Raw genomic sequence first — 57671 nt, forward strand, 5'->3', positions numbered from 1 at the left:
ATCAGATCCGGCGCATTGCGCCCTGCAACCTGGGTAGCAAGGCGCGTCCAGTAGCCATCCCAACCCGCAAACTCTGTATCGACCTGCAAATCGGGGTTGCCTGCCTTGAAGGCGTCAACAGCACTCTCCGTGCGCTTCGCCCTATCGTTTCCGCCCCACCAAAACATGCGGATCCGCTCCGACGCCGCCCAGGACGGCCCAGCCACGCCCAGCGCCACGCCGCTAGCCATCGCACTCAGAAATGTTCTGCGCCTGATAATCATGTTGGAAAGCTCCCTCTTTTCTCAATACATTAATATATTGATGTTCGTTTTGGCGCAATAGGCGGCCGCCCTATTTCTTGATGCGCGGATTCTAATTATCGCTTCCGTGCGAAAATACGCCGTTATCTATCTGTTTTACCTACACATTTCTGATATCTGGAAGTTGGGTGGGCCTGCAAAAGAGGGTTGACGCGCGCGTCGCGTACTAATATATCGTATGTGAAGGCGCGGCCTTGCGAGGCAGGTCGTAGTGAAATTTAGGTTTCTAGAGACAGAAGAATGAAAACTCAGACGCAGACTCCTGCGACCGAAAAAATCGGCAATCGCGCCCCAATCGCGCAACCGGCTCGCCGCACCCATGCAACGGTGATCTACGATAACCTATTAGGGTCCATTGCTCGTATGGAGCTACGTCCGGGTGAGGCCTTGAATGAAAAGGCTCTAACAGAGCAATTTGGCGTCAGTCGGACGCCTGTGCGAGAGGCCCTTCTTCAGCTCGAAGGGGATGGCCTGGTGGAGATGATGGCCCAGGCAGGTACGTTTGTCGCTCGAATACCTGTTGCTCGGATCCGCGAGGCAATCATAATTCGGCGGTCTCTGGAAGAGGTGGCCATCACGCGACTGGCCAAGGTTGCCGATCAGACGGACATCGCCCATCTCGATCTAATCCTTGCAAAGCAGCGGCTTGCTGTTGCGCTCGGTGATATGGGGGGATTCCACGAGTCGGACGAGGCGTTCCACGAGACGATCGCCCTCGGAGCGGGTTTCACAACACTTTGGCCAATGGTTCGCCAGATCAAGGTGCACTTGGATCGCGTGCGGGTCCTGTCGCTGCCAGTGGAGGGCCGGATGGAGGATACTCTGAAAGAGCATCAGGACATCCGTGACGCTATTGCTCGGAATGACGTCGATGGCGCAACGGAGGCGCTACGTGAGCATCTCAGCGTGATCGTGCCTTACATCGATAGTCTTAGCGAAGCTTTCCCTGACTATTTCATAAAGGCGCCAGATGCCGAAGGTCGGGCAGCCCGTCATCCCTGGACCTGACCCTAAAGTCATATCCCAGAACTGAAGCATACGCCGTCAAACCTAGCAGAAGCGGGTGTCGCTCGAGAGGCGATGCCGGCTCGCGGTCGGTCGACCGAGTGTTCAGCCCATGCAACGAGCCCATCAATTCCTTCGAAAGGCACACAAATGATCAATGCGCATATTTTTGAAGACAAAGTCGACAGCGGCGCGGCGGCCGCCGCTCTAGGTGCCCACCACATCAAAGAAGCTATAGCCAAGCGCGGCAAGGCGAATATCGTCGTCGCGACCGGAGCAAGCCAATTTGAGATGTTGGACGCTCTCATCACCTTTAAAGGAATTGATTGGTCGCGAGTGACCGGCTTCCACCTAGACGAATACGTGGGCATATCTGAAACGGCCAAAGCCAGCTTTCGACGCTACTTGAAGGATCGATTTGTTTCGAAGCTGCCGGAGTTGGGAGACTTTCACTTTGTCAACGGTGACGCGGATGACGTGGAAGGCGAGTTGCGCCGACTGAACGGTTTGCTCGATCAACATCCCATCGACGTCATGTTTGCCGGGATCGGTGAAAATGCACATCTCGCGTTCAACGACCCGCCGGCAGATTTTGAAAGTACGGTCGCGTTCAAGATCGTCAATCTTGATGAGCAATGCAGACTCCAGCAGTTTGGTGAAGGTTGGTTTTCCTCCGTTGATGAAGTTCCCAAGCAAGCAATTTCCATGACGGTGCAGCGTATCATGGCAAGCGAGACCGTGCTCGTGACGGCTCCCGATGTGCGAAAGTCCATTGCTGTAAGGGACGTTTTGGAGGGTCCAGTCACAAATCTGGTCCCGGCTTCCATTCTACAGAACCACCACTCCTGTCACATTTATCTGGACAGTGGCTCCGCGAGTGCCTTGTCGGGTCAAAAGCGCGCGACCGTGTAGCGACGAGCTCAAGGTTCGCAGGAGCTTCGACAAAACAGGACGGACGTGGAGTGCGAAGTCCGTGCAAAGTCTATCCAGACCGATGCGGGGGCCCCGTGCCGATCAATCGACGACCGATGCACTGTAGCGTGAACCTGCTGGCTGAAATCTGCCGCTGCTGCGCACCCTTTCGAGGAAGGCTTGCCTGTCGAAAAGAGCCGGCGGATCTTCGCCGGATTTTTCGTGGTTCGGTAGGACGAAGGCTTGGATGTTGATCACGGGAACGTTGGCAAGCGCACGAACCTCTCCGATCATGGAGGTGACCGTGACGACAACGCAGATGCCCAGATCGCCCAGTGCAAACGCTAGATCGAGACCACTGGCGACGCTTCGAACATCGAAGCCGCCGCAACGCAGCACCTCGCTGGCGAGGTAAAGGCCACGTTCATCCGGAATATAGACCAGAACGGGACAAGGGGCGATTTCGACTGACATTGTAAGTTTCCTTTTGCTTCGGGCTTTCGTCTGACGCTACGGATTCCGCCGCGAAGGTGGGCTTCGTTTTGTGAATTGAATGGGGCGATCTTCCCGTGGTGTCTGCAGGCGAGGAGACGAAAACCCTGCTTGCAGATCCTCCTCACGGTTGCCGGCCAACCGGGACGATGCACGCAGGAACTTGACGACGCCCTCAGGCCGGTCCGCCCTCAAGCGCGTGATAACCGTAGCCGATCCTGTAGAAGAACCGACCAGCTTCGGTGCTACCCTTGTAGATGGAACGCTGCTGGACCGGGCCGATCTCCTCGAACCAATTGCCGAGGCTTTCGCCGGAAAGACTGTCCTCCTTCCACCCAACCATGATCACGACCCTTCCGGAAAGCGCCTGCGCTGATCGCCAGTTCTCGAACATCAGACCGGTTTCGCCAAAAAGGTTGCGGCTGGTGATATGATCGAGCCTTGTCCGGCCCCTGCTGTAAAATGCGAGTTCGCTCGCCACATTGCACTTGTCCATCCCGACAAGAAGCGGCCGCCCGCCGGTCTTTGCTGCAACGGTCGCCTTCACCTCCTCGGCAGCCGATACGAATTCCTCAAAAGCAATCGGTACTGCTCGCAGTTCCATCGGATATCCGACAAGGGGCAGGCCGAGGGCGAGATAGTGAAGAAGCACGGAAAGGACCAAGATCGTGCTGACTGCGAGAAGCTTTAGGGCTTTCGCAACAATCGGAGCGGAGCGCAGTACGGTTTCGATCATGCTGGCCATGACCGGGACGAGCGCCAGCCAAATCGGGCCGGTCCAGTTCAGCTTGACTGCGTGAAACTGGCTGAAGCCGATGACGACGACAAGCGGAACGAAGGTGAAGACCGCGAGGAAGGTTTCTGACCTGCGCAATCTGCGTGCGGGCAGCAAGCGCGCCAGTCGGCCGGCAGACAGTGCCGCGAGAAGCAACCCCACCGGTCCAAGCACGACGGCGATGAACAGCAGGAGCTTTGGAACCAAGAAGACCACATCGTCGGCCAGCCACCGACGGCTTCCCTGGAACTCGATAGACGACCAGCCATGTGTAGCGTTCCAGGCTATGACGGGAGAAAACAGGACCGTCGCGCAGAGGGCGCAAAGATAAGGCCAGCGGGTCGCAAGCCATCGGCGGGACTCCGGGCGGACGAACATGAAGGTAAGGACCGCCGGCCCGAGGAGTGCGATCGTATATTTTGACAGCATGCCGAGCCCGATCAAGACGCCGGCGGCGAGCCATGCTTTCGGCCGATCGGCAACGAGTGCCCGCTGCAGGAAATACAGCGCTCCGGCCCAGGCCGCGGTCAGGGGAGCATCCGGCGTCGTGATCGCGCCGATCGCAAAGAAAAACGGAAGGGTCGCCAGCAACAGCAGGGACAGAAAGGCGGCCATATGGCCGAAGGTTTGGCCTGTTGAGCGGAACACGAAAAACCCGGTCGCAAGCCAGCACAGCGGGGCCGCGACGCGCACGCCGAATTCGCTGTTGCCGAAGACCGCCGTCCCAAGCAAAATCAACCATGCGACCATTGGCGGGTGATCGAGATAGCCCCAGTGCAAATGCTGGGCGTAGGTCCAATAATAGGCTTCCTGCGGCATGAGGTCGACGGCGCCCTGGTAGAGAAGGCGCAGGAAAAAGACATATGCGGTCAGACCGATCGCTGCGAGCTTCCAGCGAACCTCGATCGGGAGCAGATCTTTTCTGCGAAACGCGAAGAGGTCGTTGCCGAGATAGCTGACGCCGACGCCGCCGACAATGGCGGCCGCCAAAGCAACAGACACCGGAAGATGAACAAGGGACGCCGCCGAAATAATGGCCCCGCGCATCGCCAGCGCCAGGATCGAAACGACCGCAAAACGCATTAGCTCGGCGCCGTCCGTTCCCCGGTCGCCGAACAAATTACGAGTATGTCCGATGTAGTTGAAGGCGGTCGCAATCAAGAAGCCGCAAATATGCGCCATCATGATGCCGGCGCCCAATGCCGCGGCAGAGGACGTGACCATCAGATCCATCACGAAGCCCGCCATCCCGACCATGACGAAGCGTGGGAAGGTGCCGGAAAACCGCGGACCCCGAATATAGGCGAACAGTTGGGCGACATAGGCGACGAGATGGCCAGCGCCGATCTTCGATTGGCCCGATTGCCGATCGATGAACGAAATCGGCACCTCGCAAACCCGAAATCCGGCCCCGCCCGCAAGAAGCGCCGCCAGACCGATCTTGAAGCCCCTGGCATGAGTGTCAGCGGCGAGAAGGCAAGGACGGCGGATCGCAAAAAAGCCAGATAGCGGATCTCGAACGTCGGTGAAAGGCGAAGCGAAGGCAGCGCCCAGGCGCGAGAGCAGCCTGCGCCGCAAAGGCCACCCGACGGTGGCGCCACCGTCGACATAGCGGCTGCCGATCGCCATGTCGTAGCGACCCGAGGCGACGCGATCGATCAATTCTGCGAGCGATCTTGCGGGATGGCTTCCGTCGGCATCGATGACGACGATAATGGAATATTGCGCCTGTCCCGCCGCGGCCAGAACGTCTTCGGCCAGGCCGCCACCATCGTTCTGCACAAGCCTGACTGGATAATTCACGCCCCAGTGCTCAACCTTCTCGCACGTTCCGTCGCGCGATCCGCCATCGGCCACCAGAATCTCGAACGCATATCCCGTTTCGAGGTTGTCGATGATCTCGCCAATCGCGCGATCGATATTTTCGACTTCGTCCAAGGTTGGAAGGATGATCGAAACGGGTGGACGGGGCTGGCCTTGATGCGGGGACGCCGCGGCCAAGCTTTCGAGAACCTCGCTCCGGGGCAATTGCTTGAAATGCGGTAACATTTTTTTCTCCAGGCTCGGCAGCCGAGAGCCCGGCGGCACGACGTCCTGGATTAGAATTAGCCGTTCGAACGAGGGATCGGTTTTAAGTGATATTAACCTGCGCTTCGATTTGTTGCAGAAGGTGGTTGCAACATGTGCAAGCAGCCGATCCCCAGCTGCTGCGTGCCGGGCGACAAGGGAAAATCCATCAAAAAGCGGTTTGAACGCGCTGCTTTCAGGCGCGTCCTTTCGTCGGTCCAAGAAACTCAACGCGGAGCGTGTCCGGGGCCATTGACGATTGCTGATCGCGCGCGCGGCCCTTGGTTAAACCGAAGGCGGCTGGATTTCGGGCGCCTGCCAATCGTCCTTCGGGGGTCTCTATTCGGTACGGCCCCATCTTTCAGTGGAAAAGCGGCGGCAGCGGTCAGACTGCTACCGGCACCGTTTTCAATCGCGCGTCCTCGCGACTTCGCTTTGTCGATATCACCGGTGTCACTGAAGACCGACGGGAAGGACTACGGCACACACGCCTTGTGGACCCCTACGCGGAAGCGCGTCGCTAAGGCCGGCGGGAACGAATTCGTGCTAACGTGTCGTCCCCTTGCACCTTTCGACTGGTATCACGAGGAGGGCGAATTCCTCTTGTCCTCCACGACCGATCTGCACGCGCGCAATGGGAAGCGGATCTTTTGGCATGCACGATACCGCCATCCCGTCCCTTGCCCACGCTTCCTCGCTAGCGACGATGACAAGGCCTTGCCTGCTGGACAGACGCGGATCTGACCGTGTACCGAATCCGCGCTTGTCGCTTCCCAGCACGAGCACGGGCGCCATTTCACCCACTGCGGCATCCAACTTTCCGGCCTCGGCCCAGTTCAGCCCAGCTAAGGCAGGTCCATCCAGCATTCCAATCTTCAACGGCGCGAGGACGTCCGCCACCGGGGACCAATCAACGAAATCTTGGGTTGGGTCATGGAGGAAGGTGAAATTCAACCGGTGAAGCGCGCCCGAGGCTCCCAATGCGACGGCCACTGTCAAGAGCATGAGCGTCAGGAATGAAGTCGCGATGGCATAGCGAATGGTTGGCCAGATGCGGAGGCCCCACCGAGCGCCCAGCAACGGAAAAACAAACAACCACCCGGGCATGGGCCAATGGGGAAACCCGGCTCCAGTCCCAAGCGCCTGAAGCGTGGTGTAACCGATTGCCGGAACTGCGAGAGCAAGGCAGAACAACTGTCGTTCCGTTTGCCCCTTTCGAAATGCGTGAAGCAGCGTCCGTATGAGCGGGAGCGCTATCCAGGGCCCCAACCAGACGATCTGCCCGAGAACAATGCGAGCCAAGGCCCAAGGGGAAAATTGCCACGTGCCTCGCTCAGCCTGGAAACGCAACGACGCAAAATCGTGCTGAACATTCCAGACCAGTACCGGTAGAACCACAACCAGGCCCGCGAGGCACGCGACATAAGGGCCGCGCCTTGACAAGTGCCGCCGATGGCCAGTTGCGATCACAAAGAACACGAGGCCGGTCAGCGTGAAGAACGCGGAGTATTTCGCCAGACCCGCAAGGCCGAGAAGCCCTCCTGCGAGTAACCACCAGGACATCGAGTGGTCTTCCTCACCCGGGCGCGGAAAGAAAATCCGCGCCATGACCTGTGCGTTTAAGGCCAGGAACAGAAGAAGGGGGCCATCCGGTACGATCCAGGCGCCGGCCGACACGAGAAAGAAGAGCGAAAGGTTGAGGAAAAGGATGGACGAGACCGCCGGAATGCCGCCGAAGAGACGCTCGGTCAGGCAGAAGATCGACCATGACGTCGCCGAAAACAGCAGGACCGTAGGGATGCGAACCGCCCAGCTCGTTCCGAAAAGAACACCTGCCGCATGGGTCATCCAATAGTGCAAGGGCGGGTGGTCAAAATACGATAGCGCGACAAACCTTGCCTGGCCGAGCGTGTAACTTTCGTCTATTCCGAAACCGAGGGAATAGGCCCACATCAGTCGCACCAGCGTGAAGGCGAGCACGATCGCCACCGCGATGCGCCGCGGGGATTTGGGAAGATTCTCGCAGAGCTTCGCGCCTGGAAAGGGTCGCGCGACTTGCTTGATCTCAACGGGATTGCCGCCTGAGTTACCACCGGTCAGGTGGGGTGGATCTACCATCGCGCATGCCTCCGGCGGAAAGGGGGAAAATCGATGGTGATCACGCGCGCGGTTCCAGACGGGGACGTGCGTCACCAAGTCATTCCAGAGACCACCGACAAAGGCATCCTCGGGACAATGCGCCATGAATCGACCGCCCTCACAGGGTATCCAGCCCCATTTTTCGGTGGAGCCAGAACATCAGCCAGCATACGAGGATCCATCCGAGCACGACGTCCGATAGGAAGTGGGCTCCAAAAGCGACACGGTTCAGGGCGGCGATTATCGATAGCGGAACAATCAGCGCGGCGACGTATTTGCGGTACGCGTCGGGCACAAACACCAGAACTGACAGAAACGCGGCTGCCGATGCTGCTTCCCCGGATGGGAACGAACAATCGCGCTCGCACATCGATGCAAATTGCCATGCCGGCGTAAACTCCATCGTCCCACCAAACTCAATCACATTTCGGGGTCTGGCCCGGGCAAAGAAGTTCTTGAACAAGTGAACCATGATTGCCGATCCGAGGACGTAGCTGACGACGACGAACAGGGCGCGCCTTGTCGTCAAACGAGCTGAAAGCTTGAGTGGTCCCGCGATTATCAGGATGATCATCACGGGCAAGACAATGGAGGGCAGGATGCGGTTAGCGTCGCGGATCCACAACAGCAGTGGATTGTCAGAAAGATAAAACTCCGTCCCGGAGGTGAAGTACCGCGAAACGCGCATGTCAACCTGCGGAAACATGACGAAAATCATGCTGGACAAGAGGAGCAGGATTCCAAGTGCACCGAGCGGATTTAAGGAGATGTAACGGGTGAGAGGATTCCATCGCCCCCTGGCTGCCGCGTCAAGCGACACGGGAGAGGAATTGAAGGGAAGCCTATTAACGTCCTCCGACGCTGAGGATGAAGTTTGCACGAGGACCATCCGCTTAAAGGAAGTGGTTTTTTGAACAGATTTTGATTGGGGGTTGCGTGCTTCAGCCATCCGCTGTGACGCGACTTGCTGGCTGGAGCTCGACCACTTGCTTGACTTGGCAGGCGGGCGCTATGCGTGCTGACGCTAGAACAGGGTGTGTTCTTGACCGCCGATGTTCCTAGAAGCGATAACCAAGGACCAGCATGGACTTCGGCTGAACCTTTTGCTTCACGAGAGGGCTGTCCGCGGCGTCCCCGACCAGAAATCCGACCCCCTGCTCCGCGCGGACCATCCAGTTTTCATTGAACAGGTAAGTCGCGGACGCCGAGAGATCGACGCTTTTCACGCCCGAACCCGGTTTGTATGCATCGTACCCGGAACGCGCGGCCTGAGCCGCGGTGACCCCAAAATAGGATTCCATGTAGTTCTTGTCGGCGAAGGTCGCCGACGCACCCGCGCCAAGCACCAGCTTTTCATTGACTGGTTGGGTGACTTCGACGCCGACCGTTGCCAGAAGCCCATCGCTCCCCCCGATGGTCTTGTCGAGCGAGACGAAAAACTCGGCCGGTCCATAGCTAAACGTCGCCTTGCCGCCGACTGTCGCGCCGCCATCGACGTCGCCCATTCCGCGCAGATCGTCTGCGTCGTCTTCCGCACGACCAAAGTCGTAGCCGACCTTCACATCGAACTGGAACGGACCCTGTTCATAGGCCCTCAACTCGACGCCGGTCGGATCGATCGTCAATCGATCGAAGAAAGTCGCCGAGACGAACGGAAGCGGCGAAATTTCCATTTCATCGCTCCCCTCATATTTTGGCTGGTACATCACGCCGGCGCCTACCATGACCTCCCAGTCGTGAAGCTTCTGGCGCACCGGGCCAAAGCGCTGGGGATCGGGCATGGGCGGTATGGCAGCCTGATCGGGATCCTGTGACGTGTCGGCAGCGTAGACAAGCGATGGCATGAGCGAAATAACGAGTGCGATGGGAAATGCTCCGCGCGCTGCGGACTTCGAAAGGAACTTACGAAACATAAAATCTCCGGTCCTTGCCTTCACACATTTGCCCGTCCAGGGCTGCATCGAAAAGGCGGTTTCAATGCCTCTCTTCTGCCACGGCGCGGACAGCCAGAATGTTTGATCATGTGAAGTGTTGTTTCTGGCCGGCCGGAAATGGGCGGGGGTGGAAACAAATCTTAATATTGCCGGAAGGTAAAAAGCGGGGCCGCCGTGTTATCAGACATGAGCAAACTCTCATGTGGATGGTGAAGGGAGCCAAAGCTTGTCGGACGCCTCTCGAATTCTGATTGTCGAGGACGACACACTGATCGCCGCAATGCTGCGCGATAGTCTTAACGAAAGTGGAATGATCGCTGAGATCGCCCAGGACGGCGTGGCGATGGATATGCGCATGCGGGTGTCCAAATTCGATCTGGTGATCCTTGATGTCATGCTGCCTGGCGAAAACGGCCTTAGTCTGTGCCGGAGGCTACGGGTTACGACGAACATTCCCATCCTCATGCTGACGGCGGCCGACGCAGAAGTCGACAGGATCGTCGGTCTCGAGATTGGCGCCGACGACTATGTCACGAAACCGTTCAGCCTGCGGGAGCTCATCGCGCGGATACGCGGCTTGCTGCGGCGCGCAGCCTTACCCTCTCTCAAGGATCCGAGACAAAAGCAACTGCGTTTTGACGGGTGGTTCGTGGATCCCATTCGACGACAGCTTTATGATCCAACCAACGCACGCGTCGGCTTGACGACGCATGAGTTCGATATCCTGCTTGCCTTTTGCCGAAACCCCGGCCGTGTCCTGACGCGAGAGGAACTCTTAGGTGTCACCCACGCTGGTCTGGCCGGTCCAATCGAGCGCAGCATTGATGTGCACATCAGTCGGTTGAGGCAAAAGATCGAGCATGATGCCCGCGACCCCGTGGTTATCAAGACAGTACGTCTCGGCGGCTACATGTTCACCGCAAATGTCGAGGAACTATGAGGCTGAAGCGTTTGCTGCCCAACACAATAAGAGGCCAGATCACCCTGATCATTGTTGTGGCGCTGATCCTTGTCAGCGTCGTCGGCAGAGTACTGGAGCAGTGGGCAAGGAATGCCGCGCCGGACATAGAAGATATCGCCATGCGCGTTGACACGATGGCGGAACTCCTCAAAACGTCCACACCGGCCACACGCGAAGCAATCCTTTCGTCATCGCGCGCTGCCGGTTGGAATTTCTCGCTGCAACCCTTTTCGGTCAGCGAGACGTTCACCGGACCGTCGGAACCTGAAGGCGCGCTGGCCATGGCCATCGACTGGCTCTTTCCAACCGATCACATCCGCCCACCCGTGGGAGGTTGGCGTACCTTCTGGAACGGGGAGAGAGTGATTGCATCAAAGGTAGACGACGCCACGCTGCTTATCCTTTCCGGATTTCCGGATACGATCCTGAACAGTTCGATCCTGAACGAGGGCCCATATTATTCTGTCGCCATCGTCGTCCTGATCGCGTTCTTTTTTATATTCGCCATTCGCGTCATAACCGAGCCAATCAAGCGGATTTCCGAAGCGGCCACCCATTCGGACATCGCAAACAGCACGGAGATTTTCGAAGAACGCGGGCCTGTCGAGATCGTTGCGCTCGCCCATGCTCTCAACGCCATGCGAAGCCGGATACGGGTTATGGTCGAAACAAGGACACGAATGCTGCGGGGCATTGGCCATGATCTTCGAACCCCGTTGACCCGGTTGCGACTTCGCGCCGATCGCATGGAGGACGGACCGGTGCGCGAGGGACTGTTGTCTGACGTCATGCGCATTGACAGCCTCTTGAACGAAGTTCTGAAATATCTGAGGGACGACTACGCGACCGAACCGATTCAACGTGCTGATGTTGCCAGCCTGCTGCAAACCGTTTGCGCGGAATTCAGCGATGTCGGCTTCCAGGTCCGGTTCGCGGGGCCAAATCGGATGATCATCGATTGCAAACCACTTGCCATCATGCGCGCGGTGACCAACCTCTGCGACAACAGCGTCAAGTTCGCGACTGAGGTCGTGGTCGGTCTACGAGACGGAAATGGGGGCTGCGAAATCTCCGTCACCGACAACGGGCCCGGAATTCCGGAACATTTAAGAACGCGGATTTTCGAGCCGTTCTTCAAGGGAGATGATGCGCGCACGCAAGGGCAGGAAGGCTTCGGGCTCGGACTTTCTATTGTCGCTGATATCGTGCATGCCCATCACGGCACCGTCACCCTCGCAGACAATGCGCCGAGTGGTCTGATTTTTCAGATCCTTATCCCAAGCCATGCCGATGCCAAGGTCGCGATCGAGGCGAAGAGGCCCTCGCTCGATGTGAGATAGAAATACAACCGGTTGAATTAAAGCGGTATCGTGGACGGAATTGCGCGTGTACCCGATGCTCCCGGAATGCCCAATGACAGCGGATTTAGCTGGAATTCCTTTCGAGATCGACTTCGGCTGGGGCTGGACGAATGTTACCTGCCGGAGGACGGGCAGGATACGATGCGTCGCAATCATAGACGTCCTCAAGCCGGGCCCGCGCGAGAGGGTGTAGGGGACCTCTGTGCAAGCGGGATCAAAGATCGTCAAAGTTCGATTAAGTGGCGACGGAGGCCGATTTGACGGACGCTGTCTGTTGCATCGGCACCGGAGAGGCCGGCGGCGCCGAGTCATCGGTCGGGCTTTGCTCAGGAGGCTTTGACTGTGCGATGGCGCTGGAATGCGATGCGTTACAGTAGATGTCTTCGAGCGCCCGCAGGATCGCTGCGACACCGACATGATCGCAGCGATAGAACCGGAATTGCGCTTTCCGTCGGCAAGACACCAGACCCGACCTGAGAAGGCGCGCCAGGTGCTGACTCAGTGCCGATTGGGAAAGCCCGACCCTGAAGGCGAGACTGCTGACGTCGAATTCATCCTGCGTCAGCAAGATGCAGATCCTCAGCCGATTGGCATTGGCGAGCATCCCCATGAGCCGCGATTGGCTGCGAAGGCCGACCGCATCCGTTCGCTTTGCCATCGCCGCGAACCTCCTCTCCAAATAGGACCACGCGAGACAGTAACACCGGTGGGTGCAAAGTTTCGTTGAAAGATGTGTACTTATATTTCGCTGCCGCGGATGATGCGCAGCAAGGTGTCGTTGTTGACGGCAAGCATCAGCCGCTGGGCAAAACGCGCCGCCGGGCGCCCTCCAAGCGCAAGCGCCAAATGGTGGACGACATGCTCAAGACGCTCAGTTCGTCTGGCATAGGGCGTCAGCACATCGCCGAACCGCTCGGCGAATATCTGCCTCCCGCAGAGCACGGCATCACAAGTGTCTCGGCATCAAGGAGCGTCTCAGCCGGGGCCGGCACGATGCCGACTTTCCAAAAATCGCTGCTGGGTTTAAAACGCATCGGTCACATCTTCGCAGGCATGGTTGACGCATCGATCACTTCACGAAACTCGATCTGCATTTCTCGACTTCCCCGTAAAACCGCAAAATATTGTCTACGCCGGTCGCTCTTGAGAATGGCACCATATCGTAGTCGATGCGCCATGGCCGGCTCGTGTCGTCGGAGCGCAGGACGTCAGCCAGAGCCGCAGCGAGAGCTTCGACAGAGCCGGGCTCAACGAAGCGAATCGGATGCTCGCGGAGATATTCCGAAGGGCCTTCCGTCGCCGAGGCTATTACCGGAAGGCGCTCGTGCATGGCTTCGAGAATCGCAAGACCCGCCGATTCTTCGCGTGACGGCGAGACGAACAGATCGAGATTGCGCAAAAAGCCGGTTACATTGTCACAATAACCAATCATGCGGATCCGTTCGTCCCCAGCGACTAGCTTTTCAAGCACCGCCCGTTGTGGACCGACGCCCGCAATCACTAACGCCGTATTGTCAGGTGCCGCGCGCAAGAAAGCGGAAATCAGAACGTCGTTTCCCTTGCTCGGGTGCAGTCGTCCGACCGTGCCGACCAGCCTGGCGGTCGGAGGTAATCCCAGCTTGATCCGAAGGTCGAAGCGTTCTGTCTGCTTGACTTCCGGAAGCCAGTTTGGAATGCGGCTGACATAGCCGGCGTACCCGCCGATGCGCCGCAATTGCGCTTCGTTGACGCAGATGATGCCGTCCAATCGCGCATGTTGCTTGGGCTTATAGCCGACATGTAAAGTCGCAATCTTGATAACGCTCCCTTGAACCGTGGCGAGCGCCTTACAGCCCGGGCTTAAGTGCGCATGCGCCACCTCAATCCGTTCGGCGGCAATCAACTTGCGAAGCCGCCAGCGCCGAAAAAGCCGAGTGGAGAAGGTGTGGAGGATAACTTCGCGGCGTAAGTGCTTTCCAATATCGACCCGAGATGAGGAAACCAAGTGAACATCGTGGCCAAGGGCTGCTTGAGCATTGGCAAGGTCGATACAGTAGCGCTCCGATCCCGCGACTTCGGACGCAAACAGAACATGAAGAATGCTGAGCTTTTTGGTTAAATGGGGGGCCGAGACAGGTCCCTGATCCTGTAACGTTTGGCCATATTCGGTGTCTAGATTCTCGTAACGCATGTGGTCAGCTCCCGATAGCTCGTGAGACAGACTAGGGCACGAAAGGACGTTGACGTTTGTGTTGTGTTGTTAAGATATATTTCGATAACGTCCCAATTTCTGAGTATAAATTAAGACGCCTTTGTCAATTCGATGTATATAATCAGGAATTAATATAGATGGATGCGTGATAGCGCTCGGTATAGAGCAACAAAACCTAACCAATATTAATTATCAAGAATTCCAGACGGTTTTAGAATTGTCGTGGTCAACAAGAAGCTCACCCCAATTGCTACCGCTTCAGGTCGACTAGAGGGGCCGAGCCGCAACGAGTTCTGCGGAACGCGGGCAGCTATCGTGAGCGCGGTTGAGCGTTTCACGACCGAAGATCTCGGACGGACCGCCTCGAATTGGCTGGGAGAACTGGTCGGGCTCGAAACCCCAAGCCCGGCCAGCCAGACACTTTGGTCCAACCACTTTAGAGTTGATAAACCCCGTCGCACATCGGAGAGATTTATGGCCCTGGTGGTTTACGCGCGCTCAACGAGCAGGTTCGTGGTGCGTTCAGTAAAGTTGGCCGATGCTACTCATGGTGATCGGCGGCGAGGCAGGGAGGCAATTGACCAGCGAGGATGGCCAGTCCGATTTGCCCCCTCACGCCCACTCTGGAGATGCTTACCCGACAGATCCTGGCATTTAACGATGAGATATCCCGGTTGGACCAGCAACTTCGGGCTTGGCACCGAATGAACTCGTATCTAAGCAATTCGGTGGGTCCATCACAAAGTCGACCTGTCTGAGTTAACGCATCTGCCAGTTACCTTTTGCCATTGTAAGCTCGTTATCGCCGTCAGCGAGCCGCGATGGGTAAATTCGGCTGGAGCTTGGAGAGAAGGGCGTCCGCGCCCTTGTCTATTCCAACTTTTGACGCACCGAGTGGGCCAAGGCTAGCGCCGACGTTTAACGCGCTCGGATACTGCTTGGAGACATAAGCCAGGAGCAGGTTGTTCGTCGCGCTGTCATAGACCTCAACGGAATAATTGATTGAACCGCTGAGCGTTCCTTCTTTTCCACGTGCGGCTTGGAGCCCGTTTACGGCCAAACCCATCGGCATCAATTTTGCCACGGTCGAGATCACGACGGCGTTGGTCTTTGCACCAGTCAGTTCGAGTTTGAGCCTAAGCGTGCCAGGACCTGGTATCTTTGTCAGTGCGTATTTTGGCCTAAGGTGACCTTCGAATGAACGCTGCATGTAGGATGCAAGCTCGACCTTGTCCTTCTCGGTCATGCTACCAAATTGATGATCGCGGTTTCGATAAATCTCCACAGGCTCAACGATTATAGCTGAGTACGCCCTAAGATCGACGGTTCCCTGGGAGTAAATGAGCGGTATTTTTCCGTCCTTGTTTTGCGTATTGACGGATAGCTGCTTGGAAGATGGGATGCCTTGATACGCGATCGGATCGGTGCTCGCGCAGCCAGCGGAAACAGCAACGAGCGCAACGAGTGCAATACGACAAAATTGAATCGGCTTGGTAACCACCGGTATCTCCTTGATGGGCGAGCGGATGCCTGGTCGGCGCGTGATCGGAACGACCCGCGGTGCGCAGAATGGTAGAATTGAGAGAGCTTTGCCTCACGCGAAGAGGTTGGAAATGGCGCCAATGCGTTCCGTCAAGTTCGCCATCATCGCGTTGGCGCAAAAACGACGCTTGGTTGCTGCAGGCACCACGATAGGTGCGGACCGACGATCAACGAACGCGTTTACCCCTTTGAGAAAGGGCCACATGTCAAGCTAGTATCCAGCCTCTGACATGGCGCGTGCTTCCGCCACGTTGAGGAAAATTTTGATATTCATCACTGGGAGGGGGCCCGACGCGGCCGACGATATCTATATTTGGGCGTGTCGTGACCATGAGGTCGTAACCGCCATCCGTAAGTTTACCTTCGAGGTCGGCCTGCGACGAAACTTGATTTGCGACGTACCGTTCTTCGTCCAGTTTGGCGACGATGCTCACCGCTGCCTCGGGCAAGAACACGAGAATTTGCGCAGGCAAATGCTTTGGGGTGGGGTCGGTCATGACGCATATCTCCCTGGTTGGCCAGACCATACATAGTTCCCGCGCTACGGTATGTTCAGTTTTGTTAAGTTATATGTACGACACAGGCTGCCGAAACCCATCATTGATCGCCAGCGCCTGATTAGCCTCGAAGGGACGCACGATCCGCTCGTAAGCGGCGAAGGCGTGGCGCTTGTCGGCGACGCGGCCTACGCGCCGTGGCGCGAAAATAAAAGGGGTAGCCGTCGATGGTGCCTTCCGCCTGAACTGGAACGCTTCCGCCAAGCCAATCCAAAATACATCCGTTGCGCTCGACGCCTTTCATCCACCCTCCATCCTGGTCCGAAGTCTAAAGCGAGAGCAGACACGGTGAACGGGGCGGCGGTGACATCCACCGCTCAACGTGAGCGCCCAGTTTTGGATGGTCATTTACAGACAGACACGCCGATTACTCCGCTGCGATTCCACTAAGCCTTGATGTCGACTGAATCGTCTCCAGATCATGCAGTCGGACACCTGGGCATACCTTCTTGGCGATCTCGGTCAGGTGCTGATGATGGGTCAGATAGATCACCTGCCCGTGCCCGGCCATCTCCGCAAATAGCCGAAACGCTTCCTCGGCGCGGAAGTCGTCGAATGTTTCCATGATGTCGTCTGCGATGAAAGGAATGGGCGCACGATTGGCTACGAACTCGTGATATCCCGCCACCCGCAGCGCTAGATAGAGCTGGAAACGTGCGCCCTTGGATAGTTCGTCAGCGACTTTCGAACCTCCGTTCGCCGAGACCGCGATCAGGACCTCTGCATCCTTGCCGGGTTGCGCGGCGACGCCTGTGTAGGCTCCGCGGCTGATCGTCCTGAACGCCTGCGATGCCCTTTTCATCATCCCGCTGCGATGGCGGTCCCTGTAGAGCCTCAATGCCTGCTCGGCAGCAGTTATCCCGGCGCGGAGCTCGAGATAACGTCCGGCTCGCTCTTCGATCTCCACCAAAATGGTGCGTCGCTGCTCTTCGATTTCCGCGACGACGGAGTCCCCGCCGATCGCATCGAGTGTCTTCAGCATGGTGGACCGCTCATGGAAGACGTCGTGACATTTCCTGTCCTGGTCTTCCAGGATTGGCGTCAACATTGCGAGCTGACCTTCCAGATCCTCCCTATCCACCGATGCGAGCTTTTCCTCGATATCGCGGATATCGTTCGCACCGCTGATCTCGACCAGTTCATGTTCCAGCTCGGCAATGGAATTCCGCAGCACCTGGCGCTTCGAAGACAGCTCGATGAAGGCCTCGACCTCGTCGAGCGTGCTACAGCCGAAGAACTCCGTCATCTTCCCAATCCGCACGTCGAGTACATCCTTAGCGACCAGAATTGCGCGTTCTTCCTCGCGCCTCTTGTCGCGCTCACGCCCGAGCTTTTCCCGCTGCTCCTGGCCTCGCTCTGCCGCCTTGATCCTGTCTGAGATCATCCGCGTAAGCTCGGTGAGAGAGGCGGATTTCGGGATTTTCAATCTGTCGCAGAGTTCGAAGACCGAGGCTTCGAAGAGGGCGCTATCCTTTTCCATTTTCTGGATTCGATCGACAAGCCCCTCTCTGGTTTCGATCGCGGAAGCGAGCTTCTCAAGAACGTGGAGAATTCCGTTGACGGCATCGACCTCCGGGATCACCGATGCCTCCCCTAGCCAGCAACCGCTACAAAGCTCGGACCATTTTGCGTCCCATTCGTGCGCGGCATTCAGCGAATCGTTCATCGCACGGGTACGCGCGACGCTATCTTCTTTCAGTCGCTCCAGACGGTCTGCCTGATCCATGGCAAGGTTGAAGGCATCCAGGCCTTCCTCGGCGACGGTAAACAGCGATGCCAGGTCAGTGTCGCCGCTGGCCGCCAGGCCTGCTCCCTTGATTGCGGCAAGCAACTGTTTCTTCGATTGCTGAGCCCTGTCCTGGATATCGGCGACTTCCTGATGGATGGTCGTCAGATCGTCGCGCGATCTTAGCGCGACTGTTCTCCTGCGCAGCCATTCTTCAAGCTCTGTCGGATCAACACCGAAATCGGCACTGGAGGAAATCAATGCTAACGTTGCGGACATCTCGCTTGCGAGCTTCGAAAGGGAACGCGCGGCCGCTTCAAGGCGCTCGTGGGCTGCTTCGATATCCGAACCCACGGATGCGCGGCTCAGCATCAACTGCGCCAACTTGCTGGCTTCCGCGAAGTACAGAAGCCGCTGCGAAACGAGTTGATCGTCGGCTCTCATGGCATGTTCGAAAGCGTCAGCCGATTGTGCGTCCATGATCTGACGATGCGAAATCCATGCCTTCTCACGAGCGGCCCGGCTCGCCGCGACCGAAGGTTCGTCGATCTCCCCTGCCCGCGCGCGCAGGACGTCGATCTCCGCGTCCATCCGCCTAGCGTCCGGCTCCAGCCGCGCGAGTTCGGAGCGCGTCGTCTTCGAACGCTCCCGGTCCTCCCTGTGTCGTGCTTTCCAATCGTCCAGCTTCGCGGCCGACGGTGGGTTCATGGCCGCGAGGTCGGCCGGACTACCGCGCCAAGGCGCAAGCTGCGCCAGGCTTTCAGACAATACGACCTCCGCGTTTTCGCGTCGTCGCATCAGTGAACGGAGCGCAACCTCGTCGTCAGATTTCGGCAGCGCTTTGACCGTCGCGGAAAGTACTTCGAAAGCCCTGATCCGACCGGGCGAGCGGAATTCCTCGGAGAGGGAAATATGCTCGCCCTCTTCCTGAAGAGCGCGTTGCGAACGGGCAAGCTCTTCCGCCGAGGAAGTCCGGCGGGCGTCGATACCCGATCTGGAGCTGATGAGCGTCCTGAGCTTGCCAACAGTGGCTGCGTCCAGGACCAACCGAGCGGGCGTTTTCTCGTCGGCTTTGCCGAGTTGCAGGAGCAGTGTTTCGACAGAAAGTTCGGCAACCCGGCCAGTGAGCTTCGGAATGTCGACCTGTGCCGTAAGATATCTCGGTTCCAGCGTTTTTATGAGATCGCCGACGCGGGCCGCGAGGCCAAGAGCCGCGGCGTCATCGGCGATCCCGTCAATTTCCTTCTCGATCGCCTCGACAGTGCGGGCAACCTCGTCCAGCTTGACGCGGATTTCGATTTCGTCCTTGCGGATCACCGGGAGCTCGAGCTTCCACGATTCCGGTGGATCGGACACGGTCTCAAGGGCGTCGAGCTGGCCTCGAAGCCCGGTAATCCTCCGGATCGTCGGAAGCGCACGAAGGATACGGTTGATCTCGTCAGCCCGCCGCTGGGTGTTCGCGCGTTCGGCCAATGCCTGATCGTAGCGACCGTCCAGGCGATGCAGTTCAGCCAACCTCTTACGATACTCGGTGGCCTGGAGGTCGAGCTCCTCGCGTTTTTGCTTCAGCTCAGTCAACCGTGCCTTGAGATCGCTCAGTTGGCTACTGCGTCCACGAAACTTGTAGAAGCTGTCCGCATCGCTGCGGATCGTCAGGAGCTGTCGGCTGAGATCGGACAGGCCCGCGCTGGCGGAGAACAGCAATTCGCCGAGATCGCCTTTGCTCGCAAGAATGTTCTCGCCGCCTTTTTCAAGCGTGATGTCGTCCAGCGAGAACATCGTCGAGAACGCGTCGCGGTCGATGCCGCCAAGGTCCGCCATTATCTCCGTGTCTGCCAGACTCCGCTCTTCGCGATCGAGCAGGCTGTTTTGGGGTCGTTTAATACGGACGAAGTCCCTGTCCTGACCTGCCACGTGAACGTTCGCCCCTATACGCATGGTATTGTACGGATGCAGGAACCCGTATTTCGTCGTATTGCCGATCCCGAAGATCAGATCGAGGATCGCATCGAGCGTGGTTGATTTTCCCGCCTCATTCGGACCGTAGATGACGTGGAGGTCCGGCGATCCGACCGGACGCGATCCGAAATCGATGACGGCATCGGTGAACTTGCCATAGCGCGTGAGGTTGAGGCGATTGATCCGCACGCTACTCTCCTTCGCTTCCACGCAGACGCGCCAAGACCTGCGACGCACCGTCTTGGGCGAATTGCGCTAAGAGGTTTTCGAAAGACCCCTCATCCTTCCCGAAGTTATCCCGGAGCTCTGCAGGAAGCTGGCCCCGAAGCTCGTCGGCGATCGAGCGTACCTCCTCGCGATATTCGGTCGAGCCGTGGATCTCGCTGTCGATGATCGCGGCAAGTTCATCCAGCGCACCCGGTCGTGCCTCCCGTCGCCGGGGCGCGACCGGGGATGTCACGATTTTCTCGATCCAGACATTCCCGATTGCCGCACCGTGCGTCTCTAGCTCAGTCCGCAGGAGATCGGTATCCCGTCGAACGCGCCAGGCGAGTGCGGTCGACCCGGTGACTTCGACGCGGGCGACGAGATGGTCAGCCGAAACAGCAGAAGAAAGGCCGGTCAGTCTGCCTTTGGCTTCAAGGATCAGATCCTTCCAGTCCGCTGCTTTGGATATGTCCACGACCAGTCTCTCGAACTGGGCGACGGCTGTTTGGCGTTCCTCGATGACCACAGAGCGGTCGTCCCTGATCGTGACCAGCGAGACGGATTTCGGACCGTCCTCGTTTATATCGCGCCCCTGGGGTATGCCGGGCATGACAATCGCAGAAGACGCATCTTCGACTGCCGACCTCTTGTGAATGTGACCGAGAGCCCAGTACCGAAACCCTGTTTGCCGTAGATCAGAGATGCTGCATGGGGCATATAGATCGTGCCCCGCCGAGCCCCCGAGACTGGTATGCATGATCCCGATGTTCACTGCGTCCGGAACAGGGAGGGCATAGTGTCGAAGGAGGCTTTCGGGCGCTTGCGGCTTGGCAAAGCTCAGTCCGTGTATTGCGACGGGGAAATTGCCGGGGGCGCGGTCGATGGCGACGGCTTCAGCCGCGGCACCGAACACCTTGACAGTCTCCGGCATTACAAGTTCGGCGGTGATTTTAGAAAGCGCATCATGGTTGCCGCGGATGATAAACGCCCTGATGCCTGCCTGGTGCAGGCGCGCAAGCTGCTCGGCTAGGAACCGTGCTGTCTTCATCGACGTTTGGTCGCCGTCGTAGAGATCGCCGGCGATGACCAACGCGTCTACTTGCTCCTCCAGACAAAGATCGATGATCCGAACAAACGAACGCCGGGTCGCCAACCCGATCAACTCGGAAAGCTCGGCATTGCGTAGGGCCAACGTTCGCAGCGGGGAGTCGAGATGAATGTCGGCGGTATGGAGAAATCGATAGACCAAAGCAGAGTCTCACCTGTTGATCTATCTCCGTAGCTGTTCTCACGCGCTCGCGCCAGTCAATATTCTTGTTTTGTTCTCATATCCACAGTAAGTTGCGATCCTCATCGTCGAGAAGTGCGTCAAAGGACAGCTCGAAGATGTTCGCTCCTTCACGGTGAACCGTGCACGCACGCTCGACATCTTCGAGATAAGTGAAGTTGACAGCGAGCGGATGCCGGCCCTATCCAAGCTGGATGACAAGCATTCTCAGCTTCAAGCTCGTAAACAATGCGGAAGATACTGCAGCCATTCTTCCTTGCGTGGATGGAGTGGGCTTGGACCAACTCGTGGCTGACTTCGAGCGAGCCACCGGCTATACCGATCCCGCTGGCGGATATGGCGGGCTCGTACCCTCACACTTCCGCTTCGGTTCGCTATCCAGCTACTTCCTTGGCAGAGAAGAACCCGTCGTTGGCGATGAACAAGGCGAAATCTATGTCTTGTCGTGCGAATGCGGCGAGGTTGGGTGCTGGTCTCTAATTGCGTATGTTCGCCTGAATCAGGACAAAGTGGTATGGGACGGCTTCACGCAGCCGCATCGACCAAGAAGGAAGTATGCGAGCTTTGGGCCATTTGAGTTCGAACGCGCCCAGTACGAACGAGCCGTTGAGACAATGATCCCCTGCTCCGGTGTTGATCGATGAGTGTGATGGCCTGCCCCATCCAAACTGGACATTGCGCCCTGTTCAAAAGTGCGCACTGGAGGGAGAGATGCCGATCACTTTTGAGCGGGATAGTATATGTGCTGGTGACGATATTCTCGCCCCAAACAGTAGGGTTGTAGCCTTTCCAGCAAAGCCTTGCATAACTGAAATCTTGCACGAAGCCGGGCCGATCATCGACGATTTGCCTTGCATGCACGCATCGCGAACTCACTCGCTAAGGGACTGGCCGTGCCGGGCATGCCGTCGGGTTCGTGGGAATGGGCGACGATCCGAACGCCTCCTACAACGTCCATGCGATCCCCTCGGAGGGCGGCGCGCCGTACGTGCTCATGGAGGTCCTCCCGCAGAAGGTCTGACGGCGCTCAGGAGACCGGATCCCTGAACCGCGCGGCCCAGAGATCGCGCTTCTAGTCCGCTCCCGGCTGGACCGAAACGTCCACGGGGTAGTAAACGGAACCGATCCGCACCATAGCGGGCCTGGCGCATCGCACGCTCGCTCTTCGTGGTCTCTGTCCTAGGACTGAGGACGGTAAGCACGATCCATGCTCCTACCCGCAGGAACGAAGGGTCGGCGTTTTAGCTCAAGGCCAGCATTCTGGGCATTTTTGAGAGTTGAGAAACACAGCTTCGAACCACCTAAACCAGAGAAACCGATGCGGCATTAACGAGGTTAACGAGGTTAACGAACTTGACGAACTGTCTGGTTTTGCCTATATTGCAGTTCAGGAGGCTGAAGCCAATGTCCGTCACGAAAACTGTCATCACCGAACCCCGAAACGATTCCGTTGCATTGACAATGACGCTGCCACGAAAGGCAGATTTCGAAAAGGCCCTTATCAAACAATATGCCAAGGCGGTTCAACTAAGCCGAAAGGCCGGCCATCAGGTCAGCTTCCGTGTCGTCGTGGACCCGTTGGCAGGAGCCCAGACCATCTCGATCGTTGAGGAAGAGCCGCTGCCTCAAGACGAATTTCCGGTTGAGGAAGTCCCTGAGCTCGATGAGGAGCTGCAGGCCGCACTGGCGACTGCGAAAGAGCGCGGCCAACGCCGCGTTGCACAGATCCTCGCCGAGGACGACATGCTGAGTGCGGAAGCGTTCGCGGATTTGCTTGGCGTTTCACGTGTCACCGTCAACACGAAGCGACAGCATGGCCAGGTTCTGGGCGTCGACGGTGCCAAGCGAGGCTTCCGTTTTCCAGCGTGGCAACTCAATCGTGAAGGCCGGCCTTATGCTGTGCTTCCAAAGCTGCAAGAGATCCTGGGCAGTGCATGGGCGGTTTATCGTTTCCTGATCACGCAACATGGCTCTCTCGATGGCCGGACGGCGCTAGACGCTCTGAAGCGTGGGCAGGATGAGGATGTGGTTGCAGCGGCCGAGGGCATCGCCCGCGGTGATTTTCGCTGAATGAGCGGAACGAAGCCACCTGCGGATTTTAAGAACTCTCCGCTCGATATCGAGACCGTTCCTGCCGGTCGTCGATTTGGACGCATCTATGCGAACGCCTTTCCCGACCCGTTGGGCTATGGAAAGACGCCAAGCCGGTTTAGCGATCCCCGCCGGCGGGACGCGACGAGGCGGTTCGGCGTTCTCTATTTGGGTGAGACACTCAAGGTTTGTTTCTTGGAGGCTGTCCTGCGTGATCGCCGCGATGGTCTCATCGGCGATCTTCCGATCGACGAGAAAGAAATCTATGCGCGGCGCTACGCTGAAATAGAGACGAGGGTGGATCTGAGCCTGGTCGATCTGCGTGAGGATCATCCAATCAGGATGGGTGTGCCAACCGATGTTGCTAAGTCCTCTCGCCAAAACCTCGCGCGGGCGTGGTCGCTTGCCTTCCACGAACACCAAGCTATGCCGGACGGCGTCATCTATCCATCGCGACTGAATGGACATACGAATCTCGCGATCTTTGGCCGGGCAATCTCGAAGCTGACGATCGCGCGCGTCGTGCCACTGATCGGAGCGCCAGGCCTTGCCATGGTGATCAACGATCTTCGTGTGAGTCTGGTCGACGTTACCTAGGACATGTTGCAACGATGTGGCGTGCCGATGGTCTGACCATGGCACTTGGAGAGCCTAAACCGCCTCCGGCTGGGCGTGGTCTTCACCGACCGCCATTGGCCATTTGAAGGGACCCACATGGGTCGGCCTCCCCTCCCCACCTCTTCCAGACGCCCGCCAACCTGGAGGTCTTCCTGCCCCGCTTAGCAGTCGCGCTCCAAGCTGCGCCTCGAAGCGAGTTTCTTACGAGCTGTTCCAGATCCGAGCGCAGTGGAAGGCTTCCGAAATCATGGAGAGAGGAGGCCCAGCTAGAGGCTCAGAAGGAGCTTGCCCTGTCGACCAACCTTGCCGACTGAACGCGATGGGCTCGCCGATGCGAGCGCCCACGCGGCGCAGCAGTTTGATCGTACGCGGATCGTCCGGCGCCTGATCGAGTGCATGGAAGGCCTCAAGCAGCATCGTTTCGGCCAGCAACGGCCAAACGGTCGCGTTGCCCAGATCGCGGTCAAGCAGCTATGAATTTCCGAAGATGCGGTGCGCCCTCTATGGCCGTGGCCGGTTTCCGCAGGGATGGTCTAGGTTTCGGTCGCTTTCGCATCGCTCCTTTACACAAGCCCTAGTAGGAAAACACTATTAAATATCAGCATTTTAAACGACTTATTATTGGCTCTCCATCTCGTCGGCGAAAATATCGATAAAACGCGTGCCGACCGTCAGGCGGAGGCCGGCAAGCTGGTCCAGCTCATGCGCGGTATCTATGTCAACGCCGCCTTGACGATTACTCAATCATCTGCCCATCTCTGGCTTCCTTGATTTACGTCAACAATGCCCGAAGCTCTTTCCGGCAGCATGCTGATCGGAGCGCGCGGATCCTGCCGCTCCGGCGAATGCAGCTTGCCATGAAGCACGCCGGAGATTGAGAAGGATTCGCTATCCCATAGGGCAAGCAGCTTCGATGGCGACCAGTGTGCTCGGCCGGTGCGCTATCGCGATGGCGATCCCTCCCCTTGCGCGAACTCTGGAGATTGCCTTCGTCAGTGCCGCATGGCCATCGGCATCGAGATTGGAGTTCGGCTGGTCGAGCACCACCAAGAAAGGCTCGCCATAAAGTGCTCGGGCAAGCGCGATGCGCTGCCGCGGGTCAGCCGAAAGCGTCGATCCATGCTCTCGGATCTTCGTGTCGAAGCCATCAGCAAACTGGACGATCATATCGTAGACGCCAGCCGCCCTAGTGCCACTCTGGACGTCGCTGATGTGGATGTCCAATCGGAGACGAACGAAGGACGGTGCTGCGGTAGCTGGTCGATAGTTCCTGATCGGCGCCCCATGACCTTGCTAACGCTGAGCGAGCCCCTCTGGCACGGGTCGACTTAAGCACACGTTTGCGACAGCCACGGTTGATCTTCTATCCGAGAAGACGAAGGCCCTCCTCCGGTCGTTCGGAATTCTCGATGAGGTGTGGTTTCAACGCAGATAGGTATCTGCCGACGTGTTCGCGGTCCATCGGCTTGCTGAACAGATAACCCTGGAGTGTGGTACACCCCATTTCCAGCAAGCACATTGCCTGCCGGTGGGTTTCTACACCTTCTGCGGTGACCTTCATTTTAAGCTTCCGTGCCAGATTGAGGACCAGTTCAACGATTGCAAGGCTCGATTCATCCTCGAGCATGGTGTCGATAAAGCTTTTATCGATCTTGATGATATCAACAGGCAGGCTCCGCAAATGCGTCAATGACGCATAACCCGTCCCAAAGTCATCGAGCGCAACAGCCAGACCTTTTTTCCGCAAACGCTGCAGCGTTGTTGCAACGGTGTCTTCCAAACCCTGCAGGAAAACTGTTTCCGTCACTTCAAGCAAAAGCTTGTCCAGCGGGATGCCTCTTGACGTAAACGCAGCAACAATACGGCCTTCCAGATCCCCTCTCATGAAATCGGAGGCGCCGACATTCAGTCCGACCCGCCCGAATTCCAGCCCGCGGTCCATCCAGTTACGGATATCGGTCGCGACATGCTCGAGCATGCGTGTCGTGATGTGATGGGACACGCTCGAGTCCGTGAACGCCTCATGAAATTGCGCGGCCGATAGGATTGAGCCATCCGAACGCTGCATTCTCACGAGCGCCTCAAACGCCCATACCTGACCGTCGGCGCAACGAACGAGTGGCTGATAGTGCGGCACCATCCGATGCTCGGTGAGTGCGAGTTCCACCTCCCGGACGATCTGAATGCGATGGGCGATCGTCGAACGCAGGCTGGGCTGATATTGGACGTAGCTGCCGCGCCGTGTTTCCTTGGCGTGGTAGAGGGCAAAGTCCGCGTTTTGTGAAAGCGTCGCTGCATCCACTTCACCTTCTGAAATCGCGCCGCCCAAGGTTATCATCGGACTTATCGTTGACCCGCCGACCTCCAGGGGGCGGCCGATATAGTCGATCAGATGTCGCGCCAGTAAACGCATGCCCCGCGCGTTTGCGGGTGCTTCCAGAATAACGCAGAACTCATCGCCGCCGAGGCGAAACACCTTTCCACGCTTTCCGAGGCGCTCGTTCAGACGTGATGCCACACCCTTCAACAGCAGGTCACCTGTTGCATGGCCAAGGATATCGTTGACTTGCTTCAAACGATCGACGTCGATCAGCAGCAAACCGATGGAGGGAGCGTCCGCCGCTGCAAGTCTCTCCACATGCGCGTTGTAGGCTGCCCGGTTTGCAAGTCCGGTAAGGGCATCGGCGTTTGCTGCCTGAAGCAGACGTTGCTCATAGCGCACTTTTTCGGAAACATCTTGAACGATGCCGAACAGACGGCTTGGCTCGCCTTGCAGGTGTTCAATATCGCTGACGACGCGAATCCATCGTTCCTCGCCTTCTGGCGTGATGATACGATACTCTTTGTCAACGCCGGTCTCCGCGCCGTTCAGGACATCGCGGATCCTGCGCCTGACGCTGTCACGTTCTTCGGGAGCATAGCAGCCGATCACCTCCTCCGAGGTCATGCGTTTGCCGATCGGCAATCCGACGGTGCGGTATATCTGATCCGACCAGACAATCGCACCAGTGCCAAGGTCCATCTCAAAACCACCGACCTTGGCAGAGCGCTCGGTCTGTTCGAACCGGGCCTGCTTCAGCTCCAGTTCACGCTGCTGCTCTTTCAGCAGGCTTTGCTGACGGTGCTCCCGGATGAGGCCTACGACGACGCTTGCCAAACTGTGGAGCTGCTCGAGATCCCGATCGCCGAAGCGGCGGGTCTTCGTGTCGAGGACACAAAAACTGCCGTAACATGTCTCCCCTTCCGAAAGCGGAACACCTGCATAGAACTGGACGGAACAGTCTGTGACGAACGTGTTTCCGTAAAAGCGGGAATCTTTGCTGGCATCCTCAACAACGAGCGGTGACCCTGTTTCCACGACGTGGCCGCAAAAAGAATGTTCGCGTGGCGCCTCTTTCAAAATGAAGCCTTGCCGGGCCTTGAACCATTGCCGGTGCTCATCGACAAACGAAACCAACGCCATCGGCATGTCGAACATGCTGCAGGCCAGACGTACGATAGCGTCGAATTCGCTTGTCGGCGGCGTATCGAGAATGCTTGCTTCGTAGAGAAGGTTCAGCCTCTCGTCTTCTGTCAGTGACATGCGACCTTACTCCTCGCAGTGCGGAGTGAGTGAGACCCTTCATGGATCATAGAAGCGGACGAACTTGCCGCCGACGGGGATGTAAATTTACATTATCTCATGGCCAAATATCGCACCGCGACGTTTGCAAGCGGCTTGTCACGAGCCTCTCGCACCTAGCCATTTCCTGCGATGATCAGAATTCTTCCCAATCAGACTTCAGCGCAACGGCTGCCGAGCCGCGTTGGACGGATGCGGCGAGCGAGCGACGAACGCCTTTTCCGATCCGCTTATATTGCTGCTGATCGAATTTCCCTGAGGACAGTTTCGCCCAGAAAGCCTTGTATTCTGCCGAGGATGCATAGGCTGGCCCGACAAACATGCTATGATATTTTCCGATGATCTCCCTCAGCTCGTAGCCAAGCGCCTTACAGAAGTTTTCATTCGCAGTGAGGATCTTGCCCGACAAGTCAAACTCAACCATGGCTTGCAAATTCGACAGAGCGGCAAGAACCGCGACAACATTTCCACCACGATCAAGAATACTCATCCGCAATGCCCCATAGATTCCACCGCTGCCAATCCGGCATGCCCCTAATATTCGCCTATGATCATTAACGCAGATTTAATTATACGGGTGCCGTCGCGCTCGTCGGGCCGGAATTGTCGAGGCAGAACATACAGTCAGAACTGCTCTTCATTGGTCCGTTGATGATGGTCCTGCCGCTAGCCACATTTGGACCGAAACCAGAAGCCTCAAAGGTTCAGCGGATGGCTCTTTCGGGTTGTCGCGTCCCGCGCAGGAGGGTTGGCACAAGCGAGGAAGGCAATGTGACGGCTGATCCGCGAAACCAGCGATGTCGCCTGCACTCTGGTCCCATCGACATTCCTTCGCCGTCTCTGCGTTGCTATCGGCGACAGCTCTAGAGGCCCACGCCGTCAGCGTAAGCCTCCAACCTCTTGTTGAACAAATGGGATAAGCTCAGAATTCTTCCCAACTACCGCCAGAGGCTGTCCGAGCGCCCGCCGCATCCACTTTGGGTATTCTTTGGACAGCGGGCTCAACGGATGCGGCACCGCGCGACGGTTCGGCCATGGCATGCGCGGTCTGCCGCAATGCAGAGAAAGCAACAGAGGCTGTCGACTGCAGCCGGATCTGTCCGTCGATGCTGCCACCCGTCGAGTAGTCGATGAAGGGATAGACGCCGTTCCAGAACGTGTCGGCGACATGGACCACGTTTGCCTCTTGGAAGAACACCGATATGTCGCTGTCAGTATGGTGCAGATCGCGTCACAGTAGATGGAGACAGTAACTACCGGCCGTGGAGCGTTGCGGGCATCACATTGTCGGGGATCGGGCAGATGTAGGCTTTGCCGCTAGTCTTTTCCTGCCACTCGGCCGTAGCGGCGGCCAGAAGGTCGGAAGACACCATCAAAGCGAGCCCTGTCGTGGCAAGCGTCTTGGCCGCATGCGCCATGGCTTTGTGCGCGGCCGGGCTTTTTCCCTGCGCGACGACCTGCCAGGTATGGGGATTGGTGCCGATCGCCCAGGCTGGCGCCCAGCATTGCGCGGTCGGCGTCACCCAGCTGACGTCGCCGACATCGGTCGATCCCGCCCGGAAATGCGATTGTCCTTCGAAATCGCGCAGACCGGTGTGCAAGGGCGTCGAGCCATCGACCTTGGCATTGGAGAACACATCGCCCCTGATCTGATAGAGGCGGATGCTGCTCCTGATCGCCTCCTGTGTGAACGTGTCCTGGATTTTCCTGGCGAAGGCGATGTCGGCCTCGTCAAAGGCTATCGGCCCGAGCGCGACCATGTTCTCGTGCATCGCCGTTTCAAGCGTGATGTTGGGAAGGAGGTTCGTCGAGGCGGTGTCGAACACGATCTCGATCTCGGTTTCGGTCATCATCGCGGCACCTCGCGCAACTTTCTCGACGCGCCCGGCAAGCTCAAGCGCCTGCGGCATGTCGGGCGCCCTGATCAGATAGAGAACCTCGGCGCTGGCCTGCACGACATTGGCCGCCCTGCCGCCGGTATCGGTGATCGCGTAGTGAACGCGACAATCCTGCGGCATGTGTTCACGCAGGAAATTGACGCCGACATTCATGAGTTCGACCGCATCGAGCGCCGAACGGCCGAGATGAGCGCTGTTGGCAGCATGTGCCGCGACGCCCCTGAAGCGATAGTAATATTCGAGAACGGCAAGATTGTTCGTCGAACGAACACCGTTGAACGGAGCCGGATGCCAGGTCAGGGCGGCATCGACGTCATCGAATGCGCCGGCACGAACCATGAAGGTCTTGCCGGAACCGCCCTCCTCTCCCGGGCAGCCGTAATAGCGCACCGTTCCGGGCAGGTTGTTCTCCTTGAGGTGGCGGGCAAGCGCAACCGCTGCCATCAGCGACCCGACGCCAAGCAGATTGTGCCCGCAACCGTGGCCGGTCGCTCCCGCCGCCTCAGGACGAGACTCGGCCAGGTTGGCAGCCTGGCTCATTCCGGCCAGGGCATCGAATTCGCCTAGGAAAGCGATCACCGGCTTCCCGCTGCCGGATTCGCCGATGAAGGCCGTTTCCATGCCAGCGATGCCGCGGCGCACGGCAAAGCCGTTGTTCTCGAGTGTCCTTGCCAGCAATTGCGAGGAACGCCGCTCCTCGAATTTTAGCTCCGCGAAATCCCAGATACTGTCGCTGAGGGCGACATAATCCGGTTTCATCTTTTCGATCGTCGCGACAATGGAGTTGATCGTGTCAAGATTCATGGCATTTCCTCGCTGTCTGTCCTGCCGCCACAGAGACGTGTTGCACCGGACCCGGCAGGTCTGCCTGCCGGATCTCTTGTTGACCGTCGCAGTGGGGATCGCCGCGCCCGGGCGCGGTATTTCAGGCTCAATTGTCGAGCGAAACTTCCCAAAGACGGGCATTCGACTGCCAAACGGGCTGGCCCTTCAGCTTCTTGGTCGCCCCCCAGACATCGACCATGTCATAGAGGAAGATGCCCGGCATTTCCTTGAGCATCAGCGTGTGAAACTCGTCGAAGATCGCCTGACGCTTCGTCTGGTCCGACTCCGCATAGGCGGCCTTCATCAACTCGACTGCCTTCGGGTCATCCCACATCAACGAAGCATTCTTGTCCTTGTTGCCGACATAGAAGCCGTACATCAGCGCCGGATCGAGCCGCGGCGCGACCGATTGCGAAATGACCTGATAGTTGCCGGATCGGCGGCGATCGACCTGCGTCGCATAGTCGAGCACCTCGATCTGCACGTTAAGGCCTACCTGCTGCATCATGGCCTGCGCCATCACCGCAGCCGGGAAGCTTGGCACGTTGCTGCGCTTGTTGGCGATGATGGTAATCGGTTCGCCCTTATAGCCGGCCGCCGCAAGCTCCTTCTTCGCGGCTTCGAGGTCATAGGGCAGCCGCTCCTTCTGGACATCGTCGAAATAGAGCGAATCTTGCGAAACCATCGAACCATTGGCCGTTCCGGAGCCATTGGAGGCAGCCTCGACGAGTTGGTCGAGATCGAGAGCCATTGCCATGGCGCGGCGAATACCGGGCTTGCTGAGGACCGGATCGCGCGTCTGGATGTAGAAGAGGTTTTTGCCGTTGTTGCGAGCCACGATCAGCTGCATCGTGTCGCTCGTCTTGAATTCGGGAATGAGATCCGGCGAGATCTCCGCGGTGTCGAGCACGCCGGACTGAAGGCCGGCCTTTACGGTCGAAGCATCGGGAATAACCATGAATTTGATGCCGTCGACGAGAGGGCGCTTGGAGCCGACCATACCGTCGGGCTTGCCGTCGTTCTGGGGCGAGACATAATCGTCGAACTTGGCGAGATGGATATACTCGCCCTTCTTCCATTCATCCCATTTGAAGGGGCCGGTGCCGATCGGCTTGATGAAGCTTCCGTCCGCGCCGACCGATTCGGGCGAGATCATCCCGGTGTAACCGCATTCCGGGCGCGACATTAGGCCGAGAAAAATCGCGGATGGCTTTTCCAGCGTGATGGTGACGGTCGACGCATCGACGGCCTTGACCCCCGTAATATGCACGTTGCCGCTACCGTCGAAATCGGGAAGGCAGGTCCATTTCGTTTCGGGCTTGAGATAGCGGTTCCAGTTCCACACGACGTCATCGGCGGTCAATTTCTTGCCGTTGTGGAATTTGACGTCGTCACGCAGCTTGAAGCTGTAGGTCAGCCCATCCGCCGAGACGTCGAAGCTCTTTGCCAGCAGCGGCTTGACCTCGCCATTGTTGGCATAGCCGACGAGCCCTTCGACGATATGCAGGATGACGCCATCCGTATTGCCGTCGCGATTGACGCCCGGATTGTTGCTGCGCAGATCGGAACTTTGCGCCACGACGATGTCGCGGGCGTCGACCACGCCGGTCATCGCCATCAACATGGTGCCTGCAAGAAGAAGCTTATGCATTGTTCTACCCTCTTTTTATGGATCGTTAGGATCGGAGTTCATCCCAGCAGGTGCGTGAAAGCCTGCCGATGGTTTCAAGTGCCACCGTATAGCCAGGTGTGCCGTCCGGCATTTCCTGCGGTACGTCGTCGGTATAGGCGGCGACGATGTAGAAGGGGGAACCGTCGCGATAGACGATACCGGCATTCATGCGGCCACGCTTTCCCGTGCCGCCCTTGTGGGCGACGAGCACACCGAACGGCAGCCGGGAGGGAATGGCATAACGCAGGATCTGGTTCTTCAGGGTTTGAAGCGCATAGGCGCACAGCGCCTGCGAGCAGCCGAGCCGGTCCGCGGCTTCCTGCGAATTCTGCGCATCCAGGATGGTCTGCAGCAGATAGACCTGATCGCGGGCCGTCGTCGTGGTGACGGCCTTCAATGAATGATCGGGCGACAGCGCCAAGGGAGGGATGAGGAAGCGATGGTTGGTGCCCGTCATGCCGATCGACTTGCAATAACCGTCCACCTCTTCGAGCGTCAGCCTTTCGAAGACCATCTTGGTGCAGACATTGTCGCTCAGCACCATCATGCCGGTGATGGCATCGCGCAGCGATATGACGATGCCGGGCGTCAGATAGCGCAACATCCCGCTCGCCACTTCCTCGGCGAAACGCTTTTCGTAGGTGATGCGTTCGTCCAGATCCAGGCGGCCTTCATGCGCAGCCTTCAAGGCCGCCATCATGATCGAGGTCTTTCTTGTGCTGGCGGAGGGGGTTTCCTCGTCCGCGCCCCTGCCGATCGTTTCACCGCTTGAAAGCGCACGCACCATGAAGCGCGTCACGAAAGGCTGGGCATCGCAGATCGCGTTCAATCGCTCCGCAAGCTTTCCGGATTCAATCATCGTCGTCATGTCAGTTCTCCAGGCGCCATTTGAGGATCACGCCACCCTGAGTATTGTGGTCCAGAGCGGGGATGGCCGAGAGAAGCCGTTGCGTATAGGCCTCCTTCGGGCTGTCGAAAACGGTATCGCGATCGCCCTCCTCGATGATCCGGCCGTCCTGCATGACGACGACGCGATCGGCCACCTGTTCGACCACGCCGAGATCGTGGCTGATGAACAGGCAGGAAAAGCCGTAGCGTTTTTGCAGATCGGACAGGAGTTCGAGCACCTGCGCCCTCACCGTCACGTCGAGGGCCGATACCGGTTCGTCGGCGATCAGGAATTTCGGCCGGCGCGCAATGGCGCGGGCAATCGCCACGCGCTGACGCTGGCCGCCCGAAAGCTCATGCGGGTAGCGCTCGGCATAGTCGACCCCAAGCCCGACTTCCTCCAGCGTCTCCAGGGCGCGCTTGCGCTTTGCCGCAGCGTCGAGATCAGGAACGAGCCGCAGCGCTTCTTGCACAAGCGCGATGATGGTCATGCGCGGATTAAGGGACGAATAAGGATCCTGAAACACCATCTGGCAATTCAGCCGATAGTCCATCCAGTCGTCGTCGCGGCTGCGTCCCTTGAAGCGGATATCGCCTTCGCTCTCGCGGACCAGTCCGGCAATGGTGCGGCCGAGCGTGGTCTTGCCGGAGCCCGAACCGCCGACCAGGGCAACGACTTCGCCCTCGTGGATATCGATGCTGACGCCATGCAACGCCCGTTTCGGCACTGCCTTCTTCATCAGCGACCGCCGGCCCGCATAGTCGACGACGATATCCCGCGCCGAGACCATCGGCGCCTTGGTCTTGTCGATCGTCCGCGTCTCTCCACGGAACGGCAGGGAGGAAAGCAGTTTCTTCGTATAGGCACGCTGCGGTGCGTCGAGCAGATCGGCGGTGCGCCCTTCTTCGACGATCACGCCCTTTTCCATGACGACGATGCGGTTCGTATAGCGGGCAACCATCGGCAGATCGTGACTGATCAGCAGCACGGCGGTGCCTTCCGCCTGCGTCAGTTCCACCATCAATTCCATGACGTCGCGCTGGATCACGGCATCGAGCGCCGTCGTCGGCTCGTCGGCGATCAAGAGCGCCGGTTTCAAAAGCATGACCGATGCCAGCATGATGCGCTGGCGCATGCCGCCCGAGAATTCATGCGGATAGGAAGTGAGCGCGCCGGCGGGATCGCGGATCCCGACCCGGTTCAGCATGTCGAGGATCCGGCTGCGCCGTTCCTCCCGCGAAAGTTTCGTATGTAGCTGCAACCCTTCTTCGAGTTGGCGACCGATGGTCATCGAGGGATTGAGCGAGGTCATCGGCTCCTGGAAGACGACGCCGATTTCCGCACCGCGCAGTTGGCGCAATTGGGCGCCGTTCATGGAAAGCACGTCGCGCCCCTTGTAGGCAACGGCCCCGCCGATCACTCTGATGGGTGCCGGCAGCAGCGAGATCAGAGCGCGTGTTGCCAGCGTCTTGCCCGATCCGCTTTCCCCGACGATGCCGAAGATCTCGCCTGGGGCGATGTCGAAGCTGACGTCCTTGACGACCTGCACACCGGTCCCAGTGACCTGAAGCGACAGGTTGCGGACATTCAAAAGCGTTTCATTGGTCATTTCAGTCCCCTCATGCGCGGATCAAGCTTGTCCCGGAGAGCGTCACCCAGAAGATTGATGCCGAGGAGCGTCAGGGCGATCGCCAGGCCGGGGAAGAGACCCAGCCAGACCGCCTGCTCGATGAATGGCCGCCCGGCGGCCAGCATGTTGCCCCAGGTCGGTGCCGGGGGCGGAACGCCGAGACCGAGAAAGCTGAGTGCGCTTTCCGAAAGGATCGCCCAGCCGAACATCGAGGTCGCAAGCACGGTGATCGGAGCGACGCAATTGGGAAGGATATGGCGGAACATGGTGTAGAGCTCGCCATTGCCCATCACCTTGGAGGCCTCGATGAATTCCCGCTCGCGCAACGACAGCACGGCACCGCGGACAACGCGGGCCATCGAGGGAGAATAGGCAATGCCCAGCGCGAAGATGATGCCATATTGGTTGGCGCCGAAGACGGCGAGCAATCCAAGCGCCAGAAGGATGCCGGGAAATGCGAGAAGCGCATTGTTGACGGCCATGATGACGGCATCGATCCAACCGCGGGCGTAACCGCTGACGAGACCGATCAGCGTGCCGCAGACCGTCGCGAATGTGACCGTCAAGGTGCCGATCCAGACGCTCGCCCGGGCGCCGACGATCAGGCGGCTGAGCACGTCGCGGCCGAATTCGTCGGTTCCGAGCCAATGGGCGCTGCTTGGCGCCGCCAACCGTGCCGTGAAGCCGAGCTTCATCGGATCATAGGGGGTCCAGAAAAGGCCGATCGCAGCCGAGATGAGCAATGCGGCAATCAGAGTGCCGCCAATGAAGCCGTTGAACGTGACGTTTTTCATTCGGCGACTACCCGCGGATCGAACAAGGGATAGAGCAGGTCGACGACCAAATTGACCAGCACATAGGAAAGTGAGACGAACAGCAGGCACCCCTGGATAACGGGGTAATCGCGGGCAAAAATGCTGTCGACCATCAGTCGCCCGAGCCCCGGAATGGTAAAGACCGTCTCGATGACGGCAATGCCGCCGAGCAGATTGCCGAGGATCAGGCCGATGACCGTCCAGGTCGGGCCAAAGGCGTTCTTGAAGGCGTGCCGCCAAAGGACGGCGCTTTCGGAAAGCCCCTTGGCCCGGGCGTGGGTGATATAGTCGAGACGCAGCACTTCAAGCGTCGAGGCGCGTGCCATGCGGATCAACACACCCATCTCATGAATGACGAGCGTCATGATCGGCAGCACCAGGTAGAGCAGGCCGCCGGTGACGTTGCTGCCGATCGAGACATAGCCCAGGACCGGTAACCAGCCGAGTTTCAAGCCGAAGAAAAGCAGAAGCAGGAGCCCGAGCCAGAATGTCGGGATCGACAGCAGGATCGTGGCCGTGCCAACGAGTGCCAGGTCCGTCAGACTGTTCTGCCGCCAGGCGGCGATGACGCCGGCCGGCACGGCGATGAGGCTTGCCAGAAGGACGGCGATGACGACGATTTCGGCGCTGACCAAAAAACGTGATGTGACGAGCGGCAGAACCGCCTCGTCATTGACGATCGAGCGGCCGAAGTCACCCTGTACGACATTGGCGGTCCAGATCAGGAACTGTTCCGGAAGCGATTTGTCGAGGCCGAGCTGCGTGCGCATCGCCGCGATCTGATCCGGCTCAGCCATATCACCCAGCATCAGTGCCGCCGGATCGCCGGGTATGAAGCGGATCAGCGTGAAGACAGTCACCGAAACGAGGACGATCGTCGGCAATGCCATCAGCAGGCGGTTCAGAACGAATTTCAGCATTTTTGTTCCCCGCGATGGGCGACGGACGGTGCCCGTCGCCATCGGTTTCGTTGCTGCAGACTATGATCGAATGAAGAAATATCCGCAATATTATGCGATTTCGTCATAAGTCTATGCGGAATGCGGCCGCAACCAAGGCGGCTGCGTTCGTACAAAGACCTATGCTAATAATTTGATTTTAAGAATCTTTTTGCGAAAGCTGGATCTGCCGCTTCAACGCATCGCTCAGAGCGTGGGCGGCAATCGAGAGTGGCGTCCCGACTGCCCTTGCCAATCCGAATTCCTGGGTCGCGCGTGGCACGAAGGGACGGTGTACCACCGGCAGGTGGCGATAGAGATTGGCATAAAAGCTGCTGATGATCGTTACCCCAAGGCCATGGGCGACGTAGGAACAGGCGGAACTGTTGGTATGCGTCTCGATCTTGACGATCTGCTTGACGCCTGCCCGTCGGAAGGTCTGGTCGAGCGCCATGCGGTTCGGCCGTTGGCGGCCGATCAGAATAAGAGGCACGTCGCGCAAATTCCTGACCGTGATTTCCTCCAATTTCGCAAGAGGATGATCCTTTGGAACGACGCAAACGCTTTCGCCGGTCGCGACACGCTCAACCTCGATGCCCGGTCCGCTCTCGCCCTCCATGCGCAGAAAGCCGAAATCGATCACCCTCTGCTCGACGAGCTTGTTGATCGCAGTCGTCGTCTCGAAGAAGGTTTCGATCCGCACACCGGGGAAATCACTCACGTAATCGACCAGCATTGCCGGCGCGAAATGCTCCCACATGCTGCTCGGCAGGCCGATGCGGACGATCTCCGGGCCGGCGGCGCCGCTTCTTAAGTCTTCCGCGTGACCTGACATCCGATCGACCGCCAGCAAGATGTTCTCGGCATCGCGGGCAAGAAGCAGGGCCTCGGGGGTGGGAACGAGACGGCCTTTGTCGCGGACGAAAAGCGACATCGAAAGGTCCGCCTCGAGCTGCTGGAGGAGGCGGCTGACGCCGGACTGGCTGAGACCCATCGTTTTTGCCGTTGCAATCGTCGACCCCGTCGCGAGAAGCGTGCGCAGGACTTCCAGTTGCTTGATATTCATTCGTTTGCGATCCCCCGGGACGGTCCAAGCACCGTCATCATGCCCAGTCCGAAATGCTTTGAAGGAAAAGGCTGGCGGCTCTAGGCATCGGAAATTTCTCTCCGCTGATCAACGCGTAGGCAACCGCCAGTTCTGGTTCAAGCGGAATGAACTGCAGCGGCAGCGCCRCATATTCGCGGGCGATGATCTCGCCGACCAGCGCAATGCCGAGCCCCTGTGCGGCCAGCGCGCAGGCACTCGCCACCGAATGTGCTTCGAGCAGAGGACGTTGACGAATGCCGGCCTTGTAGAACAACGCTTCCAGCTCATGGCGAACCGGTCGCTCCCTGTTCAGCATGATCAGATCCTGTCCTTTCAGGTCACCGACCGACAATAGGCCACTGCCGGCCTTGGGATGATCATTGTGCAGGACGCAAATGATCCGCGACGACAGGATCTTCTCCTGTTTCAATCCCGGGCTCATCAGCGGCATACGCGCGAAACCGAGATCGGCCTCACCGTCGGCCACCATCCGCTCTATTGCGAGATAGCTGCCGGACGCGACTTCGACGCGCATCGGACCATTTGCGGCGAGAAAATTCTTCACCAGCTTCGGAATGCGCGTCGAGGAAAGGCTGGCGGGAAAGGCGAGCCGCAGCATGATCTCGCGCGACCGACCGCTCTCGAGCTCCATCGCCGCCGTTTTCAAGGCACGTAGCCGGTCGGAAATTGCGCGGATTTCCGGGCCGAGCTGCAGCCCTTCGCGGGTCGGCTGAAGCCGGTTCTTTTCCCGTTCGAAAAGCCTGACACCGAGATAGTCTTCCAATTGCTGCAACAAGCGGCTGGCGTTCGATTGCGAGATCCCGAGCTCGGCGGAAGCGGCGATCGTCGAGCCCGTCGCGGCGATGGCGTCATAGGCCTCGATATGCTTCAGGTTGATCGCCGCACCCGTGTCTCGCGCCATTCTATCTCCGATACCGATAGCCCTACCCGCAAACCGCATAAGATTGCGGACCTGCGGAAAGTTGAACATTTTCCGCGGAGAAACCAAACTCACGGAAAGACTTTCGTCAATGGCCACCATTCTCCAGACGATCGCGGAACAGGTCCTGTCGCGAGCGACGTTCTCAAACCTCGCCATGGACCGGGCAAGAGATGCTGCGGTGGACACCATCGGCTGCATGATTGCAGGCAGGGGCGAGGAAAGTATTGCCGCGCTCACCCGCGCCTTCCACGGGGAAATCGCCGCAGGCGGTGAAGCGCGGCTCATCACCAGCGGCTCCGCCTCGCCCTCGCTTGCCGCGCTCATCAACGCAACAGCCGCTCATGCACTCGATTTCGATGACAATTTCCATCCGGCGAGGGCACATGCGTCCGCAGTCCTGGTGCCGGCGTTGATGGCGGTTCTGACGAGCGGCAAGGTCACGAGCGGAAGACGGTTTCTCGAGGCCTATTTGATCGGGCTGGAAGCGCAGGCGGCAGTCGGCTTCGGCGTCAATCCCTCTCACTACAACAGGGGTTGGCACGCGACGGCGACGGTCGGCAGCATCGGGGCCGCGGCTGGCGTGGCGCGGCTCTTCGGCGCCGACAAAGACGGCCTAGCCGCGGCGATGAGCCTCGCGACGAGCTTCGCCTGTGGCCCGAAAGGGCAATTCGGCTCGACGGCAAAACCGCTTCACGCCGGCATTGCTGCACGCAATGCCGTGGATGCAGCGCGCATGGCGCTAGCGGGCATGAACGGACGGCTGGATATCCTCGAACGACCTCAAGGCTTCCTCGATCTTTTCGGGGGCGATGAAGCCAAGGGCTGGGAGGGCCTGACATTCGAGGAAAAGCACATCATCGAAAGCCGGGGCGTGGTGACCAAGCGCCATCCCTGCTGCGCCTCGACCCATCGCGCGATCGACGCGCTTCTGGATCTGAAGCATGAGCATGGGCTTTTGGCGGGCGACATTGCCTGGATCGAGACGAAAGTCGGAATATCCGCTGCCCGCAACCTCACCTATCCCGACCCCGCCGACGAGATGCAAGCCCGCTTTTCGATGCAATATTGCCTGGCTACAGCTTTCCTCAAAGGCTCCCTTAGCCTTTCGGACTTTACGCGACACGCGATCGAACGGCCGGAAGTCAGGGAATTCATGCCGCGCATCGAAATGCAGCCCTATTCGGCTGAAGAGGAAAGAGGCGTTGAGCGCCTGCCGCACATCGTCACCGTCACAACGCGCGGCGGCCGCATTTACAGGAAGTCCTGGCTGCACGCCAAGGGTTCGCTCGAAGCGCCGTTGAGTGATCACGAACGCAAAGTTAAGTTCATTGATTGCTTACATTGGGCAAATCGGCGCAATTCCGAAGCCACTTTCCAACAGCTCTGCGCTCTGGCGGATTTTGAAGACTTGTCCGGCGACAACGCATTCTGGAACTTGATCTCAGATGACTAGTGATCCCGAAAAAGGTGAACGCCATCAAGTGACGAAGTTTGGATCAAGGGGCAGCTGCGGGACAAATTTTTCGGAGCGAGAAGGTGAAATTGTTTGATCCTTGCTATTGAAAGGACTCGAACAGGCGGCACGGGACGGCCGGTGCAAACTCAGCATTTTTGCACTCGCACTTGATTTGCCTCAATGCATCAATCGAATTTAAGATCATCCTAACTGTCTTAGATGAACGCGTCCCTCTTCAGGAGCGATACTATGCTGAGAGCAAAGCGCGATAGTATCGGTGGCCCGCAAGGCAGCGCGATACCGTCTTTGGGGGATTTTGAGGGCCGTGCCTTCGTTCTGCGGGTGATGGCGACTGTTGCCCTGACGAGACTCTTAAGGCGTCGAGCTGCCGATGGCCAGACCGAACTCATAAAGGCACTTCAGCGCGCTATCGAACGAAAATGTGCACGGGCGAAATTGCCTGGCGCTGATATCGCGGCTGCTTCAAAATACGCAAAAGAGGTGTTTGACGAAGCTCTGGATCGTGCAGGTAGATCTGCGGCCTCAAGGCAGTGAGGCCCTGAGGTGGCAAGGGCAATCAGGCAGTTGTCGCCGACTTGAGGATCCGACGTCATCACGTCAATCAGTTTTGATTACCGCGTCACCGATATCGATTCAGACGGGCACTCGAACGCCCGAAATCCATGGAGCCGGCGGGCCTGTCGTTATCCGATGGAAGATCCATATGCCAAGGTAGAGCGATTATGAACATTCGCGAAATGCCATACAAGGAGTGTATTGCTGTCGTGAAAAGACAACGGCTTGCAAGGTTGGCATGCGCTCACGCCGACATTCCCTATGTTATCCCTGTTCAATATGCATGTGCCAATGACAGGCTGTATATCTTCACTTTGCCTGGCAAGAAGCTGGATATCATGAGACAGAACCCAAATGTTTGCGTCCAAATTGACCAGCTCAAAAGCAAGCGTTCTTGGAAAAGTGTGGTTATCGACGCGAGATATATTGATCTTGAAGTCGACGAATGTGTCGAAGAGAAGCATCAGGCTTGGTCTCTGCTCGCGCGACGTCTCGATTGGTGGGAGCCAGGCGCTTTGAAGCCGCCATCCAGATGGACAGACGCACCTTCAAAGACGCACATTTTCTTTGCACTCGATATAGTCGATGTGAGCGGGCGCGCCACTGCGAGCTAACAGTCGGAGATGTCGCTAAGTGAAGAAAGCAAAGAACCGCTTTCTCGTCACACCAAAGGATTTCTGCCATGCCAAAAATTGAAGGCCAAAATTCTGGTGACAAAAGTGGTGCAACTGCGCCAACGATTGGAGAGATTGAAGGCCGCTTTCTTGTTCTCGAACTCGTCGCTTTGAGTTGCTCGACAAGGTTGCTTAGTCTCCACGACGGAAAGGAAACGGCAGACCTAACTGCAGAGATACTGCGCGGCGTCGAGACTGCCGGGCGAAACCTGGGGCTTCATTTCCGCGACATCGTCGATGCGCAAAGCTACGCGGAAGATTTGTTGAGAGATGCTCAAGCCCAAGCGGATGGTCTCGAGGATATAAAACATGCATACCTTAAATCGAAAGAGGAAAGGTAAGTATAAATGATGGGCAATTAAAACATAGGCTTGACAAAAAAGCTTTCAGCAGTTCGCCGTCCGATCTCAATTCTTTTATTGATAAAGGCGCTTCCAGCACTGGGGTGCCTCATTCTCGGAATGTCAGGATTGCAGCTCGTATTTTGCCCAATGTTGCAGGCGGAATTGAGCGCGAGTTCCGTTGACGCTCGACCCTTCCAATCCCATTTGCTCCGATATGCCCAAAACGAAGACGAAAAAGAAAGAAAGCGACGATCCTGAGCTGATCAGGGAATGGCCGCTTCCGGTAACTGTGACGCTCGGGTCCGCCATCCGGGTCAAGGGAATCCTGCAGGAAATCCGCTCCCGGCTGCCGTCGGCGGTCAGGAAGTCATTGGACATGCAGGCGAGCGCACTCACCCTCATCATGCCGGAGACTTCCAAGACGGCGTTCCGCGCGACCTCGTCAGCCGTCTCCGCGGCGCTGACGGACATCGCCGACCTTCCGATCATCCCTCGCGAGATTGAGGATATCCTCACGATAACGGCTTCAGAACGGAAGCGTTGGCTGGAGGACGGCCGCCTGCCCAGCGCGGGAACGCGAACGGTCAGACTGCAGGGACGAGCCAGGAAAATCACGTTCCACGTATTCGACCCCCGTGTCGTTGAAGATTTGCTCGACCGCGCCGCCGTGGACGAATGGCGAGAGGAAGACGCGGCGGCGAAAGCAGAAAATCGCAGACGCGCCGCGTACCAGGCGAAGCTGACGCGTTCGCTGAAAAGGCAAGAGAAAGCGGGACGAACTGAACAGAACGCTGACGAACCTCTGCCCGGATTGAGCGGATGGGAGGAATTCGGGAACGACGGCCTGCTGCGCTAGGATTGTTGGCATTGCGTTCGTGTGTGATCGCTGGGTTATCGCGCTTCACAATGTTTGTCGAAAACTTTGCGGTTTACGGCGGGCGCTGTGCCCACATTGCGCACTCGCAGCGAAACTAACCTACGACTTCGGCTTAAAGAATCTATCGGCTTCGTTCATCGCATCCCGGGCGGAGCCATACAGCTTGCCCACCGCATCGCGCATTTCGGAAAACGCCTGCACTGTTCGCGGCGAGATGTAGTCGCCTCTGGCTTCGGCGTTGAGCCGCAAAGCTCTCTCGCAATCGGCCGCAATCTTATCTAGCTCCGGGGAAACCTTATAGAGCCGTTCCAAAATCGCGTCGATGTCGCCCTTGGCGCGTTCGGACATTCGTTCTGACATCAAAACCTTACCCCTGCGTGGCGCACCAATCTTAAAGCAACGTTCCCTGCTGGTCTTTGACAATCACTGTCACTTCCGCGTCGCCACGACGTCGAAGCTCCATCTCCGCGCTGAAGCGGACGTCAGTATCCCGATCGCGAGCGAACACTTGCAATGTTGCAATATCCAGTTGATCCCAACTCTTGCCGCGCTCGGTGCCGGAAGGCACTCGTGGCAACAGTCCCGGCTCTCCGCTCCATTCCACCAACTGCTCGAATGTGGACTCATTCAGCATGTCCCGCAGATGGTGTGCGGTCACGTACGCGTCGGGCATCGCGCGATGGGCGGGAAGGCCGATCGCGTGCACCAATCCCTCGGGCATGCGCAAATACCGGAGCATCTGGTTGGAAAACCGGGGCAGTTGAGGCCACAGACGAAGTGCGCATTTCCATGTACATATCCAGGCCGCTCCCCCAGTAAATCTAGGCGTACAATAGCGTTGCTCGAAAACTGCCCGATGCGCAGCCAGTGCGATTGCCCCGCCTTCCGGCCTTAGGACGCTGGACGCGACCTCTTTCCAGAAGGGTGCTGTCGCCACTTCGGCGTCCAAGATGTGATGGATTGCCATCGTATCAGGAGAGATCGGTCTTCCTGGATTTACAAGCAGTGAGCCGCGCTCATCATCAACCCGCCATCCCCCGTCAATGCCAAGCACAACGTCCTGCCATCCGATCTCGCAAACGTCATTCGGGCCGTTCCCGCCTGTTTCGAGGTCTATGACCCGGATGCGAGATTTTTGATTTGCGGGAGTTAGCGCGATCCCACCGTTATCAATCAACATACCTAGATATTTCGGCTCGCCCCCGGAAAAGTCCAGAGACCAATCCGGCGGGGACCGACACGCTTGCCAACTTTTTTCGGAACCCTAAAGTTCGCCTCGCCGGTCCGTCAAGAATTCGCACCGCAATCATGCTGCAGCGAGCGTTGCGATTTTCGCTTTCACTGCCGGAACGACCTCCTGCCCATACAGCTTGATGCTCCGTTTAAGGGACTCATGTGGCATCGTGCCAATGCTGTACTTCAACTGAAAGCGCTGAATACCGAGCGTCTCGATGACCGGAGCAAGCTTTGCGGCCACGGTGTCCGGCGAGCCCACGTAGAGCGAACCCTGGTCGATCTCCGCTTCGTATTCTCTTTCCGTGACCGGCCCCCAGCCCCGTTCACGACCGATCCGATCCCGCATCGCCCGATAATGGGGCCAGAACTCGGCCTTTGCCTCGGCATCAGTCTGCCCGACGTAGCCTGGCGAATGAACGCCAACAGGAAGGGTCGGTTGGTTCAGCTTTTCCAACGCCTGCCGATACAGGTCGACGTAGGGCGCAAAGCGATAGGGACTTCCGCCGATAATAGCCAACATCAGAGGTAGACCATATTGGGCGGCCCGGATCACGGAGTTCGGACTGCCGCCAACGCCAAGCCAGGTCTTCAATGGCCCCTTCTGCACGAGAGGAAACACCCGTTGTCCGGTTAATGGCGCCCTGGTCGTGCCGGACCAGGTCACAGGCTGCTGGTCCAGAAGCCGGGCAAATAGCTCAACCTTCTCCTCAAATAGCGCCTCATAGTCGTCGAGCGAATATCCGAATAATGGGAAAGACTCTGTGAAAGAGCCCCTCCCCATGATGACTTCAGCACGGCCATTCGACGCAGCATCGACAGTCGCGAAGCGTTGAAACACCCGCACAGGGTCGTCGGAACTCAATACGGTCACGGCCGAGCCAAGTTTGATCCGATCAGTCACTGTTGCGATTGCAGCCAGGACGGTTTCAGGAGTGGAGATCGCAAAGTCTTCGCGGTGATGTTCGCCAATACCAAAGAAATCGATACCGACCTCATCAGCAAGGACGGCCTCTTTGATGACGTTGCGAATGACCTGGGCATAGCTTTCAGGTTGGCCGTTTGGATCGTGCGTTACGTCACCAAACGTGTCCAATCCGAACTCGACATCGGAGTTTGTCATGATCATTTTTTCCCTCGGGCCAGGTCGGCCAAGTTTGCCGACGCCCTCTCACGTGGATTTTGGGAATTAAGTGATATGCCGGGCTCGGAAATGAAATGGCGAAAAAATCGATCGTCACCATCGAAATCATCGAACGGCGTGAAACTACGCGATAACCCTCGTTCGGTGCAGCTTAGTCCCCGCCGGGTTCAACAGCACTCCAGAGGGACAGGATTTCATCCTGTCCGTCGCGGGTCGTGATGTCGATATTGAAGGGATACTGAGCAGGCATCTCGTAAGCTCTTCGATCAGCTGGTAAAGCGTAGTTGGAATAGTCAATAAGCGCAAGAAAGCGCATTTGTGGGCCTGAAGCCCTGGCTGCAGGCGGGGTTCCTGGAATGCCCTGGTTGATATTGAAAATCGCCGCGATTTGAATTGTGGGCTGTCGTGCACGCCGAAACTAACGCGGCTATCCCGAGCAGCACGCAACCGATCGTTATTATCCGAAGCCTTTGCGTCATGATCACCTCCCATAAGGGGCTACACTTCTCCACGCAAAATGGTGCTCTATTCGATGGTTGCGAGGCCACAAGCATAGCAGATCTGCAGTAAAAAACGCTTTACGCAAGGCCGTCCCTCCGATATCTCCGCCGCACGTCAAATCGCCTGCCGACTCCGCGGTTTTTGCGCTTTGAGCAACAAAAAGGGCGCTCCCCGGAAACGGGTTGAGCGCCCTATAAGTTTTCTACGGAACACGTCGCGGCCCGGAACTACCCTAGCGATCGAATTGGTGAAGGGATAACGTTCTTCGTCCCCTCGCCCTGGTCGGGTCGACGTTCTGTTCATGGAGTTCAGCTTCCGCCCTGTCGCGGTCCCGAGACACCCTCATCGAACATTGCAAAAGGTGCCGTGCATCTCTGGCGTCACTGGGAAGCTTTATTAGGCCGAGAATTTTACCGTCACGCCGCGCTGCCGAAAGTAGGCCTGCATGAGCTTCCTGCCAGAACGATTGTTCTGGACGAGCCTTGCCGGGTCGAATACGGCCTCTTTCAAACCCTCCCGGGCCAACGCTGCCTTGAGGGTCGCGATATGCGCGTCGATGTCAGCATTGTCAGACTGAATCGAAACATAAACGCGGTCTATTGCATCTGCTACGGTCGGTTCGGTCACCATTGTACTCCGGTTCATATTCTGTGGCGTTACCACGTGGTTCGGCCAGGCTCTATTGTAGTGAAAACTGCTTTCGTCAACCTAGCACGATGCCCTCGGAAGCGATCGGACATCTAAGGTCGAAGACTTCGGGACTTATCCGGCGTCGACACACGATTTTCGCGGGCAAAAAAAGAGGGCCGACGGAGAACCGTGGCCCATTAATTGTGAAGGTATAAACCTCCAGAGGGGAACAGCTGAAACGACGGAACTGGGAGGAAAGCCGTCGTGTTGCATCAGCTATGATCGTTATGCTCTTTTTTTGACCAGTTGGAAAACATTTTTTGTGCAATGCAGCTATGCAGTGGCGGACCATCCCGCCGAAGTAACCTGCCTCGCTCAACGGGGTTCAATTGCTACTCGCTGACCGGAGGGGGATTTTGACCATGCCGGAATACCCCAAAGATGTTCGCCAAGGGGCCGTACATGCTGAGGCATACCTGTACACTGGTTCGACGAATTCGCTAGGTTTACTCGGCGTCGTCGTTCGCCTTTGGGAACAGTTGCAGCACATTCGACCCATTCGAGGGCGCGACAGCGCCGGCCTTTCGGCGCAGCGAGTTGTTTTCTCCAGCCTTTTGAATAGCTGACACGAGACCTTCACGCTGGCGATAATAGTCGGGCTTGGCAGGCAGTGTGAGGTCAAACTCTTCGAGCATACGCTCAATGATGTCCATCGCTTCGGCCGCCAGACCAGCGTAACCTTCTTGGCGCCGTTCGAAGAAACCATTGTATCCGGGCCTGGAAAGGTCGAGACTGTCCAACGCATAAGAAAGCGTCTTCACCCGGTTCGATAACCACAAAATTTCTTCCGAAAGCTCGGGACCAAGAAGGTCCCAATTTGTGCCCTGTGGAAGTGCAAGGGTTGGATCTGGAACGTGAAACGCGAATTCGCCTTCATCCATGGGATTGAATTCGGGCATGTCGTGAACGGCCGCATAGCTGGCTCCGACAAAGTCATCCAGGGCCAGCACCGTCAACATCGCAAGGTTTCTGGCTTCGGCTTTCGGGCGCCGGTTGATACCAGACTTCGCAAAACCAATAACGATGGGCAGCAAGGAGCCAGCAGCTAAACCGCCAGCGCCAATAAACGCGCCTATTGCCATGATCCCTTGAGTGGTTTCGAAGAACTGCGTCAATAGTCACCTCGTTGAATGGGAGATGTGAGTTGCGGAGAGGCACGCACAGACGGAATCAGCACTTTCCGCTTCAGTTTGCCTTGAACTTGAATAATAGGGAACTCCGTTTCCACCGGTCCGGCGCCACCGAACAAGCTGACCACATCATGTCATCGGCGACCACAGTTCCTATAAAGCCCTGGGAATGGTGCTATCGGTGCAACGATCCGATAGCACCTCAAGTGATGTCGACTGGCTTGCCTTTCAAGGACCGAGTTCAGAACTGGTGACAACAAGGAATATCTCTTCCGCGCCACCTGCGGCTGGCAGCAGTTGCGAGTCGCCCTCCTACCAGGGCTGGGAGTCAGACGCCTTATCCTGAATGACGCCCCCGAATTTTGGATCAGGCGGTGGAAGTTGTCGCCCGTCAATCGTTATGGTTGCCCCAGGTGAGCCCGGTACCGCGGTCACCTGTTGAGCCAGCGCTGAGAGGCAAAATAGCCAAAAAACCGCTCCCGCGAGCAAGCTAAGACCGATTCTGATTTGAAGCCCCAGCCCAAAACGGACTAATATATTTATTTTAGAATATACTGTTGTATAGGCCGCAGCAATGAGACAAGTTAAACTCGGGCGTACAGCTTTTGATTTAACCTGTTCCGCTCGGAGGTCGCTGCTGGTGGGGGCCGCCGTGACGGTACAGACGCCACCAGATGTTACGGGCGTTTTCCGTCGTCCGACTGTAGAGTTCGCCGGATTGCAACGATCCACTTGGGAGCGCATGCGTCGATGACCAGACCAACAGGAAGAACTCAGCATCGGTTCGCGGCCGCACTCGCGGTCGGGGCGCTCGCCATGATCGTTTCCGGATCCTTGTCGGCAACCCGTGCCGACGAAGCCGACGCTAAGAAGCTGGTGAAGGCGATGTCCGACTATCTCGCCTCCCAGACGGCCGTCTCCTTCGCCTACGACACCAACTTGGAAGTCGTCACCACCGAGCATCAAAAGATCCTGCTCGCAAGTTCCGGCAAGGTGGAAATGGTCCGACCGGACAAGCTCCGCGTCACCCGGCACGGCGGTTTCGCCAATGTCGAGATGGTCTTCGACGGCAAGACGGCAACCCTTTTCGGCAAGGACGCCAATCTCTATGCGCAGGCCGAGATGCCCGGAACGATCGCTCACCTGGTCGACGAGATGCGAGACAAGCTGCATCGGCCTGTTCCCGGTGCCGACCTCCTGTTGCCAGACGTCTACGGCACGTTGATGGACGGCGTAACGGACGTGAAAGATCTTGGCAGCGGCGTCTTCGGCGGTACCGAGTGCGACCACCTCGCCTTCCGCGCCAAGGAGGTCGACTGGCAGATATGGATCGCGCAAGGCGAACATCCTTACCCCTGCAGGTATGTGATCACCGCGACGCAGGTCGATCAGGGGCCGCAATACAGCATCCAGATCAGCGACTGGAAGACGGGCGTCGACGTTGTGGCGGCAGACTACACGTTCAAGAACACCACGGACGCCAAGAGGGTCGATCTGTCGAAGCTCAAGGACACCGACGAGCTTCCCGATCACCTCGCAGAAGGAGCAAAGCAATGACCCTGTTCAGACGCATGAGGGTTCTCCTGATTGCCGCAGCCGTTGGAATGTCCGGGCTTGAGGTCGCCGAGGAGTTTTCAATCCCTGTGCCAGACGGCATTGTAACAACCTCGGCCGAAGCCCGGATTGGCCGGCCGCTGACGCCGGTCAGCGTCGCCGGAGTCGCACGGCGCACGGTCAGGCGCTGCGCTGTGGGCGTCTACTACTGTTAGGACGAGGTGATCGAGGGGCTGTTGGTAAGCATTTTTTTGATGAGGGGGATCTGTGGGCAGTCAAGGTAGCGTAGCGTCGGCGTCGGCTCAAAGTTGGCTTCGTTGGTTTCTTGCATGTTCAATGATCATGGCACTACCCGGATGCGGAGGACATCCGAAGGATGTGCTGACACCCGTGGCCGACAGCTCACCACAGTCGCCGAAGGTCGACATGCTGATCGCGACGACCCGCACCCGGTCGACCGTTCCAGGTGAGATGTTCAACGGAGAACGTGCACTGGCTCCGGCCTTCGCCGACATGACGATCTCGATTCCGCCCGGCAAGGTTCGCAAGGAAGGACAGGTCGCCTGGCCGAAGAGATTGCCGTCCAATCCCGCGACCGACTTCGCCACCGTGAAGGCCGACGATCTCAACATCGACGAAGCCAAGAAATGGCTGAGCGCGAGCGTCAGCAAGACGCCCGACGGAAGCGTCCTTGTCTTCATCCACGGCTTCAACAACCGGTTCGAGGATGCGGTCTACCGCTTCGCGCAGATCGTTCACGATTCCGGCGTCCATAGTGCGCCCGTCCTGGTGACATGGCCGTCGCGCGGCAGCCTGCTCGCTTACGGCTATGACCGTGAGAGCACCAACTATACGCGCAATGCGCTGGAGAACCTCTTCCAGTTCCTCGCGAAGGATCCGCAGGTGAAGGAGGTGTCCATCCTCGCGCACTCGATGGGCAACTGGCTGGCGCTGGAGTCATTGCGGCAGATGGCTATCCGCAACGGTCGGCTGCCTGAGAAGTTCAAGAACGTCATGCTGGCGGCTCCCGACGTCGACGTCGACGTGTTCCGCCAGCAGATCGCCGACATGGGCAAGCAGCACCCACAGTTCACGCTGTTTGTCTCCCGTGATGACAAGGCGCTGGCCTTCTCCCGCCGGGTCTGGGGCGACGTCTCCCGGCTTGGTGCCATCGATCCGGAGCAGGCCCCGTACAAGAAGGAACTCGAGGACAACAAGATCCTGGTGATCGACCTCACCAAGATCAAATCCGGCGACAGCATGAACCATGGCAAGTTCGCGGAGTCGCCGGAGATCGTGCAGCTCATTGGCCAGCGTATCTCCGAGGGGCAGACGTTAACTGACAGTCACGTCGGACTTGGCGACCAGATTTTGGTTGCGACCACCGGGGCTGCGGAGGCTGCTGGGAACGTTGCCGGCCTGGTTCTCGCTGCGCCGGTTGCTGTGGTCGATCAGGACACTCGTGACAACTACGCCACCCATGTCGGAACCCTGGCGGGCGCGAGTAGCACACGGCCGCCCGCGACCAACAACTGCGACCAGACCAGACCGACGCCGAGCTGCAAACGTTAATTTCGCGGACAGAGAGACGGCGATTCCGTCTCAGGTATAGGAGGGAATACATGCGGGTTTTAGTGCTACGGGCCGCCGTCGTGTGCGCCGGTCCTGGTGTCGCGTCTTCAGCATTTTCGGCGGACATCGCGCCGGGCGTTCCGGAAGCCAAGGTGGTCGAGAGTGAAAGCGGCTGGACCTATACCGCAGCTCCCTACTTCTGGGCAGCAGGGCTTTCCGGCGACGTGGCGCAGTTCGGTCTCCCTGAAGTCCATATCGACTCCAGCTTCGGCGACATATTGGAGAACCTCGACTTCGCCTTCATGGCGGCCGGCGAAGCCCGATACGACCGCTTCAGCATCTTCGCCGACATCATGTACACCAAGCTCGGAGCGGACGCGACGACGAGAAACGGTATCCTGGCGGACAGCGTCGACGTGACCTCGAAGACCTTCGCCGGATTGCTCGGAGCCGGATATTCCGTACTCGAGAACCAGTCTGGTCATCTCGATATCGTCGGCGGCGTCCGCGTGTGGTCGGTCGACACCACCATCGGGTTCAACGGCGGCCTTCTCGGCGGACGGGAAGCGGACGACGGGGCGACGTGGGTCGACGCCCTTGCCGGGGTTAGAGGGAATTACTTCTTCACCCCGGAAATCTACGCGACAGGCTGGGGGCTCGTCGGCGGCGGTGGTGCCGATCTCGACTGGGACGTCGCTCTAACGCTCGGCTACAAGTTTACCGACACGATCTCGGCGGTCGCCGGCTACCGCGCCGTGGGTGTGAACTACAACAACGACGGGTTTGTCTTCGACGTCGTCGAGCAGGGACCGATCATCGGCGTCGCGTTTCACTTCTAGGCGGCAGTCTGCGCGACATCTTGATTCAATCGAGCCGGTATCAATGGACGGCATGACGCATCGGACGGCGGTGACCCTCGCGGCACTCGGGCTCGGCCCAATCGGTGGCAGACTACCCGTAAAGAATTGCCTCACCTGAAAGCCATCCTGCCTTCAAGGAGATCGCCAGACTACCCCGGTGAAGGTATTAGATTACGGCTTCACTGGCCGTGCAACGACCGAATGTGGTTCGATGCACTCGTCTCGCAAAGCTCGTCCTGGACAAGCAAGAGGGCGGAAATGCCGGCCTCGTTCGCGGCCCGCAGAAGCGCTTGCCGAAGCTCCTCTGGGCTGGCCTCCCCAACGAGAGCATCAGCGCAGGCTTTGACGGCGATGACGTAGTCCTCGCCATCGTCGAGCGGCCAATCCTGGATGAGAACGCGCGCCGCGTCGGTGAGATTGCGTATGACGGTTCGCGGCTGCTTGTTATGGAAATTGAGGCCGATCGGCGCAAAGGCCGAATATCTATTCGTCGTCATGCCTTCACCCATTCGATTGAGAATAGATTCATACACCACGATGCCGCGGTTGTATTTCACATAGTTAAAATAGCGTTAACGTGCCGAGAGCCCTCTGTTGTTGACAGCCGCGGCCGAAGAGAAGGCTGCATAGCGGTATTGCAAAAACTGCAATTGTCATTGAAGCAGAGAGGTAGTAGCTCACACGCCATGTTGATGGCCTGCCGATCGTTCGGCTTTTGCTGTCAGTCGCAACACGCGGGCGCTCCCTAAATCAGGTCGAGCGCCCGTTGTGTTTCAGCTCTCTGAATTTCAGACGTCGGTCAGGATCGTCCGATTCGAGACGCGGAGCTGGTTTGCGCGGCCGGCTGACGATAAGATCAGAGATCCTGAACCCAGTCATCATTTGCCCTTAACGCGAAGAGATTACCCTCACTGACGAGTTCGGCGAGCAGTTCGAGCTTCGTGCGATATTGGCGATCGAGATTTGCGACAGCGCCTCTTGCATCATGTCTGGCCAGGAGATCGACAAATTCCGCCATGTCATTTGCAATCATTGTCATGCGCGTCGGCCGCATGAGGTCCAGCGTGCGAACGAAGGTTGTCCGTCCGTTGAAAGCCTGGATGACCTGCCGATATTTCCGGTTCTTCGCCATGCCGGCGATCCGCTCGTATAGGGATTCAATGAAACTGGTGTAAGCGAGCGACGGCTGGTGGCCGGCCTTCGAACCGACCGCAGGTGCATCCTGCCCGACCGGCGGCAGACCTGTTGCGGAAAATGCCGCAATATCTGCCTTGATGACATGTGTGAGTATCGTCAGGGCAAGGTCGTAATCATCAGCGAGGTCGGCGAAATTCAGCGGCTTGGAAAAATAGCCGCTCGCGGGAACGCTGGCGATGATCCCCTCGCTCGCGAGCAGGATCAACGCCTCGCGCACCGGCGTCTTGCTGACCCTCAGGTGATCGGCGAGCGTCCCAATGTCGAGTTTGGCGCGCGGGGGCACTTTTTGGGTCACAAGGAAGAATTTCAGGCGCGCGTAGACCTGCCCGGTTTTTGATCGGTCAGCCGTGTGCGGTCCCTCTGCTATGGCATGCCCCCTCATCATCAATGCACCCTCATACATAGTGGATGAAACGTCCTGCCGATTCTGCCGAGAGCGATCCGGGCGGAGGGCGCATGGCTTTCTGAGGTCGAACGGTAGGTCGAGCCAGACGCTCGCCGAAGAATGCAACTACTTGCATGCGATAATTGTCGATAATACACGCCTGAGGGGATCGAAAGTCAACATGATTCTACGCATGGCCGGCATGTTCACACCGTCCAAGTTGTGAAATGCAACGTCCCGACCTGTTGCCAAAGCGCTATTTGCGCCGCCTGGCTTCTGGAAACGGGAGTACGGTGCCGATCTCCGCTGCGAGCAGGACGAGCCGCCGCCGGAGACGGGTTTCTAGGATCTGCAGAACGAGTTCGGCATCGAGCACGAACAGGGCATTTACAAGGTCGGCCGTCTCGATGACAACCTTCCTCGCCGATTTTGCCGTCGCCAGCTCGGACGCTCGCAATGGCCGCGAGCGCTCATTGAATCCCCAAATCTCGCCAAGCATTCTCTTGTTATCGGCAAGCGACACGATGCGGTCGTTCAACTGCTCCTCGAAGACCAGAAGCTCCGCGGCGTAGTCGGATGGGTCAGGAAGCGCCCCGTGGACATCAACGCTCTGCAGAACCGCGGGAATACGCAGTCCGGCAAACGAGAAGGCCGGCAAGTTGTGGCGAACGGCATGGCGCATGATGGCATGAGCGAAATCGAGATCGTCTCGCATCGAACCGATCGGGTCGGACGTACGCTCGTCTCCGTCTTCCATGTGCAAGCCCCCACCTGCTGTCGTGTGGTTCGGTTTCATCGGTTAACATTTGACATGCTACACCGACATTGCAACCGTGTGCAATTGGCATCCTGTCAATACTACGATCAATTGTGACGATCAGATCACGATATCCACGGATTTATATTAGAAATCCCTGAAATTTGTTTGAGCTTGCCGATGGCCCACCCGTCCCAGCGCGTTTTCCGTCCAATGTTCGCGCAACAGACAATATATTTCCAAATATATTCCATAATATATTCGATTATCCGCCTGTATTCATTGGTATATCAATCGAAACTCTGCTTTCTCTAAGAATATATTCTGCGATATATTCTGAGTCACTATTGCGGAATTTTCCTTTTTCATAAAGCATCAGTTTTATGAAGGAGGCATGACAATGAACAAGGCAATTTCATTTCCGTCGAATGCTGAAGCCTTGCCGGTGGGCACCTCATCGACAACCCTTCGCGAACTCGTTCTTTCCAACGATCTATCCTTCCTGATGGAAGCCCATGACGGCCTTTCGGCAGCGATAGCCGAACGCGCCGGCTTTAAGGGTCTTTGGGCATCAGGGCTTTCAATCTCGTCTGCGCTCGGTTACCGCGACGCCAACGAGGCAAGCTGGACGCAGGTGGTCGACGTCGTCGAACGCATGGTCGATGCCACCAATATTCCGATCCTTGTCGACGGCGACAGCGGTTTCGGCAACTTTAACAATGCGCGGTTGCTCGCCAAGAAGCTCGAACAGCGCGGCGCCTCGGGTGTGGCGATCGAGGACAAGGGGTTTCCGAAGATGAACTCCTTCGTCGGCGACAGACATCCGCTGGCAGAGGTCGACGAATTCTGCGGCCGGCTCAAAGCCGTGAAAGATACGACCGGGCCGGATTTCGTGCTGGTGGCGCGTATCGAGGCACTGATCGCCGGTCATGGCCTGGATGAGGCCATCACCAGGGCTCACGCCTATGCGAAGGCGGGCGCCGACGCCATTCTCATTCATTCCCGCAAGGCGGTAGCCGACGAGATCCTCGCCTTTGCTAAGGAATGGGACAACAAGCTTCCTGTCGTCATCGTGCCGACCAAATACTACCGGACGCCCGTTTCCGCCTATCGCAAGGCAAGTATTTCGACCGTCATCTGGGCCAATCACACGATGCGGGCGGCCATCGCCGGCATGCGCGACATCTGTGCCCGCATCCAGACGGAAGAAAGCATTGCCGGGATCGAAGAGCAGGTTGCCGGTCTTGAGGAACTTTTCAGCCTGGTCGACTACGACGAACTGGCCCGGGCCGAAGAACGCTACCTGCCAAAGCAGATCGCGTAACGGCCGTCGAAACGACACCATAACCATTCCAAAACACCAGACGCGGAGGAGCGCACATGCTTGCGCAACGGACAAATCTGTTCGGTTCATCGGGGACAGCGGCGGCGCGCGCCGCAGCAAAGGCGGCCGCCGATGCCGGCAAGGAAATCATCGATCTGACGGCCGGAGAGATCTGGAGCGACCTGGCCCCGGCCATCCGCGACGGTGCGATCGATGCCATCAACAGGGGCATCAATCGCTATACCGACACGGTCGGCATGATGGAGCTGCGCGAAGCGCTCGCACGAAAGGTGTCGCTCGATACCGGGCAGATATGGAAGGCGGAAGAGGTTGCCGTCACGTCAGGTGCCAAGCAGGCCCTCTTCAATGCTGCGATGGTACTGCTCAACCCCGGCGATGAAGTCATCATCCCGGCGCCCTATTGGACGACCTTTCCCGCCCAGGTGCTGATTGCCGGCGGCACGCCGGTCTTCGTCGATACGCGGTCCAATGGCTGCGTCCCGCGCATCGCTGATATCCGGGCGGCCGTCACGGATCGGACGCGAGCGATCGTCATCAACACACCGAGCAACCCGACGGGCGCCGTCTACGATGTGCAGACCCTGATCGGCATCGCCGAGCTCGCCATCAACCGCAATCTATGGGTCATCTTCGACGAGTGCTACGGCGACTTCGTGCACGGCCATCAGATCCATCATCCGATTGTTTCTCTCGTTCCGGAGGTGCGTTCTCGGACCCTGATCGTCAACGCGTTCAGCAAGTCGCTCGCCCTGACTGGATGGCGGATCGGCTATCTTGCAGGGCCGAAGGAGGTGATCAATGCCGTCAAGGCACTGCAATCGCACACGACGTCCAATCCCAATGTGATCGCGCAGCACGCCGTTCTCGCTCATCTGCAACTAACCGATGGAGCTTATGAGAGCAGGCTGCGGTCGCAACTTGCGAGCGCCCGCCAGGTAGGGCTCAATGCGCTTTCGTCGCTGACGCGGGTACCCGTTCCGAAAGCGCAGGGCGGCTTCTACTTTTATCTCGACCTTTCGGATCTGTTGAAACCGGCGTTGATGAATGGCGCTGCAGCAACCGCCGACGAGATCGTCAATTCGCTCCTTTCCGAGGCCGGCGTTGCAACCGTGTCCGGCACCGCGTTCGGCGATCCCGCGGGCCTTCGGCTCTCCTATGGCATCCCGCCCGAAAAACTCGAAGCCGGCCTCTCGCGGCTCGTCGATGTCCTCAACGCCTGGGAATGACGCCGTCGTCCCGAACAATCAAGAAGGGGAAGAAAATGACATACTACCACCCGAAGAAAGCAGTCATTCTCGCAGCCGGTTTCGGTTCCCGCCTGCGGCCTTTGACGGATCTGCGCCCCAAGCCGCTGGTCGAAGTCAACGGTACGCCAATCCTCCATAACGCGCTGCGCAACCTGGAAGAGGTCGGCGTCGAAGAGGTCACGATCGTCGTCGGTTATCGCAAGGACGCCATCCAGTACGCTTGCGGCAGACGCTTCGGCCGCCTGGAAATCAATTATGTCGAGTCAACCGTCTTCGACAAGACCGGCAGCGCCTATTCGCTCTGGCTGGCGCGCGAAACGCTCCTGCAGGGCGACTGCTATCTTCTTGAGGGTGACGTCTTCTTCGAAGTCGATGCGCTACGTTCTCTGATGATGGGCGACACGGTCAACGCATCCGCCGTCGCGCCGTTCGATGCCTCCATGGAGGGTTCGGCCGTCGTTCTTTCCGACAACGGCTATATTGCAGAAGTGCGCATGAAGCAGACCGCCGCAAACCTGATCGACGGGGCGCCGCAGCTTTTCAAGACGATGAACCTGATCCGTCTGTGTTCCGCGGATCTGCGCTCCAAGATCGTGCCCTTCCTCGACGAATTGATCGGCACCGGAGCCGTCAAGGCCTATACCGAGGAACTCTTCGCCAATCTCATCGAACGACGCGGGCTGCGCATGGCCGCAGCGCGCTGCGACGATCTCAGATGGTACGAGATCGACAGCGCCGAGGATCTGCGGATTGCCGAAGCGATTTTCGCCGCTCCGCTGCAGCACTTCAGCCAGGCCGTCTAGCGCCACACCGAATTCGGGAGGTTCCAATGATCCGTCAACTCGCCGATCCGGCGAACGCCGTCACAGCCGCGGGACTGGCGCTTTCGGCGGTAGGCATCAGTTTTGCGGTGGCTGGTCGACCGGAGATGGCCGTCGCCGTCGTTCTCTGGGCGCTACTCGCCGACCACCTGGATGGAGTGGTCGCCCAGCGCACGCGGGGACGGCTTCCGGAAACCGGCCAAATCGGCAAGAACCTGGACTCTCTTGCCGATCTCGTCAGCGCAGGCGTCTTTCCGGCCGTCCTCCTGATCGTCGTCAGCGACGGATCGCCCCTGTCAATTCTATGCGGGGCCGCCCTCGTGGTGGCCAGTGCCTTGCGCCTCAGCTACTTCAACGTCTTCGGCTCCCCGGGCGGCCGGTTTATCGGCGTCCCGACGACCTATGCCGTCCCGCTGACGGCGATCGTGTTCCTTCTCAAGCCAGCAATCCCAGAAGCCGTGTTTCCGATGGTTCTCGCGGCCGCACTTCTGGCGCTCGCTGTCCTTCACGTCGCTCCGGTGCGGGTGCCGAAGACGGCGGGTGTCATGTATCTCCTCGTCACCGCCTTCTGCATCGCAGCCTCTGTCGCTCTTGCAACAAGGGGGATCGCATGAATACCCATCTCGCTATCCCGCAGTCTCTGATCCGGTCGCAGTCCGACGCGGAGCCAGGCTGGATCTACCGAAAGCTCGGCGTGGAACCCTTCATCCAGTGCGCGGGCGTACGCACAATCTACGGCGCGAGCAATCCAAGCGACGAGGTCATCGCGGCCATGAACGCTGCCGCCCAAGCCTTCGTCGACATGGATGAGCTTGCGGAAGCGGTCGGCCGGAGAATGGCCGAACTGACCGGAGCCGAATGG

General features: G+C 58.2%; 50 protein-coding genes and 6 pseudogenes (2 of these 56 cut by a window edge). 21 read left to right on the forward strand and 35 right to left on the reverse strand.

Annotated elements, in window-relative coordinates:
- A protein-coding gene (locus AC1DM5_RS27485; protein ID WP_477822389.1) for an ABC transporter substrate-binding protein crosses the window boundary here: on the reverse strand, nt 1-263 show its start. Its footprint begins 1012 nt before the window's first position; the window shows 263 of its 1275 coding nt (coding positions 1-263); its start codon is at nt 261-263; its stop codon lies off the left edge, out of view.
- A 279-nt stretch (nt 264-542) separates the two neighbouring features.
- On the opposite strand from AC1DM5_RS27485, the gene AC1DM5_RS27490 reads away from it, so the two are divergent.
- Nucleotides 543-1310 (forward strand): GntR family transcriptional regulator, encoded by a 768-nt coding sequence (locus tag AC1DM5_RS27490; RefSeq protein ID WP_477822390.1) that lies wholly within the window; start codon nt 543-545, stop codon nt 1308-1310.
- Between the two features lie 147 nt (nt 1311-1457).
- Nucleotides 1458-2219 (forward strand): glucosamine-6-phosphate deaminase, encoded by a 762-nt coding sequence (locus tag AC1DM5_RS27495; RefSeq protein ID WP_477976218.1) that lies wholly within the window; start codon nt 1458-1460, stop codon nt 2217-2219.
- Between the two features lie 102 nt (nt 2220-2321).
- On the opposite strand, the gene AC1DM5_RS27500 is transcribed toward AC1DM5_RS27495, so the two are convergent.
- From AC1DM5_RS27500 to AC1DM5_RS27520, 5 genes are all read right to left on the reverse strand, one after another.
- Nucleotides 2322-2693 carry a hypothetical protein gene (locus AC1DM5_RS27500; protein WP_477822392.1) on the reverse strand — a complete coding sequence of 124 codons (372 nt, stop codon included), beginning with the start codon at nt 2691-2693 and terminating at the stop codon, nt 2322-2324.
- 193 nt (nt 2694-2886) lie between these two features.
- Entirely contained in the window at nt 2887-5535 is a 2649-nt protein-coding gene (locus tag AC1DM5_RS27505; protein WP_477976220.1) for a glycosyltransferase family 39 protein, read from the reverse strand.
- A gap of 564 nt (nt 5536-6099) precedes the next feature.
- On the reverse strand, nt 6100-7671 hold the full coding sequence (locus AC1DM5_RS27510) for a glycosyltransferase family 39 protein (RefSeq protein WP_477822394.1): 1572 nt from the start codon (nt 7669-7671) through the stop codon (nt 6100-6102).
- A gap of 139 nt (nt 7672-7810) precedes the next feature.
- Nucleotides 7811-8641 (reverse strand): phosphatase PAP2 family protein, encoded by an 831-nt coding sequence (locus AC1DM5_RS27515; RefSeq protein ID WP_477822395.1) that lies wholly within the window; start codon nt 8639-8641, stop codon nt 7811-7813.
- Between the two features lie 109 nt (nt 8642-8750).
- Nucleotides 8751-9473, reverse strand: a complete 723-nt coding sequence (locus AC1DM5_RS27520) for a MipA/OmpV family protein (RefSeq protein WP_477822396.1) — start codon at nt 9471-9473, stop codon at nt 8751-8753.
- Nucleotides 9474-9852: 379 nt separating this feature from the next.
- Here AC1DM5_RS27520 and AC1DM5_RS27525 point away from each other — a divergent pair, with 379 nt between their 5' ends.
- Both AC1DM5_RS27525 and AC1DM5_RS27530 read left to right on the forward strand, forming a co-directional pair.
- A complete protein-coding gene (locus AC1DM5_RS27525; RefSeq protein WP_477822397.1) occupies nt 9853-10566 on the forward strand; it encodes a response regulator transcription factor in 714 nt (237 codons plus the stop codon).
- Nucleotides 10563-11927, forward strand: a complete 1365-nt coding sequence (locus AC1DM5_RS27530) for an ATP-binding protein (protein ID WP_477822398.1) — start codon at nt 10563-10565, stop codon at nt 11925-11927. The genes AC1DM5_RS27525 and AC1DM5_RS27530 overlap by 4 nt, the downstream gene beginning before the upstream one ends.
- A gap of 256 nt (nt 11928-12183) precedes the next feature.
- On the opposite strand, the gene AC1DM5_RS27535 is transcribed toward AC1DM5_RS27530, so the two are convergent.
- The 7 genes and pseudogenes from AC1DM5_RS27535 to AC1DM5_RS27565 all read right to left on the reverse strand — a co-directional run bounded on the left by AC1DM5_RS27535 (nt 12184) and on the right by AC1DM5_RS27565 (nt 21379).
- Complete coding sequence (locus AC1DM5_RS27535) at nt 12184-12606, reverse strand: ArsR/SmtB family transcription factor (protein WP_477822399.1); 423 nt, start codon at nt 12604-12606, stop codon at nt 12184-12186.
- A 95-nt stretch (nt 12607-12701) separates the two neighbouring features.
- A pseudogene (locus AC1DM5_RS27540) lies at nt 12702-12899 on the reverse strand (ISL3 family transposase); the annotation flags it as partial.
- A gap of 118 nt (nt 12900-13017) precedes the next feature.
- Entirely contained in the window at nt 13018-14118 is a 1101-nt protein-coding gene (locus AC1DM5_RS27545) for a glycosyltransferase family 4 protein (protein WP_477822400.1), read from the reverse strand.
- Nucleotides 14119-14947: 829 nt separating this feature from the next.
- Nucleotides 14948-15640: a DUF3313 domain-containing protein gene (locus AC1DM5_RS27550; protein WP_477824408.1), complete on the reverse strand. Its 693-nt coding sequence runs from the start codon at nt 15638-15640 to the stop codon at nt 14948-14950.
- A 247-nt stretch (nt 15641-15887) separates the two neighbouring features.
- On the reverse strand, nt 15888-16178 hold the full coding sequence (locus tag AC1DM5_RS27555) for a hypothetical protein (RefSeq protein ID WP_477976222.1): 291 nt from the start codon (nt 16176-16178) through the stop codon (nt 15888-15890).
- Nucleotides 16179-16605: 427 nt separating this feature from the next.
- Entirely contained in the window at nt 16606-20112 is a 3507-nt protein-coding gene (locus AC1DM5_RS27560; protein ID WP_477976224.1) for an AAA family ATPase, read from the reverse strand.
- A gap of 1 nt (nt 20113) precedes the next feature.
- Complete coding sequence (locus tag AC1DM5_RS27565; protein WP_477822807.1) at nt 20114-21379, reverse strand: metallophosphoesterase family protein; 1266 nt, start codon at nt 21377-21379, stop codon at nt 20114-20116.
- A gap of 308 nt (nt 21380-21687) precedes the next feature.
- On the opposite strand from AC1DM5_RS27565, the gene AC1DM5_RS27570 reads away from it, so the two are divergent.
- The 4 genes and pseudogenes from AC1DM5_RS27570 (at nt 21688) to AC1DM5_RS27585 (ending at nt 24106) form a co-directional block, all read left to right on the forward strand.
- Nucleotides 21688-22062 carry a hypothetical protein gene (locus AC1DM5_RS27570; RefSeq protein ID WP_477822856.1) on the forward strand — a complete coding sequence of 125 codons (375 nt, stop codon included), beginning with the start codon at nt 21688-21690 and terminating at the stop codon, nt 22060-22062.
- 237 nt (nt 22063-22299) lie between these two features.
- A pseudogene (locus tag AC1DM5_RS27575) lies at nt 22300-22439 on the forward strand (DUF411 domain-containing protein); the annotation flags it as partial.
- 383 nt (nt 22440-22822) lie between these two features.
- A complete protein-coding gene (locus tag AC1DM5_RS27580; protein ID WP_477822808.1) occupies nt 22823-23488 on the forward strand; it encodes an XRE family transcriptional regulator in 666 nt (221 codons plus the stop codon).
- Nucleotides 23489-24106 carry an RES family NAD+ phosphorylase gene (locus AC1DM5_RS27585; protein WP_477822809.1) on the forward strand — a complete coding sequence of 206 codons (618 nt, stop codon included), beginning with the start codon at nt 23489-23491 and terminating at the stop codon, nt 24104-24106. It abuts the gene before it with no gap.
- A gap of 639 nt (nt 24107-24745) precedes the next feature.
- Here AC1DM5_RS27585 and AC1DM5_RS27590 read toward each other — a convergent pair.
- From AC1DM5_RS27590 to AC1DM5_RS27650, 13 genes and pseudogenes are all read right to left on the reverse strand, one after another.
- On the reverse strand, nt 24746-24871 hold the full coding sequence (locus AC1DM5_RS27590) for a hypothetical protein (protein ID WP_477822862.1): 126 nt from the start codon (nt 24869-24871) through the stop codon (nt 24746-24748).
- A 165-nt stretch (nt 24872-25036) separates the two neighbouring features.
- Nucleotides 25037-25315: pseudogene (locus AC1DM5_RS27595) on the reverse strand (type I secretion system permease/ATPase); the annotation flags it as partial.
- A 175-nt stretch (nt 25316-25490) separates the two neighbouring features.
- Nucleotides 25491-27710, reverse strand: coding sequence for a sensor domain-containing phosphodiesterase (locus tag AC1DM5_RS27600; RefSeq protein WP_477976226.1), 2220 nt, complete (start codon nt 27708-27710; stop codon nt 25491-25493).
- 247 nt (nt 27711-27957) lie between these two features.
- Nucleotides 27958-28239 (reverse strand): annotated as a pseudogene (locus AC1DM5_RS27605) (PAS domain S-box protein); the annotation flags it as partial.
- Between the two features lie 603 nt (nt 28240-28842).
- A pseudogene (locus AC1DM5_RS27610) lies at nt 28843-28968 on the reverse strand (MBL fold metallo-hydrolase); the annotation flags it as partial.
- 34 nt (nt 28969-29002) lie between these two features.
- On the reverse strand, nt 29003-30451 hold the full coding sequence (locus AC1DM5_RS27615; RefSeq protein ID WP_477822812.1) for a M20 family metallopeptidase: 1449 nt from the start codon (nt 30449-30451) through the stop codon (nt 29003-29005).
- Nucleotides 30452-30578: 127 nt separating this feature from the next.
- Nucleotides 30579-32123 carry an ABC transporter substrate-binding protein gene (locus AC1DM5_RS27620; protein WP_477976228.1) on the reverse strand — a complete coding sequence of 515 codons (1545 nt, stop codon included), beginning with the start codon at nt 32121-32123 and terminating at the stop codon, nt 30579-30581.
- A 25-nt stretch (nt 32124-32148) separates the two neighbouring features.
- The gene (locus tag AC1DM5_RS27625) at nt 32149-33012 is read right to left on the reverse strand and encodes a serine hydrolase (protein WP_477822814.1); all 864 of its coding nucleotides are present in this window, start codon (nt 33010-33012) and stop codon (nt 32149-32151) included.
- A gap of 1 nt (nt 33013) precedes the next feature.
- Nucleotides 33014-34642: an ABC transporter ATP-binding protein gene (locus AC1DM5_RS27630; RefSeq protein WP_477822815.1), complete on the reverse strand. Its 1629-nt coding sequence runs from the start codon at nt 34640-34642 to the stop codon at nt 33014-33016.
- A complete protein-coding gene (locus tag AC1DM5_RS27635) occupies nt 34639-35457 on the reverse strand; it encodes an ABC transporter permease (protein ID WP_477822816.1) in 819 nt (272 codons plus the stop codon). The genes AC1DM5_RS27630 and AC1DM5_RS27635 overlap by 4 nt, the downstream gene beginning before the upstream one ends.
- On the reverse strand, nt 35454-36398 hold the full coding sequence (locus AC1DM5_RS27640; protein ID WP_477822817.1) for an ABC transporter permease: 945 nt from the start codon (nt 36396-36398) through the stop codon (nt 35454-35456). Before AC1DM5_RS27640 ends, AC1DM5_RS27635 begins: the two co-directional genes overlap by 4 nt.
- 178 nt (nt 36399-36576) lie before the next feature.
- Complete coding sequence (locus tag AC1DM5_RS27645) at nt 36577-37482, reverse strand: LysR family transcriptional regulator (RefSeq protein ID WP_477822818.1); 906 nt, start codon at nt 37480-37482, stop codon at nt 36577-36579.
- A 37-nt stretch (nt 37483-37519) separates the two neighbouring features.
- Nucleotides 37520-38494, reverse strand: coding sequence for a LysR family transcriptional regulator (locus tag AC1DM5_RS27650; RefSeq protein ID WP_477976230.1), 975 nt, complete (start codon nt 38492-38494; stop codon nt 37520-37522).
- A 40-nt stretch (nt 38495-38534) separates the two neighbouring features.
- Here AC1DM5_RS27650 and AC1DM5_RS27655 point away from each other — a divergent pair, with 40 nt between their 5' ends.
- The 4 genes from AC1DM5_RS27655 to AC1DM5_RS27670 all read left to right on the forward strand — a co-directional run bounded on the left by AC1DM5_RS27655 (nt 38535) and on the right by AC1DM5_RS27670 (nt 42352).
- On the forward strand, nt 38535-39899 hold the full coding sequence (locus tag AC1DM5_RS27655) for an MmgE/PrpD family protein (RefSeq protein ID WP_477822820.1): 1365 nt from the start codon (nt 38535-38537) through the stop codon (nt 39897-39899).
- 746 nt (nt 39900-40645) lie between these two features.
- Nucleotides 40646-41092: a pyridoxamine 5'-phosphate oxidase family protein gene (locus tag AC1DM5_RS27660; RefSeq protein WP_477822821.1), complete on the forward strand. Its 447-nt coding sequence runs from the start codon at nt 40646-40648 to the stop codon at nt 41090-41092.
- 68 nt (nt 41093-41160) lie between these two features.
- Nucleotides 41161-41493: a hypothetical protein gene (locus AC1DM5_RS27665; protein WP_477822822.1), complete on the forward strand. Its 333-nt coding sequence runs from the start codon at nt 41161-41163 to the stop codon at nt 41491-41493.
- A gap of 217 nt (nt 41494-41710) precedes the next feature.
- On the forward strand, nt 41711-42352 hold the full coding sequence (locus tag AC1DM5_RS27670) for a hypothetical protein (RefSeq protein ID WP_477822857.1): 642 nt from the start codon (nt 41711-41713) through the stop codon (nt 42350-42352).
- A 120-nt stretch (nt 42353-42472) separates the two neighbouring features.
- Here AC1DM5_RS27670 and AC1DM5_RS27675 read toward each other — a convergent pair whose 3' ends face one another.
- From AC1DM5_RS27675 to AC1DM5_RS27700, 6 genes and pseudogenes are all read right to left on the reverse strand, one after another.
- Nucleotides 42473-42721, reverse strand: coding sequence for a hypothetical protein (locus AC1DM5_RS27675; protein ID WP_477822823.1), 249 nt, complete (start codon nt 42719-42721; stop codon nt 42473-42475).
- A gap of 43 nt (nt 42722-42764) precedes the next feature.
- A complete protein-coding gene (locus AC1DM5_RS27680; RefSeq protein WP_477822824.1) occupies nt 42765-43553 on the reverse strand; it encodes a DNA polymerase III subunit epsilon in 789 nt (262 codons plus the stop codon).
- 126 nt (nt 43554-43679) lie between these two features.
- On the reverse strand, nt 43680-44729 hold the full coding sequence (locus tag AC1DM5_RS27685; protein WP_477822825.1) for an LLM class flavin-dependent oxidoreductase: 1050 nt from the start codon (nt 44727-44729) through the stop codon (nt 43680-43682).
- 918 nt (nt 44730-45647) lie between these two features.
- Entirely contained in the window at nt 45648-45881 is a 234-nt protein-coding gene (locus AC1DM5_RS27690) for a hypothetical protein (RefSeq protein ID WP_037107111.1), read from the reverse strand.
- Between the two features lie 506 nt (nt 45882-46387).
- The gene (locus AC1DM5_RS27695; RefSeq protein WP_477822826.1) at nt 46388-47056 is read right to left on the reverse strand and encodes a hypothetical protein; all 669 of its coding nucleotides are present in this window, start codon (nt 47054-47056) and stop codon (nt 46388-46390) included.
- Nucleotides 47057-47386: 330 nt separating this feature from the next.
- Nucleotides 47387-47572 (reverse strand): annotated as a pseudogene (locus tag AC1DM5_RS27700) (hypothetical protein); the annotation flags it as partial.
- A gap of 315 nt (nt 47573-47887) precedes the next feature.
- Here AC1DM5_RS27700 and AC1DM5_RS27705 point away from each other — a divergent pair.
- From AC1DM5_RS27705 to AC1DM5_RS27720, 4 genes are all read left to right on the forward strand, one after another.
- A complete protein-coding gene (locus AC1DM5_RS27705; RefSeq protein ID WP_477822858.1) occupies nt 47888-48628 on the forward strand; it encodes a DUF2092 domain-containing protein in 741 nt (246 codons plus the stop codon).
- Nucleotides 48625-48840: a hypothetical protein gene (locus AC1DM5_RS27710; RefSeq protein WP_477822827.1), complete on the forward strand. Its 216-nt coding sequence runs from the start codon at nt 48625-48627 to the stop codon at nt 48838-48840. The genes AC1DM5_RS27705 and AC1DM5_RS27710 overlap by 4 nt, the downstream gene beginning before the upstream one ends.
- 127 nt (nt 48841-48967) lie before the next feature.
- The gene (locus tag AC1DM5_RS27715) at nt 48968-50197 is read left to right on the forward strand and encodes an alpha/beta hydrolase (RefSeq protein ID WP_477822859.1); all 1230 of its coding nucleotides are present in this window, start codon (nt 48968-48970) and stop codon (nt 50195-50197) included.
- A gap of 50 nt (nt 50198-50247) precedes the next feature.
- A complete protein-coding gene (locus AC1DM5_RS27720) occupies nt 50248-51036 on the forward strand; it encodes a hypothetical protein (RefSeq protein WP_477822828.1) in 789 nt (262 codons plus the stop codon).
- A 200-nt stretch (nt 51037-51236) separates the two neighbouring features.
- Here AC1DM5_RS27720 and AC1DM5_RS27725 read toward each other — a convergent pair whose 3' ends face one another.
- The 3 genes from AC1DM5_RS27725 to AC1DM5_RS27735 all read right to left on the reverse strand — a co-directional run bounded on the left by AC1DM5_RS27725 (nt 51237) and on the right by AC1DM5_RS27735 (nt 53396).
- Nucleotides 51237-51554: a DUF982 domain-containing protein gene (locus AC1DM5_RS27725; protein WP_477822829.1), complete on the reverse strand. Its 318-nt coding sequence runs from the start codon at nt 51552-51554 to the stop codon at nt 51237-51239.
- Nucleotides 51555-51913: 359 nt separating this feature from the next.
- On the reverse strand, nt 51914-52639 hold the full coding sequence (locus tag AC1DM5_RS27730) for a GntR family transcriptional regulator (protein WP_477822830.1): 726 nt from the start codon (nt 52637-52639) through the stop codon (nt 51914-51916).
- A gap of 256 nt (nt 52640-52895) precedes the next feature.
- Nucleotides 52896-53396: a hypothetical protein gene (locus AC1DM5_RS27735; protein WP_477822831.1), complete on the reverse strand. Its 501-nt coding sequence runs from the start codon at nt 53394-53396 to the stop codon at nt 52896-52898.
- Between the two features lie 400 nt (nt 53397-53796).
- Between AC1DM5_RS27735 and aepX the strand changes: the two genes are divergently transcribed.
- The 5 genes from aepX to AC1DM5_RS27760 form a co-directional block, all read left to right on the forward strand.
- Nucleotides 53797-54720, forward strand: a complete 924-nt coding sequence (gene aepX / locus AC1DM5_RS27740) for a phosphoenolpyruvate mutase (RefSeq protein ID WP_477822832.1) — start codon at nt 53797-53799, stop codon at nt 54718-54720.
- A 56-nt stretch (nt 54721-54776) separates the two neighbouring features.
- Nucleotides 54777-55967, forward strand: coding sequence for an aminotransferase class I/II-fold pyridoxal phosphate-dependent enzyme (locus AC1DM5_RS27745; protein ID WP_477822833.1), 1191 nt, complete (start codon nt 54777-54779; stop codon nt 55965-55967).
- 35 nt (nt 55968-56002) lie between these two features.
- The gene (locus AC1DM5_RS27750) at nt 56003-56791 is read left to right on the forward strand and encodes a phosphocholine cytidylyltransferase family protein (RefSeq protein ID WP_477822834.1); all 789 of its coding nucleotides are present in this window, start codon (nt 56003-56005) and stop codon (nt 56789-56791) included.
- A gap of 26 nt (nt 56792-56817) precedes the next feature.
- On the forward strand, nt 56818-57423 hold the full coding sequence (locus AC1DM5_RS27755) for a CDP-alcohol phosphatidyltransferase family protein (protein WP_477822835.1): 606 nt from the start codon (nt 56818-56820) through the stop codon (nt 57421-57423).
- 80 nt (nt 57424-57503) lie between these two features.
- Nucleotides 57504-57671, forward strand: the start of a protein-coding gene (locus AC1DM5_RS27760) for a hypothetical protein (protein ID WP_477822836.1). It continues 1338 nt past the right edge of the window; the window shows 168 of its 1506 coding nt (coding positions 1-168); the start codon lies at nt 57504-57506; its stop codon lies beyond the right edge, outside the window.

The sequence above is a fragment of the Rhizobium sp. 01T437 genome, assembly GCF_056398505.1.

Bases quoted from the DNA above. Each gene is read 5' to 3' on its own strand.
- AC1DM5_RS27490 (WP_477822390.1), top strand. From the start codon at position 543: ATGAAAACTCAGACGCAGACTCCTGCGACCGAAAAAATCGGCAATCGC.
- AC1DM5_RS27495 (WP_477976218.1), top strand. From the start codon at position 1,458: ATGATCAATGCGCATATTTTTGAAGACAAAGTCGACAGCGGCGCGGCG.
- AC1DM5_RS27500 (WP_477822392.1), bottom strand. From the start codon at position 2,693: ATGTCAGTCGAAATCGCCCCTTGTCCCGTTCTGGTCTATATTCCGGAT.
- AC1DM5_RS27505 (WP_477976220.1), bottom strand. From the start codon at position 5,535: ATGTTACCGCATTTCAAGCAATTGCCCCGGAGCGAGGTTCTCGAAAGC.
- AC1DM5_RS27510 (WP_477822394.1), bottom strand. From the start codon at position 7,671: ATGGTAGATCCACCCCACCTGACCGGTGGTAACTCAGGCGGCAATCCC.
- AC1DM5_RS27515 (WP_477822395.1), bottom strand. From the start codon at position 8,641: ATGGCTGAAGCACGCAACCCCCAATCAAAATCTGTTCAAAAAACCACT.
- AC1DM5_RS27520 (WP_477822396.1), bottom strand. From the start codon at position 9,473: ATGCCCGATCCCCAGCGCTTTGGCCCGGTGCGCCAGAAGCTTCACGAC.
- AC1DM5_RS27530 (WP_477822398.1), top strand. From the start codon at position 10,563: ATGAGGCTGAAGCGTTTGCTGCCCAACACAATAAGAGGCCAGATCACC.
- AC1DM5_RS27535 (WP_477822399.1), bottom strand. From the start codon at position 12,606: ATGGCAAAGCGAACGGATGCGGTCGGCCTTCGCAGCCAATCGCGGCTC.
- AC1DM5_RS27545 (WP_477822400.1), bottom strand. From the start codon at position 14,118: ATGCGTTACGAGAATCTAGACACCGAATATGGCCAAACGTTACAGGAT.
- AC1DM5_RS27555 (WP_477976222.1), bottom strand. From the start codon at position 16,178: ATGACCGACCCCACCCCAAAGCATTTGCCTGCGCAAATTCTCGTGTTC.
- AC1DM5_RS27580 (WP_477822808.1), top strand. From the start codon at position 22,823: ATGTCCGTCACGAAAACTGTCATCACCGAACCCCGAAACGATTCCGTT.
- AC1DM5_RS27585 (WP_477822809.1), top strand. From the start codon at position 23,489: ATGAGCGGAACGAAGCCACCTGCGGATTTTAAGAACTCTCCGCTCGAT.
- AC1DM5_RS27600 (WP_477976226.1), bottom strand. From the start codon at position 27,710: ATGTCACTGACAGAAGACGAGAGGCTGAACCTTCTCTACGAAGCAAGC.
- AC1DM5_RS27615 (WP_477822812.1), bottom strand. From the start codon at position 30,451: ATGAATCTTGACACGATCAACTCCATTGTCGCGACGATCGAAAAGATG.
- AC1DM5_RS27620 (WP_477976228.1), bottom strand. From the start codon at position 32,123: ATGCATAAGCTTCTTCTTGCAGGCACCATGTTGATGGCGATGACCGGC.
- AC1DM5_RS27625 (WP_477822814.1), bottom strand. From the start codon at position 33,012: ATGACGACGATGATTGAATCCGGAAAGCTTGCGGAGCGATTGAACGCG.
- AC1DM5_RS27630 (WP_477822815.1), bottom strand. From the start codon at position 34,642: ATGACCAATGAAACGCTTTTGAATGTCCGCAACCTGTCGCTTCAGGTC.
- AC1DM5_RS27635 (WP_477822816.1), bottom strand. From the start codon at position 35,457: ATGAAAAACGTCACGTTCAACGGCTTCATTGGCGGCACTCTGATTGCC.
- AC1DM5_RS27640 (WP_477822817.1), bottom strand. From the start codon at position 36,398: ATGCTGAAATTCGTTCTGAACCGCCTGCTGATGGCATTGCCGACGATC.
- AC1DM5_RS27645 (WP_477822818.1), bottom strand. From the start codon at position 37,482: ATGAATATCAAGCAACTGGAAGTCCTGCGCACGCTTCTCGCGACGGGG.
- AC1DM5_RS27655 (WP_477822820.1), top strand. From the start codon at position 38,535: ATGGCCACCATTCTCCAGACGATCGCGGAACAGGTCCTGTCGCGAGCG.
- AC1DM5_RS27660 (WP_477822821.1), top strand. From the start codon at position 40,646: ATGAACATTCGCGAAATGCCATACAAGGAGTGTATTGCTGTCGTGAAA.
- AC1DM5_RS27665 (WP_477822822.1), top strand. From the start codon at position 41,161: ATGCCAAAAATTGAAGGCCAAAATTCTGGTGACAAAAGTGGTGCAACT.
- AC1DM5_RS27670 (WP_477822857.1), top strand. From the start codon at position 41,711: ATGCCCAAAACGAAGACGAAAAAGAAAGAAAGCGACGATCCTGAGCTG.
- AC1DM5_RS27675 (WP_477822823.1), bottom strand. From the start codon at position 42,721: ATGTCCGAACGCGCCAAGGGCGACATCGACGCGATTTTGGAACGGCTC.
- AC1DM5_RS27680 (WP_477822824.1), bottom strand. From the start codon at position 43,553: ATGTTGATTGATAACGGTGGGATCGCGCTAACTCCCGCAAATCAAAAA.
- AC1DM5_RS27685 (WP_477822825.1), bottom strand. From the start codon at position 44,729: ATGACAAACTCCGATGTCGAGTTCGGATTGGACACGTTTGGTGACGTA.
- AC1DM5_RS27690 (WP_037107111.1), bottom strand. From the start codon at position 45,881: ATGGTGACCGAACCGACCGTAGCAGATGCAATAGACCGCGTTTATGTT.
- AC1DM5_RS27705 (WP_477822858.1), top strand. From the start codon at position 47,888: ATGATCGTTTCCGGATCCTTGTCGGCAACCCGTGCCGACGAAGCCGAC.
- AC1DM5_RS27710 (WP_477822827.1), top strand. From the start codon at position 48,625: ATGACCCTGTTCAGACGCATGAGGGTTCTCCTGATTGCCGCAGCCGTT.
- AC1DM5_RS27715 (WP_477822859.1), top strand. From the start codon at position 48,968: ATGGCACTACCCGGATGCGGAGGACATCCGAAGGATGTGCTGACACCC.
- AC1DM5_RS27720 (WP_477822828.1), top strand. From the start codon at position 50,248: ATGCGGGTTTTAGTGCTACGGGCCGCCGTCGTGTGCGCCGGTCCTGGT.
- AC1DM5_RS27725 (WP_477822829.1), bottom strand. From the start codon at position 51,554: ATGACGACGAATAGATATTCGGCCTTTGCGCCGATCGGCCTCAATTTC.
- AC1DM5_RS27730 (WP_477822830.1), bottom strand. From the start codon at position 52,639: ATGATGAGGGGGCATGCCATAGCAGAGGGACCGCACACGGCTGACCGA.
- AC1DM5_RS27735 (WP_477822831.1), bottom strand. From the start codon at position 53,396: ATGGAAGACGGAGACGAGCGTACGTCCGACCCGATCGGTTCGATGCGA.
- aepX (WP_477822832.1), top strand. From the start codon at position 53,797: ATGAACAAGGCAATTTCATTTCCGTCGAATGCTGAAGCCTTGCCGGTG.
- AC1DM5_RS27745 (WP_477822833.1), top strand. From the start codon at position 54,777: ATGCTTGCGCAACGGACAAATCTGTTCGGTTCATCGGGGACAGCGGCG.
- AC1DM5_RS27750 (WP_477822834.1), top strand. From the start codon at position 56,003: ATGACATACTACCACCCGAAGAAAGCAGTCATTCTCGCAGCCGGTTTC.
- AC1DM5_RS27755 (WP_477822835.1), top strand. From the start codon at position 56,818: ATGATCCGTCAACTCGCCGATCCGGCGAACGCCGTCACAGCCGCGGGA.